Genomic DNA, 57,671 nt, shown 5'->3' on the forward strand with positions numbered 1-57,671 from the left:
AAAGCCCCCACGCTTCATAGACATTCGTCATGGTGGGGTCATTCTTATAAATCTGATTAGTAGAACCCCAGATACGTACATCTTGTAAGTTTACCTTAACCTGGAAAGAACTGACCTTGTAACTGGCAAACAAGCGGCTTCGTTGCTCAACGAAAAAAGCAGCATCACGATTATCTTCGGTAAGGGTTTTAAAGCCATTTCTAAATTCGGCCCTTGGACGAACCTGCGTACCCAACGTTAACTGGCCATACACAAAATGACTGGACAGGAAGAGGGCTATTGTAGCTGAGTATATTAGTAGTTTTGGATTCATGTGTACAGGTTAATGGTAACAAAAAATCACAAATAAACTATGTGTTTATTTGAAAGTAATTGAAAATCAATTACTTAAATCATTTGTAGCTAATACAACTATCCACGAACATAATTGCTGAAAGCTCTATCAGAACTGATTTTTGATTCCTTTAAATATGAGGTTTGTCATAATGAAGGTATAGAGCGAGATAAGGCTGTTAATCATGATAGTAATACACTCAAAATAGTGAGTAAATTATTTCCGGCCCTTAAAAAACTCACCTCAATCGCACTCCACCTATTTGACACATAATACTCAACGTGCGATGTCTGATCAGACAGACGGTTACATATTCATCCAAAAATTTAAAGCAACAGAGTACACCGGGGAAGGTGTTATACCTATAGGTTAGTGGCCGACTTCACTTGTTCATTCCGGGCTGAACAATCTCATATCCTGTCTCGGCTTTTTCCTTTGCGACCATTTCCTTTACGTCTTTCAATAACTTCTTAGCATCGTAGATCACACCATCCTTAATGGTATATTTTACTCCCCCTACGCGCACCACTTCGTTTTCTTCAGTAAGTTTAATGGCCCCTGTTCCGTACAATGATTTTAGGTTCTGCAAAGGATTTTCTTCCACAATGGCAAAATCAGCCAGCTTTCCTACTTCTATGGTACCGATCTGATCGTCCATGCCTAATGCTTCTGCTCCGTTAAGTGTAGCTGATTTAATAACTTCCAGAGGATGGAATCCGGCTTCACGTAATAGCTCCAGTTCCCGGATGTAGGCAAAACCATAAAGTTGGAAGATAAACCCCGAGTCTGATCCCGCAGTTACCCGGCCTCCACGGTTCTTATATTCATTGATAAAGGTCATCCATAGACGGTAGTTCTCTTTCCAATCCACTTCCTGCTCCGTGCCCCAATAATGCCAGTAAGAGCCATGTGATATTTTACTGGGTTGGTAAAACTCCCATAAGCTGGGCATAGTATAATCTTCATGCCATTCCGCTCTTCTGGCACGCATCAGGTCGCGGCTGGCTTCATAGATATTGAACGTAGGGTCAAGTGTAAAATCCAGTTCCAGCAGTTCATCCATTACCGTATTCCAATGGTCAGAAAAAGGTGGTGCGGCTTGTTTCCAAAGCCTTCCCGCCTCTCCAAAGCGGTCTTGTTCATTGTTATAGTTATAATCCAAAGGGTAATGTTGCACCACCCGGTCTGTAAAAAGCGCTTCCGGAAGTCCGTACCAATGCTCCATGGAAGTAAGACCGGCCCGGGCTGAGTTCAGTACATTCCAGCGTACAACATCCATCTGTGCATGATGGCACGCTGAACGTAGCCCTAACTTCTTATTCTCATCCAACGCTGCAGCCATAATATCAGGTGCTGCACCAAAAAATTTGATACCATCAGCACCCTTTTTGGCATTATTCCTGACCCATTCACGTGCCATTTCAGGTGAACTAATGGTTTCTGTGCTGCCTTGACCAAAGGCAGTATAAGCTAACAACCGTGGTGCTGTTATCTTATTTTTAGCACTCTTTTGTTTTTGGTCTAACACCCACTCCAGGCCATTTCCTGCCGAAGGGTCACGAACGGTAGTAATGCCATGGGCCATCCATAACTTAAAGACATATTCAGCATCTACTCCCTGGGCAGTACCACCAATGTGACCATGCATATCTATTAATCCTGGTAACAGGTACATACCGGAAGCGTCGAGCTCTTTACCTCCTGAAATGAGTTCAGGCCTGCGATCAGGATCTATAGTTACCCCCGGGTAGCCCACCACTTTTACCTCCACTATCTTATCGTTTTCAACTACCACGTCAACAGGGCCTATCGGTGGTGCACCATCTCCTTTGATCACTGTTACACCACGGATAATAAGTTGTGGCCAGGGACCCTCACCTTCTTTTACTTCCGGGGCTTTTTCTATCTGTGCAAAAGAAGTTATGGCCAGTAACTGTACCAGTAAAAGGATGTAAAAGCTGAATTTCATAGTATATAAGGTTTTTTGGCAAGTTGAACCTGGACTAAGCCATAGAAATTTATTACGATCTATAACTGACTATAAATAGTCCAGGTTGAATATAAGCATGCCATAGCATCAAAAAAACAGAGATGTGATGAATGGCCCCGATAATTGCTTACAGCAGCTTGCCTTTCACCAGCCAAAAGAGTAAACCTGACAGGAGTGCTCCCCCCGTGAAAAGGTACATAACCACGGCGTAGCCATAGTTATCGGACAGTTGCATACCAAGATTATGCCCTACCAAATGTGCCATTGAAAAAGCAATCTGAAAGTAAGCCATGTACATACCTGTGCTACCTCGGGAGCCACGTTCCATTGCCACAGTGTTGGCAAAAGGGAAGCAGAGCATTTCCGCTATGGTAGCTAATATGAGGCCTATCACCAAATACCCACCCCAACCGGAAAAGTTTACTATCAAAAACCCAAAACCTAATAATACTGCTGAAAAAAATAAGATCATGAAACGTGAAAAACGTTCCCGGTGATCCAGGGCATAGATCAAAGGCATCTCAAAAATAAAGATAAGTAACCCCGATAATGCCATTAACAGTCCTATTTCGCCCTCCGTTAATCCGCGGTCTTGTTTATAGAAAACAGGCATCAACGAAAAGTATTGAAAGAACATGGTAGCAAATACAAAAAGAGCTGTCAGAAAAATAAGATAGTCATAGTCTTTATAGGGGGCTAACTGCTTAGTTGTTTCTTCTTTGACTGCCTTAACGGGTTGACTTTTTGGGTTTAAAAGCATGGTGATCAGCAAGCCAGCTATCACACAGGTGATGCCATCTACCCAAAATAGTAAGTTGTAACCTATGGTGGAGATGATCAAACCTCCCAGTGCCGGGCCTACCGAAAACCCAAGGTTAATCGCCAGCCTTATAAGTGTCACAGCCCTGGTCCGGTTACCGGGTTTACTATACGCAGTAATGGCAACGTAGACTGCAGGCCTAAAAGCATCACTTGTAAGCATAAAGAAAAAAACACCGGCTATTATACCCCAATAACTTTCTATGAAACTGAGTAACACCAGCAGGACCCCTGATGAAACAAGGCTCCATACCATGATCTTATAAAAACCTACACGGTCACTAAGTTGACCTCCGATCCAGGCCCCGGCAATAGAACCTGCACCAAAACTGGTCATTACCCAGCCTACATCTTCTAATGAAAAACCACGGTCTGAGGTCAGGTATAAAGAAAGAAATGGGATCACCATAGCGCCAGCCCTGTTGATAAGAGTAACGAGCGAAAGCCACCATATTTCTGTTGAAAAGCCAGTGAAGGACTTTTGATAATAAGACCATGAACGATGGATAACAGACATAAGTTATTTTAACCCGGGTCATACATTGACATTCTACTCCAAGCCCAAATTACTTCAATATCAAGCATTTTGAACTTTCATAACGAACCTTATTCCATGATCCGGGTTGAACAGAAGTATCAGGAAGTAAATAATGACGACAATGCGGAGGTGAAAATTGAGAAAACACATTTGTACTACTCACGTTATGACGGCACTTATGTTTCGTTAAATGACGTACTAGTATCTAATACTGCCGAGGTATTATTTCCTTGCTTTCTCCGCCACCATCCGGACAGCAGCAAAAAACCAGCTATTTGGCAGTATACGTCGCATAAATAATAAAGCCGGTGCGCCACCTCCAACGGCATACCGCAATCTCCACCCCCTGTCTGTGGCGGCCTTAAAGATTTTTTTGGCTACAACTTCAGGACCGGCAGCTGTGTTGCCTATATCCTGTATATTGTTAAAGGTCTTATCCACATACTGATCATACGCGGTAAGTTCGTCTCTATGTACTACGTCCATAGATCGTTGGTAAAAATCAGTTTTAATAGCCCCCGGTTCTATAATTCTCACTTTGATGCCAAATGGTTTAATCTCATAATGTAACGATTCAGAAAAGCCCTCTACGGCCCACTTTGTTCCATGATACAGGCTATAAAGTGGAAAAGTAATACGCCCGCCTACGGAAGCAATATTAATGATGGTACCAGCTTTTTTTGCTCTGAAATAAGGTAGTATACCCCGACAGACATTCATCACTCCAAATACATTCGTATCAAATTGTTTTTTAACCTGATCATGCGTAGAAGCCTCGAAAGGGCCTACCAGTCCATAACCAGCATTATTTACAATGACATCAATACTTCCAAAATGTTGGATAGTACCTTCAATCGCTTTATGAATTGAATTTTCATCCAATACGTCCAATGGAAAAAGTCTGACACCGTCTAATTTTTCCAATTCATTTTCTTTATCCGGTTGACGCATAGTAGCGGACACATTCCAACCTCTTAACTGAAAGTACATGGCAACAGCACGACCAATGCCTGACGAAGACCCGGTAATCAGTATCGTTTTACTCATACTATGAATTTTTCGAAGCGACGTAACGCCGCAAAATATAATACCATCCAGGCAGAAGAACGATTTTGCTTTCAACGTATTCCCCTGTTAAAGTTATTACGCCGAATACATAATTCGTTAGCATAGACGCTTAATGAAACGAGGTTTTGTATCATTAACGGTCATTGGCACAGGAAGCCTCATTGACCGGAAGAAATCAGGCTATTCACATAATATCTCTATCTCTACCCTGACGTTTTCATCCGCTTTAGTACTGAGTTTGTCATAGATCATTCTCTTACCCCCCCAGGCTTTTACCACCATCCTGTTTTCCTGGATACCATTTTCCATCAAAAATGCTTTAATAAGTTCAGCACGTTGCTTTGAAAGCTCTTTGGCGCTGCCATACCCCTCTTGATTTTTATCAGATAAGGCGAAATATTCTTTTGCCTCATCCTTACTGATGATCTTGCCGGACTGCTTACCATTCACATGACCGTGGATTCGTATGCATAAATTGGGATTCTCCTGTAGCATCTCTAGTAAGCTGTTCATTTCATACTTTGATTCTGGCCTCATTAAGGCTGCGTCCTTAAAAAAGGAGACGTTATACATCACAACAATATCTCCAACATGATAGCGAACGAGTTCCATGTTAATTTTGTATTCACCTTCGGAATAGTCAACAAAACCTGATGTATCCTTCAACGGATCGAGGTAATTTATCTCTTGCTGCTGCTTTCGGAAACCAAAAATATTGCACACCAGGGAAATCTTTCCAGTACCATTATCGGGATCTTTAAGTGTTACCAGCTCTCCACTATTGACAGAATTCATGAATTTTGCACGCTCAGTGTCTATGATCTCTACAGGCCCTTCCACTGGCTTGTCATTTCTTGCATTGACCAAGTTTATAATAACCTTGACACCGGACAAGTCTTTTAACCCTTCCTCTTCTTCAGCTATTTTTTCTTCAGGCATGTTTTCATCCGTTGTTCCCTCACCTGGAACAGGGTTCTGTTGAGGCATTTGAGCGGAAGACCCTTCTTCAGTCTCCTGCAAACGTTGACCCGGTTGTACTTTCTCTACCTCACTCTGTTCAGCCTCAGGTTCCTTCTTTTCATTTTTTCCATCCGGGCTAACGGTTGGATCAGTCTTTGAGCCTGGTTCGGCAACCTGGCCTTCGGCATTTTGAAGTCCGGAAATATTTTGGTCATTTTTACAAACAAATACCCATGCATCACCAAACTGTTCATTCTTGCGTGTCTGCCGCATTTTATCAACAGCGGTATCAAAGTCATCCAAAAAATCTAAAAAAACAAAATAGAGTCCCTTTTTTGAATTGAATCCATAGCTCGCAGATAATCCGCTCTCACTCACCTTTTGAGCATATCGAATGGCATAGCTTTCTTGACTTTGAGCGTAAGCACCTATTACTACATAGTATCCTGTTGCCATTTCTTTATCTGATTGATAATAACCATGTGTGGAAAAGGCAATCATGTGAGTGCAGAATATATAAAGACTTAAAGTGAGTATAATTTTTTTCATGATCTATTTGACAGGATTACTCCCTAATATATTGAATATTAAGGATGTGAAGCGCAGAAATTTCACTTAATAGTGGAAATTAAACGTCAGGTGTAAGAAAAGGGTCTCCGTTTATCTCCGTTAATCAGAATAACAAGACTACTTCCTGCTTATTCTTCCAGGATCTCTATTTCTACCCTTACATTTCTTTTAGCGCTGGCGCTGTGCTTATCGTGAAGCATACGCTTACCCCCCCACGCTTTGATCTCCATCCGGGATGCCTCGATCCCCTGATCATCAAGATAATCTCTGATAATCTCGGCCCTTTGCCTGGAAAGCTCTTTAGCACTTCCAAAACCTTCGCGATTTGACTCATCCAGGGCAAAAAAGTTGGAACTCTCTCCTCGTGAAATAATTTTCCCAGGGTGCCTGCCATTTACATGTCCATGTATTCTGATACGGTAATCCTCATTTTCATCCAGCATGGCCTGGAGGTTTCCGATCTCATATTTTGACTCCGGCCTCATAAGCGCTGCATCTTTGTAAAAGTATACATTGTACATGGTCACAACATCCCCTGCATGGTACCTGGGTAATTCAAAGTTTACAACATAAATATCTGCAAGAATATCAATGTCTTCTTCATCCATATGCAATGAAGGGTCATAATAGTTAATGTCCTTCTGGACTTTTCGATAGCCAAATACATCACAGATCAATGTGAGTTTGCCGGTACCATTTTTAGGGTCTGACAATTTGATATAGTCACCTCCCGGCACCACCTTGATCAGCTTAGACCGCTCCGCGTCAATGACCTGTATCTCGCCTGTTACGTCATTTTTAGTTTGTGCATTATAAAGGTTAAAAAAAACCGTGGCGTCCGCCAAAGTAGTGAGTTTAAAATCTTCTATTGCCCCTTCAACCTCAGCAGGCGTTACTTCATTTTGCGCTGTCTCTCCCGGTGAATTACCTTCTTTCATCGGAAGCATCTCCGTGGAAACTTGCTCTTCTTTCGTCTTTGACTCTTCTACACTCTTTTCTATCGCTACCTCTTCGGCTATTACTACTTTTTCAGATGTTACACTTTCAGAAGTACTGACAATTTCTTTATCTGGTTCATCCACAGACGGAGCAGGTATTTCTTCGGGTACGTCTAATGACACATAGACCCACGCCTCATCAAACTCATTAATACCCCGAACTTCACGCATCTTGTTAATGGAGGCACGGTAGTTTTCCGTATAGAATAAATAGACAAAAAAATAGTTTCTTTTCTGACTGAATCCGTAATGAGCTTCATAGCCCTTTTGACGAATTTGATCTGCATAGCGTTTGGCGTAATACTCTTTTGTTTTGGCATATGCACCAATCACCACGTAATAACCTGTAGTAAGAAAAGGGTCATTATCTGGCTTATTTATTAAATGCGCACTATTAAATCCACTAAAAGCAAAAAATAGAACAATAAGTGATATGGAAATTTTTTTATGTGTCATCATGCTTCGCTTCATTGTTTCTCACCAAAAATCAATGCACAATAAATGAAATATATCTTTAAGTTCCACTTAATATTTAGATCTAATTGATCAAACCTTTATCATAAAGTTACCGACATGAAAGAATAAATTACTACTCTTCTAAGATCTCAATTTCCACGCGCACATTTTTATCCGCCTGGCTGCTGTGCTTATCATAAAGCATTTTCTTGCCGCCCCAACCCTGAATTTCCATTCGCTCTTCGGCAATACCCTGATCGATCAACCAGTGCTGGATAGTATATGCCCGATAAAGAGATAGCTTTTTGGCGCTTGCTGTAGCCTTTTTATGGGTACCATTTAACGAGAAGAAATTTTTATCATCAATATCCAAATGCATCACTTCGCCATGTGAATTTCCGTTAGTATGCCCATGGATTCTGATTTTCATGGTGGGATTGTCTTTCATCATGTTAAGCAGCTGATTGAGCTGATAAATAGATTCTTCTTTCATGATGGCTGCATCAATAAAAAAGTAAACGCGCCATAATGTAGCAAAATCACCTTTTGAATATTTTATCAGGTTGAAATTAACGATAGTACTATCACCATTCTGAACAACATTACCTTCACTCTCCTCCCCTAATTCATCCAGATCTATGGTAATTTCAGTGTTTTTAAATCCAAATATTTTAGTGATCAATGTTACCCTGTTAGTACCGTTATTGGGCTTTTTGACACCTATACTTTCATGTGCTTTATAAGTAGTTATCAGCTTATTTCTTTCTGCATCGATAAATTCAATATCACCATTAATAGGTTGAGAATTGCTGGCGTTGACTGTATTCAGATAAAACGGCATCACACCTTCTTCCATTGCCCTGGGTGTAGGTTTGGGCTTCTCTACTACCTGCTCTTTCATTATTTCTTCCCGGCTCTCCTCGATAGATGCACCGCCGCCGTTATCCACATTTTCAGCAACTGCCAGTTTAGGAGGACTGACAAATTCAATAAAATCAGCAGATGCCATGTGTGAAGAGTTAAAGTTGCCATTGTAAAGCCAGGCATCGGACAACTTATTATATTTCTCTCGTATTCGGAAAACTTCGCTTCGTGTCTCCTCAGGATCTTTTGATTTGAAGGAGAAAACGTAATAAAGATTGTTGAAGTCGTTTTTCTTGATATCAGTATTAAGCCCTTCGCTTTTGTGGTAAGCGGCAAATGACCTGGCATTTTCTTCAAATTCAAAAGCGCCTATCACCAGATAGCTATAATAATCCTTCAATGATTGCGCCTGAATGCCACTGATGAATCCTGAATTCAGTGTTATGCAAACAATGGCAAGGGTCTTTTTTAGGCAAGAAATAAAGGTTTTCATCTCAATCTGCGGTTATTTCTATTTCCACTCTTACGTTCCTGTCAGCTTGATTATGGTGCTTATCATACAACATCTGTTTTCCTCCCCATCCCTTTATTTCCATTCTTTCTCGTGCTATTCCCTGGTCTATTAACCAATGTTGTATTGTATAAGCCCTGAATAACGACAATTTTTTTGCACTTCCGAAATCCTCCTTGTGTTTTCCATTCAGGCTGAAAAAGTTTTTGTCCTCCTCATCCAGATGTAAGATCTTTCCTGTTGATTTACCATTGGTATGGCCGTGTATGCGAACTTTAAACTTTTCATTTTCATTGAGCATATCCAATAAACTATTCAGTTCGTAAACTGATTCAGGTTTCATAATGGCAGCATCTCTGAAGAAATAAACATTATACATTACAATTACATCGCCTTTTCTGTAACGTTCCAATTCAAAATCCACCACAATTGAATCCCCGTGGACATTTATATAGGAAGACGTGGAATCATTCACCGGATTACCGAGATCTACGATATGCTGAACTTCCTTAAAGCCAAAAATATCTGAAGACACTTTAACGGTATTCGTTCCATTGTTAGGTTCGCGAATCTCCACTATTTCATGTGACTGGGCTGTCAAAAGTTCCTTTGCTCTGACAGGGTCTATCACTTTCACTCTGCCTTTTACTTCCTTGTAATTTTTAGCGTTCAGCACATTAAAATAAAAATAATGTGTCCCTTCTTTTTTAACCAATGGTTTTACAGGTCCTGATACCCTTTCGGTAATGTCCTGACTTGATATATTAGAAGGAGAGGTTGTATTTCCCACTTCGTTATCCCTATACCCAGATGGTTTGACCGAACCAGGCCCTTGCCCTGAAACTCTAATGTTCCCTGGGTTTTCGGGCTTCCTTTCCGGCACGTTATCTATTTCATTACTTGGGGCCTTCTGCTGTCCCAATCGGTCGAATGTTCCCTGATAGATCCAGACATCTTTGAATTCGGGATATAAACTACGTATTCTGGCTACCTCTTCCAGGGCATCATCTTTTTGAGAGGAGGTGTAGACGTAGACATAAAATAGTTGCCTGGAAGGGTTAAGCTTATAGCTGGCGTGAAACTCCTTTTGCTCAAGAAAAGAGGTAAACCGCTGCGCATTCTTTTGGTAGCTAAACGCTCCCATAACGACATAATTTTTTGATTCCCAAGGCCCAGAATCCATGGCAATAGACTGACACACAGCGCCTAACGACACCATTATAATAAAGCAGGATAGTAATGCCCACCTCCGGATCACAGTAAGAGGTATCATAACTACAGAGGTTAAAAAATAATATTCTAAAAGTTTAAAAAATACTAAAAGCCTGAAGACCTTTAGTTTGAATTAAGGAAAGGTAGTTAACTTATTATAATTCAGCAAATTATTATACTAAAAATATAACAGACTCAACGGCAAACAGAAGATTGATTCTTCAATAAGTTACAGGTTTTATAGCTTTTATTTCAAACGCATGAATATGGATTAAGGGGCAGTACTACGATGATCAAAGTCATTTGTTGATGCTCATTTTTCTATCTAAATTTGGTCAAATCACAAAAGACAGAAATGAAAAAAGCACCTATAGTTCACTTGTCAATTTTATCTGGCTTTCTATTTGTTTTATCCGCTTGCGGCAATTCAACTTCTGACACCACTTCCAATGGATCAGGAGGGGAAATTAACGATCAAAACAAGACAGAAGAAGTAGCCCTCTATGATAAGGTCATAGAAATACACGATGAGGTTATGCCTAAAATGGATAACATAATGAATGCTAAGGGGAAACTACAGGAGAAACTAGATTCATTAAAAGAACATGACATAGAGGGGGAAATGGTTGAAAAAATCACAGAGGCGCTGGGAGCATTAAGTGAAGCAGATGAAGCCATGATGGGTTGGATGCGCAATTTCCATCCAAAAGACAGTACATCAGACCATCAGACCATCATGGCGTATTATGAAGAGCAAAAAGTGCTCATCTCTAAAGTGAAAGATCAAATGAATAATTCTCTGGAAGAAGCAGAAGAATTATTGAAAAGGAACAAATAGTTAATTTGTTCCTTTCTTCCGCAAAAAGATATCCCCATGCTTGGAAACGAGGATTAGTGAGGACGGTCCATCGTTTTTATCTGATTTCACGACCATCCATTTATTAGGAGGTGTTATTTTTCCTTCATCGCTTTTCAGTACATAAGGAAGGTTAGAATAGATCTGACCATATTTAGTTTTTGCCTCAATCTGCCGAATATCATTTGGCAATGTGATATCAATACCTCCATGTTTGGCGTGAGCTTCCAGGGAAGCTCCGGGATTTACGATCTCAAGCAAACCATGCCTGGCATTCACTTCTAAAAATTTGTTTTCCGGCACCCACACTTGTAATTCTATTTCCTTGATAACACCAATAGACATGTATTGATAACTTTTTCCGCCAAGGTCTCTCATAAATTGACGTACAGCCGGATCATTACGGTCATCTGTATTGAAATAATGCGTAGTACCTCCGGCTTTTATAGAAATACGGTTGGGAATTTCGTCGATGTTCTCAATTTCCGAATCCACATAAAGTATTCCCTCTTTCTGAGATGATCGTAACTTGAATGCCTGATCATTTTCACCATTATTGATCAGAACACTACCTGAGATCTTCACAGTGCTGCCATTCCATCTACTGATTTTTATAAGTTCCGGCCAATGAAAATCCAGCTTTATCTTATCAACGGAAGTAGCGTCAAACGACTGTTCAATCCTGGTTTGACCATACAATAAACTTACAGGACCAAGAAACAATACAAAGAAAATACTCTTCATTTCTGTAGGGTTTAAGTAATGCTCAATAAAACCTCACTTATTATTTCTTTCGCAAATAGACATTGCCATGTGTTGAAGATACCTCCAGCGCGGCACCACCACTCCCCAGTTTACCTCTTATCTTTTTTGCCGAGTATGCTTTCATTTGCTCCGGGTTATCCACTTTGATCTCAAGGTCAGAATATACATCCCCCCAGTTCGTATGAATAGAAAGGTCAGCATTTGTAGCCGCTGGAACGGTTATATCCACCTCCCCATGTACAGAGGCCACTGAACTTGGCAATTTATTAGTTAATGAATTAAAAATAACATCAATATTACCATGAACAGAGCTGACCGTCAAAGGGCCCGTGATCCCTGATAAATAAATATCACCTCCGTGACTCTTAGCTTCAATTTCAGTAGGAATGTTAAAAGCTTTAAAGCTCTTACCATGGATGGATGAATTGACATATTTTACTTTAACTCCCTTGGGAACCTTTACCTTATATCTCGTATCCGTATTACGGGATACCTGATATATCACATAGTAGTCATTTGCCTCCTTTTTCACAGCCAGACCAACCCCTGTATTATCGGACAAACCAAGTCCGTTTACCGGTTTTAATCCTTTGGCCCGATCCGGAACTTTGTATCCTCCATCCACGCCAAATACCACTTCATTACCATCATACCCCTCTACAGATATTGCCATGATCTCATTAAATTCAACTGTCCCACTGCTGATTGAGAACTTATCCTGTGACCACACTTGCACTACATATAAGTTGAGCAATAGTAGCGTAACTAATGTTTTAATTTGATTTTTCATTTTTCTCGATTTTATACCTAATTATTTTGAGTTGTTTCTAGATTAATTTGAATACCGCCATGTGCGCCTCATCTCTTACTACTTGTAATGCAGTATCATTGTCAATGATTTTCTGTAACTCACCCACAGCACGTTTTTCATGTAAATCAACCATTAAATTGATCAAAGAGATCTGAACCACTGCTTCAGATTGAACTTGCAGCGCTGAAAGCAGCGCTGCAGTCACTACGGGTTGCTCCGCAAACCGGGCCAACGCCTGAACTGCAGCAAGCCTTACATTAACATTGTCATCTTCATTCATAACATGAATCAGAGTGTTTATAATCTCCATATCCGGGCTACCTGCTGTATAAGAGACCGCACCGTTCAACCGGCGGCTGGCGGAATGTTCATCGCGTAACGAGGATAAGACCAACTCACGATTCAACCGTATCTCTTCTTTTAACCCGGCCAGCCCGACCTGGTCTTCATCAGGTTGCCACACCCATTTTCCGGCAAAGAAGCTAATAGCAATAACAGCCACCGATGCTGCAATCTTCCATGGTAAAGGGAAACGGATTGTTTTAACCTGCCCGGTAGAATTACTTTCTATTTCGTCCAACTCCCGCTCAATTTCAAGTAGAAAGTCTTCACGTAAAGTGCTGTCAGGTTCAAGCTCTACATCTTCTGCCATGAGTGCAGTGAGTTTTTTAAGCGCTTCATACTCCCTTAAAATCTCAGGATCTTCAGCCAACAGACGCTCCAGATCGGCCATCTGCTCATTGTCAAGGTTACCTGCTATGTACTCTATGAGTAAGCTTTTGTGTTTATCTTCCATGACTCAAATATTTTCTAATTGTAGGTAGGCTTCTTTTAATTTATGCATGGCCCGATGTACTCGCACTTTTACATTTGCCACGCTGATATCAAGAATTTGCGATACCTCCTCATACTTCATCTCCTGGAACCGTGTCAGGATCAAAATTTCTCGTTGTTCTGTGTTAAGACGGTATAAAGAAATATACAATAGTTTTTCACGCTCATCATTCACCAGTTTTTCATCTACGGACATCAAATGGTCATTAACCTGTTCTACATCTGTCAGATCAGCATACTTTATTTTATTTTTTCTGAAGTGATCTGCATATACATTCCGGGCTATCTGATATAGCCACGCTTTAAATGGTTTATCCCCCCTGTATGTCTTACGATATTTCATCATTCTTAAAAACACATTTTGGGTCAGGTCATGTCCAAGGTCACGATCAAACATGATCTTCACAAAGAAATTGTATAACGCTTTATTATACCTGTCAAACAGGTCACTCGCCTTTCTAAGATCACCATGCTTCACTTGTTGCATGAGTGCTTCATCAGTTACTGTCACTCTAAGACTTTATTTTATTTTGATCTGGATACTATGGATATTCGATATGGTTACAAATAAGATATATAATTTATTATGGTAAATAATATGTTATAATAACTGATAATTGCATGGGTTTCTTATCGCCGAATAGTTGAGTAAATGGATAGAAATTCATTATCCTTATAAATAATTGATCATCAATAAAATAAACAATAATGATCATTACCTATTTAATACTGTTGTAGGTATTATGTAGAGTTGTTTTATCACTTGCATTGGTGGCTACAGCTTGGCATTATTCATTTTAAAACTTAGATTGGAACAGCTTTTGTTAGATGTACTCCAAAGAACAAAAATCATTGTCTACTATCATGAGGCTATTTTTAATTTTCATTTGCTGCGTTACCATAAATGTTTCATGTGTGGCGCAAAAGAAAATACTTAAAGCGGCGCGTAAATTAGAAGCGTCAGGTCTGTATCAGGATGCTTCTGAAAAATATATGGACGCGCTCTATCGTAATAATACCAACCTGGACAGTCGGGAAGGTCTCCGGCGTACATCTCAGAAAGTACTGGATGATATGTTGAGTGACTACTTCCAGGCAAGAAACAAAGGAGAGCTTCAAAAGGCTATTAAATATTATGAGGATGCACGTTTCTACCAGGAAAGGATCAGCTACTTCAGGGTAGAACTGAACATTCCGGATTATTATGAAAAAGACTATAATGAGGATAAGGAAAATCTTCTGGACGGATGGTATAACGAAGCGATCACCGCTTTTGAAGACGGCCACTTTGACAAGGCCAAGAGTTTGTATTCAAAAATACTCTCTATTGACCCTGAATACAAAGATGTTATTGATCGAAGAGACGCCACTTCCACAGAGCCTTACTACCGGCGAGGTATAGATGCATACGAAAAACAAAACTATGGCCAGGCCTGGAAAGAATTTCAACATATCAAATCCAACGATCCGAACTATAACAGCGCCAAGAGCTATCAGCAAAATATCATTGATGAGCTGAGCATCAGTATGTCAGTACTACCTGCTCAGACTAATTTTCACAAATCCGAATGGAAACTCAGGTCAAACATCGTCGCACAGATAAGTAAGTTAAAAAGTCCGTTTATTAAGTTGGTAGATAGGGAAAACCTGGATCAGATCATAGAAGAACAAAAGCTGGGGCTTACTGGTTTTGTCAATGAAAAAACCGCTGCACGTGTAGGGCAAATCATTGGAGCTAAATCTGTACTTATTACTAAAGTGGTCAACTACAATTACTCTCCGGGGCAAATGATAAGAAATGAGAAAGTAGCCTATAGTGGTGGATCTATTTACAGCAGCAACTCCAATTTCAGGCCTGTGAAATACAACGAATTTTCACAAGTCAGCACTATGCAGGTGTCTGTACAGTATCAGTTAATCTCCTCAGAAACGTCTGAAGTACTTGCGGCTGACGTAATACATGAAGAGATTAATGATGAAATGATCTATGCAACTTACCGGGGGGATTATAACAAATTATTTCCTGCTAAAGGTGACCTGGTTTACAAAACAGGTAAGGAAAGGGCTGATTTTCTTGAGCTTTTCAGCGCCAAACGAGAGGTTGCTTCACAGGAGGACCTGGACTTTCGCATTCAAAATGAAGTGGCCACCAAACTGGCAGGGTCTTTAAACGCATTTTTGGTTGAAAAATACTAAGCAAATGATCCGATCTCTCCTTTACATAGTAGTGGGCGTATTTTTAACGGTAGCCTGTAAAACCTCACCGCCCCAAAAAACGGATACGCCTTCTGAGCCTGACAGGCCGGTAAGTAAGTCTAAACCAAGCTGGTTATTGCAAAAGCCTCAATCCAGCTCATACTACCAGGGTATAGGTAATGCTTCCATGAGTGATCCAGATTATCAACAAACTGCCAGAAATGAAGCATTGGATGATCTGTCTGCTGAAATAAGTGTAAATATTTCCTCCACATCATTACTGTATCAACTGGATATTGGCGACCGGTTTAGAGAAGAATATCAAAACGCTATTAAGGCAGAGGTAAACCAGTTGGTGGAAGGTCATGAACTGGTGGACAGCTGGCAGGACGGTCAGATGTACTGGACCTTTTACAGGTTATCTAAAGCCGAACATCAGCGTCGAATTGATGAAAAGAAAAATACAGCGCTAGAAAAAGGGTTGGATTTTTATGATAAGGCCCTCACCAGTCTGGATAATAAAAATTACACATTGGCTATCTCTTATTTTACTCAAACCTTAGCTGCAATAGAAAATTACCTGGGTGAAAATACGACTATTACGTATAAGGGCCAGTCCATATTATTGGCCAATGAGGCTTACAGCGGCCTGAAAAATACACTGAACGGTATCCGGTTTCATGGTCCGGATAAAGTCACAGTACGTCAGCGATCGGAAAACTCTGAAAATTTAACCATAGAAGCACGATTTAACGATGATAATAAGGTGACTGGCTTTCCAGCCATTGTCACCGGGGCCGTATCTGGCAGGAATGGTTTACGAAAAACAACAGATACGAAAGGACATTTTCTCATTGCTCAACGTGAGATGGTAACGGAAAGTAAATCATTACACATTGAAGCTAACCTGAGGAAACTCAACTCTACCAGATCCAAGTTAATAGAAGCCATTATAGACAAGCTTCCGGCACCAAAGAAAGAAATTTTGATAGAAGCCAAAACTCTTACTATGTTCATAGAATCCGACGAAAACAATTTAGGTAAAACTCTGAATAGAACGGTGATCAACGGTATGTTGGTGGGAGCACTAAGTCAAAAAGGCATTGTATTTGCAGAGAATAAAGCAGAAGCTGATCTGATCATAAAGATATCATCAGATACACGGAAAGGATCAGAGCTTTCAGGGTTATTCACCACATTTCTGGATGTAGACGTGAACATTATAGATAATAATACAAACAAAGAACTTTACGCTGACGCCATTTACGACTTAAAAGGCATCCAGTTAAGTTATGAAAAAGCGGGACTAAAGGCTTACCAGGACGCACGGGAACGCATAGAAAAGGAACTGGCACCAGAAATTCTCAAAAACTTATATTAAATAATAAATTGTTGAACTTAATTTTTAGACTATGAATAGAAATACAATGTACTTTGTTATGGCCGCTATGGTAGTGGCAATGACTTATGGCTGTAAAAGCTCTAAGGTAGCAGACCAGCCTACTCCTCCGGATGAAGTTGAAGTCGTTATCCCTTGTTCAGGGAGTGAATTTTTTACCAGCAATAAAGCATTTAGAGCTAATTCTATTGGTGAAAGTTCTGACCAGGTAACCGCGAAGAAAAAATCATTGAGCAATGCCAGGGCTGAATTAGCAGCTGCTATTCAAACAACCGTAAAAGCCGTTACTGATAATTATGTGAATTCGCGTGAATTCAATAATAAAGAAGAGTTGGAAGAACGTTTTGAGAGCCTGGGAAGAGAGGTTGTAAACCAGGAACTATCAGGCACAAAAGTAATCTGCGAAAAAAATACCAGAACAAGCGAAGGACGTTATAAATCATACATCGCTATTGAGCTTTCTGCAGATAAACTGGTAACTGCATATAACGAAAGATTGTCAAAAGATGATCGGCTGAAAATTGACTACGACTACGAAAAGTTTAAGAAAACTTTCGAAGAAGAAATGGAAAAGATGGGTAATTAATATCCAGCCACAGCATTTAAAAATAAAGCGCAGAGATAATACGATCTTTGCGCTTTATTTGTTTTAGAAGGACCGGCTTTAACCTGGAGTAATTAATCGGCAACATACATTGGATCGCAACGCTGAAATAAATGATATTGTAGAGCATTTTTTCCGGCATGAATCCGGGAAAATGGTAGCTGTATTAACAGGTATCTTCGGCCCTGAAAATATGCAGTTAGCCGAAGACGTAGTTCAGGAAGCTATTATTGAAGCAATACAAAACTGGACCAATAAGGACATTCCAAAGAACCCCACTGCATGGCTGTATAGGGTGGCTAAAAATAAAGCACTCAATGTGGTGAACAGAAACAAGCGGCAGCAACAATTCAACCCGGACACAACGCATTTCCTGCAATCTCCCTGGACAGCCGAACCGGCCATGGATCTCCTGTTTTCTGAACAAGAGATCCTTGATGACCAATTACGCATGATGTTCGTATGCTGTCACCCATCCATTTCTCCGGATTCGCAAATTGCCTTAATCTTACGAACACTTTGCGGATTTAGTATCGCTGAAATTGGGCGCGCTTTTCTGACCGCTCCTAAAAATATCAATACCAGATTAGTACGGGCACGAAAAAAAGTCAGGGACGCAAAAATACCTTTTACCTTGCCCGCTCCCACACACCTGTCTTTACGACTACAAGTGGTATTGGAAGCCATTTACCTGTTATTCAATGAAGGCTACAATGCTACAGATGGTCCTGTACTTATTCGTAAAGACCTATGCGAAGAAGCCATACGGATCACAGAGTTATTGATAGCACACCCCCTTTTTGAGCATAAAACCAGGATATATGCCTTATTGGCTTTGATGCAGTTAAATGCAGCCCGGTTCAACGCAAGGCAGGATGATGACGGAAAAATTCTTACTCTTGAAAAACAGGACAGGCAACAATGGGACCACAGCCTTATTCAAAAAGGATTGATCAACCTTGAAAAATCAGCGGATGACCAGATCACGCTCTACCATATTCTTGCATCCATCTCTGCCTACCACTGCACAGCCAAAAGCTTCGCAACTACCAACTGGAAGGGTATACTCAAATCTTATGACATACTGCTTCAAAGCGACAATTCCCCTGTTATTATACTTAACCGCGCGATTGCCTTGTCAAAAGTAGAAGGTGCCCAAACAGCGCTGGCAGAACTGGGAAAAATAGCAAATGAACCTGTTATGGAATCCTATTATTTATACTATAGTGTGTTGGCTGAATTACACCTGCAGCTGGAACAACTACCTCAAGCTTCCAAAGCTCTGAAGAAAGCCGTGGCATTAACCACTCTACCTGCCGAAAAGGAGTTACTGCGGGCGCAATTGGATCGATGTCAAAAAAAATAATTTAGAGACTATGTACTTTTTCATGTTCCTTGTTTGTCATGCTGTTAAATAATTATTTCATTCCATTTAAACTTTAGTAAAATGAAAGACTTTTTATTCATTATAAAAACCGAAGGCAGCGTTTGGACCGACCTTTCTCCTGAAGAACTTCAACGACATATGGAGCATGGAAAAGCATACATAAGCGGGCTCATGCAAGATGGTATATTGAAAAATGCCAACCCAATCGACAAAGGCAGCCGCATTCTGACTGAAAATAATGGCAACATTAAAGACGGGCCTTTCAACGAAAGTAAAGAAGTGGTGGCCGGCTATTTTCATATCACCGCAGAAAGCGTGGAAGAGGCAGTAGAAATTGCGCGAAAAAATCCCATTTTTCAGGACATCCCTACTAAGATCGAAGTTCACCCTATGATGCCTGTTGGTGGCAATTGATCCCTGCTATCAATTATTAGCTGTAAGAAAACTTGCCAACGAGCCATGTGAGATCTGCCAGTAGCAGAACCAACATACACTTTCTTACTGGCAAGTTTTCATTTATCCTGTAAATCAAAGTGAGCTCATTTCACGACTATTTTGGGTTCATGTCGTATCTTAAAATTACAGGAGTTTGCAATAAAGCACATCTTGTTTGCATCATGATGAAGCTTTTTTGCCTTTTCAATCATCCCACCACTTTCAACCGTTACACAAGGGTATAAGGTCACTTCCTTAAATTTTCCACTACCATCTGCTGTTTCTTGCATAACACCGACAGCACTATCAACATAAGCTGTAACGATCACTTTATGTGTAGTGCACAGATGCAAGTACCATAACATATGGCAGGCAGAAAGCGATGAGACAAGCAGTTCCTCCGGATTGTAACGTGTTGGGTCACCCAGAAATAACGGATCTGATGCTCCCATGATCGGAGCTTGTTTACCCGTTGCTGATATGACGTGATCTCTACTATATTGCTTATAATGGGAAGTACCTTTTCCGTTATTCCCTGTCCATTCCACAAGTATTGAATACTGATGCTCTTTCATATTAAATGGTTGATATAGTGTCCATGATTCTTTTACCAAAGGAGGTTTTATCTAATTTTTGTTCCAAAACATCAAGTATCCCAATGATTGTAATATCTTGATTGAGCAACTCAAGTATCACTTGTTCACCCACCTCCCATATTTTGTGCAAACCCGGAAGTATGTCGATGGCTTTTCCGGTCAAATAGAGTAGAGATTTTCTTTTATCCCTCTTATCTCTTTTAGCATGCAGGTATCCGGCCTGAATCATTTTATTGGTCATGATTACCACGGATTGATGTCTAAACCCTAAAGCAGCGGCAATCTTCGTCACTGAAATACCGGGACGATCACGTACCAGTATGAGCACGAGGTACCAATTGGGTTCGATATCGATGGCAAGTTCCTTATACATTAACCGGGTGCTATGGCTCATTTTATCACTGATCCTTTTCAGACGGGTAGCCAGCGCCACGTACCCCATTTGTTTTACAATATCTTCCTGCATGATGAACATTGAAAGGAATTAAAATACCAGTTACGCAGTTAACTGCGTAATTAATATCAAAGATATGTACTCGCTCCATAAACCATCAAAGGAATATTCAGATATTTGATCATCAACACGTCATACCATGAACAACCCCTATATAGAAGGAGAAGAATTTAAAGGCTTGGATTTCACCCGCGAACCTCTGCCAAAAGGAGAATACGAAGATTGTATTTTTACCAAATGCACACTTTCCAATGCCGACCTGTTCGGAGTGAACTTTGTAGACTGTGAATTCATTCAATGCAATATCAGTACTGCCAACATAAGTAATACCGGCTTCAGGCAGGTGCTTTTTAAAGAATGTAAACTCCTCGGATTACGCTTTGAACACTGCAGTGATTTTCTTTTCTCCGTCAACTTTGAAGATTGTCAGCTAGACCTTTCTTCATTTTATAAGCGATCTATGAAAAATGCTTACTTTAAAAATTGCAGTTTAAAGGAGGTGGATTTTTCGGAAGCCAATCTAACCAATGCGCGCTTTCTGAACTGTGACCTTACCGGCACATCGTTTGATAGAACTCAATTAGGTAAGGCTGATTTTAGAACTTCTTACAATTTTACGTTAGACCCGGAAACGAATGTCATCAAAGGGGCCAGGTTTTCAAGAGAGGGGATCATTGGGCTATTAAGTAAATATAATATACACATAGAATGAAGTACTCCGGAAACCTACCCTCTTCGGTGACTTAAAAGGACCTTATAAAAATTAAAAGAAGCATCACTATAGTATAATTGAGAGATTTTAAGGAATAAGCTTCTTTTCAGGCTACACAACAGGTATAAGAAGTTACGTATTTTTTTAAAACACTCACTTTTGTCGGCCTGTGTTTTAGAAATTTTGATAGATAATTTGCAGATAACAGGTCTATCTCCATCCCCATGGGTTAAAATACACCACACATACAGCATATTGATACTTTATTAACAACTCATTATTAGAGCTACAAGGTTTAAATTATACCTTAATTTGTCAAAAAACTTAACCAAATTCCAATTTATAGTACATTTAACACCCTACATACAGGTTATACAATCATTTATTTGAGTATATAGGCCAATAAATAACTTACATTTAAACCCTTCTCACATACTACTTAAAACGTTTTCGATCAAAATAGCACATGAATTGGTTAAAATTGAACGCCATTCTTCTTTTGATAATTGAGTCAACTCTCTTTTCTTTACCCTTATGTTAAAATCTAATTTTGACTTTCAACCAAAAAACAAAAGATTATTATGACTAAACTTTTACTGGCAGAATTATATTCTAGCAATTTGTTAGGGTTTGCTTCCGCTTCTGAAGCGGCAGTTACACAGGTGGTGGAGGAGGGCCCCACCGTTGTCGATTCCCTGTTAACCGCTAATAATATCTGGATGATGTTATGTACCGCGTTGGTATTCATCATGCACCTGGGCTTTGCCGGGGTAGAGGCCGGCTTCGGACAAGCTAAGAACACGGTTAACATCTTATTTAAAAACACCTTAACTCCTGTGATCGGCATACTAACCTATGCACTTGGAGGTTTTTTTCTTATGTATCCTGCTTTTGAAACACCCGGTTGGTTAGCTTTTAATGGTGCCAACTGGAATACATTGTGGTTTTCACCCTCTACCGCAGACGTTAGCCCGGGATATGCCGGTGCAGGTTATACGTTCTGGACTGAATTCCTCTTTCAGGCAATGTTCGCTGCTACCGCTGCTACCATCGTGTCTGGTGCCGTAGCAGAAAGGATCAAGATCACCTCATACCTGATCTTTACCGTAATCTTCGTAGGAGTAGTTTACCCTATCATTGGAAGCTGGAAATGGGGTTTAGGTGCTCTGGATGCTATGGGCTTCTGGGATTTTGCCGGATCCACACTCGTTCATTCCGTAGGAGGCTGGGGAGCCTTGGCAGGTATTATGATCCTGGGGCCTCGACTTGGTAAATACGTTGACGGTAAAGTAGTTGACAAGCCTGGATCTAGTGTACCGCTGGCTGTAATAGGTGTCTTCTTACTATGGCTAGGCTGGTTTGGTTTCAATGGCGGGTCTGTGCTATCCGGTGATCCGGGAGGAACTTCTTTTGTATTGGTAACAACCTGCTTAGCAGCATGTTCCGGTGCTCTAGGTGGCTTCCTCACAGGATATTTCGTATTTAAACGACTGGATTTAGGCATGGTGTTGAACGGTGTACTGGCCGGATTGGTTGGCATTACGGCGGGAGCTGACGTTATTAATCCCGGATGGGCATTGCTCGTAGGGTTTATCGCCGGTATACTCGTTGTACTTTCTGCAGTAACGCTTGATAAATTAAAGCTTGACGATGTGGTAGGTGCCGTATCTGTACACCTTACTTGTGGTATATGGGGTACGTTGGCAGTAGGCCTGTTCTCGAATAACCCGGACCACACGTTCTGGATACAACTGAAAGGCGTCGTCATCTGCGGAGCCGCTGCCTTCATTTCTGCCTACGTTATTTTCTTCATAATGGATAAAATATCAGGCATCAGAGTATCAGAAGAGCATGAAAGTGCGGGCATGGACAGCCACGAACATGGAATAAGAGGTTATACCATCGTCTATGACGAGTAATAATCACTCTTAAAAACAAAAAGCCTTGCCTGACACAGATTGGACCCTACATCAGGCGAAGGCTTCTCTCTTACAATCAATATAACAATTAACTGCAACTCAAAATTAAAATGAAAAAGTATTATACTTTGCTCCTTATGGCGACTTTTTTCTCGTTTATTGAACTAAATGCCCAGGATGACACTGAAGAAGAGAATCCTTTAACAATATCCGGCTCGGTAGACACTTATTATAAGTATGATTTCTCCGGAGATGAGAATATTGGAACCAGCTTTGCATCAGAACACAATTCGTTTTCCATAGGAATGCTTAACCTGATAGCTTCACAGGAAATAGGTAAGGCGGCTTTTGTTGGAGATATTAGCTTCGGACCCCGAGGTCAGAGTCAGTCATTATTAAATGCCGGCGCTGATGATAATTCCTTCCATATTCAAAACCTCTATGTGGCTTACCAGTTAAGTGAAAAAGTAACCGTGACCGGTGGGTATATGGGAACATTTGTGGGCTACGAGGTCATCTCCCCTACAGGTAATTTCAATTATTCAACATCTTATCTATTTACTAACGGACCATTCCAGAATGCTGGTCTGAAGTTTGACTTTGCATTATCTGATAAGGTAGGACTGATGGTGGGTCTCTTTAATGACTGGAATGAATACCAGGATTTCTCATCGAGCAAGGACGTTGGAATACAACTATCTTTTAGTCCGGCTGATGGAATGGACATCTACCTTAACATGATCACTGGCGAAAACAGTGGTACAGAGTTTGATCTTACTGCAGGACTTCAGTTAAGTGAATCCTTCTATTTAGGTGTGAATGCTGCTACTTATGGCGCCAATGAAGAAGCCAAACTCTTCAATACGGCAGATGACACCGGCTTTGTCGGCGTAGCACTCTACCCGCAAATAAGTATAAGTGAGTCCACCTCATTAGGTTTGAGATATGAAAACTTCACAGCAAGAGGAACAGAAGATGATTTGAACATCAATGCCTTTACATTCTCCGGTAATATTTCCGCCGGACCGTTGACGTTCATTCCTGAATTAAGGTATGATTCTGCTTCAGAAGATATATTCACAGACTCTGACAATGAACTGACCGGTGGTGCCTTTCAGTTTGTAGCAGCAGCAGTCTACTCATTTTAAAATATCGTTCGATGCGATTTGGTTTGTTGATAATGGCCGTTTTTTTCGATTTGTTTGGACTGAAGCAGTCTGAATTTAAATATGACGAAAACGGCCATATCCTTTTTTATGAAGTAATTGAATCGGAACTTAGCCATGCGCAGTTGATAGATAACGCGCAAAAACTCATGTTACCATCAAAAAAAATGTCCAATAACAGAAATGGGCATTTTGAGAAAGCTTCTTCCATACGACTTTATAGGAAAAGCCTGGGCAAATCACCACATGGAGAACTTGACTTCTCTATTATGTTGGAAGTTAAGGACAATCGCTATCGATATATTATCAAGGACTTTGTATTCTACCCCATGAAAAGAAACCGCTATGGTAAATTTGAAAGGATAAAACACAAAGCTTCTTTATTAAAAGAAAAAGTTGCAGAACCGGATAAATTATGGACGCAACATAAAAATACCATTCTGACCAAAGTCGATAAGGTCATTGAGAATATCAAAAGAGAAATGGCCGTAATAAAGCATGAAGAAAGCAAGCCAGAAGGTATTAAAATTAATGATGATTGGTAATAAAAAAGCAATTATTATGAATATGGGCATATTTGATGCCCTTAAAAACGAAAACTAACAAAAAAATAAGACCCTCCGGGTTTTTTTAAACCCATTATTTTATTTTTGAATATCATAAACCAAAGTATCAACAGATTAAAAAAGATTATTATGGCAAAGACTAAATTGGAGTACATCTGGCTAGACGGCTATAAGCCCACTCAAAGCTTAAGAAGTAAAACAAAAATCGTTTCAAATTTTGATGGAAAGCTTGAGTCGTGCCCGATGTGGTCATTTGACGGTAGTTCAACAGAACAGGCTGTAGGCAATTCTTCGGATTGTCTATTGAAACCTGTAGCCATTTTTTCTGACCCTGGCCGTAAGAATGCTTACCTCGTCATGACGGAAGTATTGAATGCTGATGGAAGTGCGCATGAAACTAACGGACGTGCCACAATTGATGATGAAGATTCAGATTTCTGGTTTGGTTTTGAACAGGAATACTTCCTTTGGGACCATGAAACCAATCTTCCGTTAGGTTTTCCTACTAACGGGTTTCCTAAACCTCAAGGCCCTTTCTACTGCGGTGTAGGTGCAAGCAATGCTTATGGAAGAGAGATTGTTGAAGAACATTTAGATCTATGTCTGGAAGCTGGACTTAATGTAGAAGGTATCAATGCCGAAGTAGCTACCGGACAATGGGAATTCCAAATATTTGCCAAAGGCGCTGAGTCTGCTGGTGACCAGATATGGGTAGCGCGTTATTTATTAGAAAGAACAGCTGAAAAATATGGATTAGGCATTAACTGGGAGCCAAAACCTGTTAAAGGTGACTGGAACGGATCCGGAATGCATGCCAACTTCTCTAACAGCATACTTCGTGAAGCCGGAGACAAAGCTACTTATGACGCTATCTGCTCAAGTTTTGAGCCATACGTTGCAGAGCATATCGCAGTATATGGAGCCAACAATGACCAACGACTTACCGGCGCTCATGAAACACAATCTATAGATAAATTCAGTTATGGCATATCTGATAGAGGCGCTTCCATAAGAATTCCTATCGCTACCGTAGAAAACGGTTGGAAAGGATGGTTGGAAGACAGAAGGCCAGCTTCCAACGGAGATCCATACAAAATTGCAGCACGAATTATCAAAACGGTAAAGACTGCTTCAGTTCCTGCATAGTAACTAACCAAAACTTGATTTTATAGATAAAAAGCCGCCTTCTTATGAGGATGGCTTTTTTGTTACCTCCTTTCTAAAAATTAGAATTGCGGAAAAATCACTCATAATATGCTGAAATACAGATTATTAACGTTCTGCCCCTACAATACTGTTACGCCCTGCCGTACAGATAGCACCTACCATTTTTTTGTCTCCCCTTTTCGGTTAAATTTGTCAGGAAAGGGTGATTCATAAGGTGCTGTGAAGGTTTAATACCACAGCTATATACCACGAATATGTAAACAATGAACATCTAACGACTAACTGCAGCCGCTCTTAAATTTGCCAGCTAATCCAGACTATAAAGACCCTGAGCTACTCGTCGCCCATTTGAAAAACCGGGACAAAGCAGCCATAGCTTATCTTTATGATCACTATTCGGCAGCCATTAATGGGATTATCCTTCGGATCGTTAAAAATGAGTCAATCGCCGAGGAAGTATTACAAGATGCATTCCTGAAATTTTGGAATAAAATTGACACCTATGACTCAAAAAAGGGACGTTTATTTACCTGGATGATGAACATCAGTCGAAATTTGGCCATTGATAAGTTGCGTTCCAGGGAAATAAAAAACGACCTTAGAACTGATGAGGTAGAAAACACCGTATATAATGTTAATGCTGAAAATCATTCCCATCAACAGATAGATGATATAGGTGTTGGCAAGTTGCTGGATACTTTAAGGGAAGAAGAAAAGTTAGTGGTAGATATGATCTACTTTAAAGGATATACGCATACCGAACTGGCAGAAGAAAAGAACATCCCTCTAGGGACAGTAAAAACAAGGTTGAGAATGGCTTTAATGAATTTACGAAACTACTTAGGCAACGAAGAGTGAATGTAGAAGAATACATAGCATCAGGCATTCTGGAAGCCTACGTCCTGCAGGAATTGAGTGAAAATGAAATGCAGGAAGTAGAACGGATGATCAGTAAGTACCCTGAACTCAGTATTGAGATCAACAAGATAGAACAGACTCTTGAAGACGTTGCCATGAATACCGCCGTGGCTCCGGCTAATCACATGCGAGGGCACGTATTAGATCAAATCAAAGGCAAAGGGGAAGCGCAGCAGAAAACGGTAGTGCCACTAACTTCAGATGTTCCCCCTAACAGGAGATTAGGGGTTTTTAAATACCTCACCGCTGCGTCTGTTATCCTTGCTATAGTGAGCTCTTATCTGGCTTATAACTATCACCAGGAATGGAAAAACACAACATTGGAGCTAAACAAACTCATCGTGCAAAACGAACGAATAGCTCAAAATAGTTATAACGCCAATCAAAAAATTGAAAATCTGGAAAAAGATCTTCGAATAGTCAATGACCCTTCATTCAAGAATGTGCCGTTAGCCGGGACCGAAAATGCACCCGGATCTTCCGCCAAGGTGTATTGGAAAGCCAACACCAAAGAACTTTACCTCAGCGTATTCCATATGAATGACTTACCTGAAGACAAGCAATATCAGTTATGGGCCATCATTGACGGACAGCCTGTAGATGCCGGGGTATTTGACTCCAACCTTGAAAGGATGGCGCAAATGAAAAGTATCGGACCTGGCGCGGCAGCCTTCGCAGTGACTATTGAGCCTAAAGGAGGCAGCATATCTCCTTCATTGGAAACGATGCAGGTGATCGGTAATGTTTGACAATGGCTTATTTATGCCTGGCTAACTGCCTGAAATCACAGGTGCTTTACCAATCAAACTGCCTTTAGCTATGGCATCCACCATATACTTTGCAACACTTGATCTACTGATTGTTATTTTCGCCCTGGCCTGCCATAATAGCTTTCAATGACCTTCTGTTCTTTTTTTGAATTGGTCAACCCGGTTGGACGTACTATAGTCCAGCGTAGGTTAGATTTTTTTAAGAGCTCTTCCTGCTTTTCATGATCTTTATAAGCAAACCCTATATTACTATTGTTTATGAACCAGTTAAACCATGCCGGCACATCCCTTTTGGTCTCAGCTACTCCCCAGGCTGAGCAAACGATAATTCTTTTAATACCTTCCTGTTCAGCAAGCTCAATTACATTATGCATAACATCCGATAGAAAAGTGACAGGAGTTCTTAGCCGGGCCCAAGGAAAGTCAGGGGTACGGGAAATGTTCAATACACTTATAATCGCCTCACATCCGTACATGGATTGCTTTAAATCCGACATTTGATTCGGAGAACCTTTAAAAAAGTTGATGGAAGCATGGTCTCTCTCAAGCCTTGTGGGATCTCTAACAAGACAGTTCACCAAATAGCCTCTTTTTACAGCCTCTTCCAAGACCAGCTTCCCTGTTCTTCCTGTTCCTCCAAGTAAAAGTATCATCATTCTTTAAGAGCGTCTTAACCTATATCCAAGCGTTATAAGCAAAAATCTTTCTGACAAGACAAGGCATACACTAAATTAAAATAAATTTTCAATCAAACTTAAAATGTATAGGCCAGCGAGGCTTTCATAAAGAAGGGTGTTCCCGGAGTAAAATGAATTTCCTCAACGGGCTCTACCTCGTTTTGAAGTCGGGACTCTGTCGCAAACTGGGTCTCATTCCATTCAGTATCAAACACATTTTGAATCGTAAAGGATAAATCCATGTTTTTCCATTGATAGCCAAGGTTCATATCAACCACATTATAACCTTCGGCAACTATGGAATTATCTTCATTAGCCGGTCTGTCTTTTACATAACGTAACCTGGCACCTCCATAAACGCCGGTAGGGTGAATAACGTTGATGCCGCTCATCAGAGTAAGGTCTGGGGCTAGGGGTATAAAATCATTGTTTTCAGGCTCATCAATAGCACGTGCATAGGCATAATTAACATCCATATCCCAGTAAAGCCACTTTAATGGTTGATATATGAAGCTCAGATCAAGGCCGGCCCTCCGGGTCTTTCCACTGGGTTCCACTATCCCCTCATCTCCCACATAAACAAACTCCTGCTCGAGAAACAGATACCAGATGGCCGTATTGATCATAAGCTTAGGCATGGGTTTCCAGATAACGCCAAGGTCAGCGCCCCATGCCGCGGGAAGTATCTCCCGGCCATTGTTTGCTACGACTACACGCGTATCATTTGAGTGGAATCCTTTCCCGGTTTTAAGATAGAGCTGAAGGCGATTTGACGGGTTATATAAGATATTTAGCTTAGGGCTGACGATAGACTTAGTTTCTGACTGAGTTTGATAAAAACCCAAAAGATGATCGTTATAATTGAAATTGAAATGATCCACCCTTACTCCCGGGTTAACACTCCATTTTCCATACTTTAAATTGGCATCTAAATAACCAAATAGATTGGTTTCATTTATATTTCCTAATTGCATGGTGTCTACGGCCGTAATTCTATTAACTGTCCTTGAAAGTTCATTATTTTCACTCAGGTCGTTTCGAAGTCCTACTCCCGATCGTATCCACCCATCAGTCTGTCCTAAATGTAATGAATGATTGTATTCACTTGTAATGCCAAAAAGTTGACGGTCTTCTTTTTGGCGTATCTGGTCACCACGGATTGGGTCCTGAAGAAAAAAAGTGAAATTTGAATATAGCTCAAAATCATATTGTGAGTAGAAAATGGTATTTTTAACATAAGAGTTATTATCAATATTTTTTGTGTAGTCCAACACGATATTAGTGCGGCTCGTCTCCCCTCCTTCCGTATCGTCAATAGCTCCAAAGCGACTGATCTCACCGGTTTCGACAGCACGCTGTGGTACCTGACCAGAAGCATCCCATTGACTACTAAAACGAGAGGCACTTAAAGATATCTTGTCATTAGCCGATATTCTGCCGGCATACTTCGCTATCATATTAAATCGACTGAAGTTTTGAGGGCTATCAAACTGACCATCTGTTAAGCTGTACTCTGTGGCTACATAAGCCGATTGTTCTTCATTATTCAATACTTCAAACATTCCTAAAAACCGCTGTGTATTGAATTGCCCTGCTTCCAGCTTCACCAGGCTATTTTCTAATCTTTCCTTTGTTTTAAATGCCACAAAACCAGCTGTAGCAAAATTACCCTGATCGGCATAATACGGACCTTTCCCAAAACTTAGATCTTCTACCGTCTCAGGAATTACAAAATGCAGGTCTGCATACCCCTGGCCGTGGGCATGTGACACCATGTTAACAGGCATACCATCCACTGTAATATTGACATCCGTACCATGATCAATATCAAACCCTCTTAGAAACAACTGTTCTGCTTTGCCTCCTCCTGCATGTTGTCCTATGAATAACCCGGGAACCTTAAATAGTATCTCTTGTGAGGAATTCACCGGATTTGTTTTCAGGTCTATCTTTGCCAGAAGATTGAGAGCATCTATCCTTGGAGAAATCAAAACTTCCTCCAGGGCAATCACCTTTTCAGTCAGTCTGACTTTTATTGTCTCAGTTAAATCAGCAACCACTACAACCATTGGTTCAAACCCTATATGTGTTATTTGCAAAGAATCTCCCATGTGGACGCCTTCCATAAAAAAACGTCCTGAATAATTAGTGTGTACATGTTCAAGTGATTTTGTATGAAGAACATGAGCACTTTCTACAGGGTTATTCTGATGATTAAGCACATAACCCTGAAGCTTTTGTGAGTACCCATCAATGGCTATAGCGGATATAAATAACAGAAGGTAATACCTTTTCATCTAAGTATTTTTTGGTGGTTTACAACAGTAAAAAGAATGAAATATTTACGCAGAAGCTCATAGTCTCCTGCTCAAGTGAACGTGCCAGGTAATATTTTCAGGACCCAATGATAAGGGTTTAATATCAGTGGAATTATCCGTAATTACCCGTTGGCAAAGATAGCGCTTTTCAATTGACGCGTAGTCATCGGACCCAGTTCAAATGCTGCCTCGAGTCCTTCATAGCAATACATTTTTGCCTCTTTTTTTCTTCCGGCCGCATAATATATCATCCCTACTTTTGCCATGATCCCGGGTTCATAGGTCTTATGAAGTACATTTGCGTTAACAATATCTAATGCTAATCCATGATTACCAGCCTGAGAATGACACCAGGCCAACAACGTATAGGTTAATGGAGTGGAACGCCGGCTCACTTCTCTCTGTGCCAATGTCAAAGCATCCTCTAACGTACCTGGTTCTTCAGACCATAATTCAATTAGGTATTTGTTATACATATCGCCATATACCGGCTTCGATGCTTCTGCCAGAAAAGAGGTTAAATACTGTACTTGCTGTAAATCATTACCTTGAAAATCCGCCAGCTCTGCCAATAACAAATATGCGTCCGGTAGCAGGGACCGCTCTTTGAGTGAGCTAAAGAGCTCTTCTGATTCAATTATTTTAAAATCATGCGCATAGGTTATCCAGGCAATACCACGTAGAGCATAACTGAATTCCGGCCTATCTTGCAGCACACCCAGGTATTGATCATATGATTCGCCGATCCGCCCGGCATGCCCATACAAGTCCCCCAGGTTAGTGCGGGCCCAAAGTCCTTTCTTATCATTCCTTGACTTTGTTAAATCAAGTGCCGTTTCCATTAATACAATGGCAGAGTCAAGATCTCCAATATGGTCCTGGTATTTTGATAAACGCACGAGGTAATCGAACGAGTCCATCCGTTTGTTATCTCTCAAAATCTTCCCGGACTCATAAAAATATCCCAATTCCATATATGCGTCGAATATCATCATTAGCGGACCAAATTTTTCATTCGTCAGTTCATAAGCATTCTGGGCATAGATAGCAGCTTTTTTAAAATGATGTAGTTTTATGGCGTTACTACTTCGCATTAATAAGCTATTGACCTGCTCTTGTTTGGAAAATATCGTGCTTGCAGAATGTAACAAACTATCTATTTCATATAACAGCATGACATCACCCGTCCTATCAAATTGTCTGGATTTATGCTCTACCCATTTCCGATAAAATATGGCGGCTTTTGGTTCATCCGTTATTTTTTTACACCAGAATTCATCTATGGAGACATTATTCACCAATGTAAACGTATTGGTCTGAATTAATTTAGTATAATCTTCTCTATTAGTGACCGGAGCTGGAGGCTTGCTGGATTCACAAGCTATCAAAGCAACTATTAAGATCAGCAGGATATATCTCATAATTTATTGGTTTATAAATTCAGGTACTCTGAACCCATTCATTGATTTCAAAGCACCTGAATAACACGTTAATTAGGGCTTCCCAGATAAGGGAAGGTACTTGTTGAGTTACTGGTATATGACACATTATCACCAATTAATCCGGCGGGTGCATCGGTAAGATCACCACCAAATGTCAGGGTCAATGTAACGTCTACTACGTCATCTTCAAGTCCACGTCCATTTAATACGGTTTCAAATAAACGGATGTCGTTTAGATCCGAAGGCCCATAAGTGGTTGGAAAGTCCTTATGCGAATTCAGGGCGTCCACGATTAAAACGTCTGCTGTTTGCGTATTATCTAACCCAAGTGCATTGGTATAAACATCAGAATTGAGGCCGGCGTATTCCTGCAGTTTATCCAGGATAAATTCGAACTGTTCAGATGTCGCCACCGGCGCTGAAGGCAGATTTTTCTCATTGTATTCATCCTTACCTCCAGAGGTACCAAAGAAATTGAATACCGTGTTAATGGCAGGTCTGCCCATATAATCTGCCCTGGAATAAGTATCATTTCCTACGGTTATGGTCACCGTATTCACCAGGTTTTGATCATCATTTACCACCACAGTTGCCTGATACACTCCAGGCAATGTAGCAACAAACGTTGGCATCGCTGCTGTCGCATCTGAGAGTATTACGTCTGCTCCATCAGGACCAGTAACAGTCCAGACAAAACTGATGGCATTTTCTGAACCGGAGGCATCCAGGGTTACCGTTTCATCCAAACTTACTGTTTGAGCTAAGCCGGCATCGACTGTTACTGTTATTCCAGGCTCATCGTCACTGCACCCTACAGCCGACATTAAAACGATAAACCCTAAAAACAAGGAAAATTTTGTGTATTTCATGATTATTGTTTGTTTAAAGATTCTACCCACGAGCTGAATTGCGCACTACTACCTAAAGAAGACTTCGGCACTTCTATTACCACTGATAGTGTATTTAAGTCTTCAAATGTATCTACCCCCGGCATATCAAAGGCTGTATCATATTCCGGGGTACCATCCATATTATCGTCATCTTCCGGGTCAGGTACATCCAGTCCCAGGAAGTCACCGGCTCCATTAACGATATCTGTAAATTGGAAGAAATCCATAAAGAAAGGGTCATCACGTGGGCCTGCAAAAACAGTTACTCCACCAGAGGTAGCTGTGGACGGGGTGTTATCTCCTATGCGTGTAATAGGTGCCGTTACACGATTACCTGACGTTTCAATGGTGCTTGACAGGCCTGTAGCTGAAGGTGCGACAGGGCCTCTTACAATGACGTTCCCTTCTTTGAAGTTAGCTTGTATTACTAAATCTTCGACATTGTCCGCATTGTTATCAATATTGATCTCGTACATGACATCTTCATCAAAAGTAATGTCATCACCAGGAGCGCTCAAACCGAGCACATTACAAACAAAAACGTAGTTATCACTATTTGCCGGGCTTTCAAAGGCAAAGTAATCCGTGATATCAGCAGCTGTACTACCCGTCGTCAATGAGCCGACAGCAGGGGCATCAATGTGGTCTGCCCCAATAAGGTATAGCCCTGAAGTTACCAGGGCCATAACGGCTAAACCTAAAATCAATTTTTTCATAGTTGTTCTTTTTGTGAATAATTTGTTTCAACAAACTATCTACGCAATGAGAACAACGCTTGGATTTTAAGAAACCGGATTTTTTTTGGTCATCATTTCCAGGGCTGGAAGAACAGGTGTTAAAATATTGATAATCAAAATATTAAAACCAATCACCTTGCTAAGGTATCTTCTAAATTGTATACAAAAACCCCTTCAGGCTCTCTCCAATGAATGTTTCTATACATAACTTTTGTAAATCATAGAATACGGCAGAGTCAAAGAAATTTATCAAATGAGTTATTTTGAAAATAAGAAAGGCCATCTCTGTGTGAGATAGCCTTTCTTATTATTTCTTAGCTCTTTATTTTGTTATCAAATGGCTATTCCAATAAATGACTTAAATGCCAATCCCATAAGGCCTGTTATTAACATAGTAAGACCTAATCCTTTCAATCCATCCGGCACGTTTGAATATTTCAATTTCTCACGAATGGCTGACAGCGCTACAATGGCCAGGGCGAAACCCAGACCTGATCCGAAACCAAACACGGATGCCTCGGATATCGTATAATCACGCTGTACCATAAATAGAGAACCTCCTAAAATAGAACAGTTCACAGCTATGAGCGGCAGGAAAATACCCAAAGACCCGTATAAAGCCGGCGAAACTTTTTCTACCACCATCTCCACAAGTTGCACCATACCTGCTATAATAGCAATAAACATAATGAACTGAAGAAACTCAAGGTTCACTTCAGCAAAGCCAGCACTTACCCAGGTTAATGCACCTTCTTTTAAAACGTATTCTTGTAATAACCAATTGATAGGTACTGTAATGGTCAAAACAAATACTACTGCCATACCTAATCCCAGGGCCGTTTGCACCTTCTTAGACACCGCTAAAAAAGAGCACATTCCTAAGAAGTAGGCAAATATCATATTGTCTATAAAAACTGACTTAATTCCTAAACTTATCAGATCCATTGTATCTAATTTAATGTTCTACGTATCCTGACTTTGACCTTTGTATCCAGATAAGAATTCCAAGCACCATGAATGCACCAATGGAATCCACCATCAGACCATTTGTTGGGAAACTGGCCCAACCTAATGCTTCGAATACTTTAAAATCAAATACAGATCCTGATCCAAGCAATTCTCTGAAAAATGCTACGGTTAATATGATCCAGGCATAGCCAAACCCACTGCCAATACCATCTAAAATTGAATCGTAGGGTTTATTGCCCATAGCGAAAGCCTCCAAACGCCCCATCACAATACAGTTTGTAATAATCAGGCCTACAAAAGCACCTAATACTTTGTACATCTCATAGTTATACGCCTTAAGCACTTCACTAACCAATGTCACCAAAGTAGCAATCACCGCTAACTGCACGATGATCCTTACCCTGTTAGGTACCAGGTTACGGATCAATGATATGATTAAATTAGAGAACACAATTACCGCTACAACAGCTATAGACATGATAAGAGTAGGCTCCATTTTAACAGTAACGGCCAAAGCTGAACATATTCCCAATACCTGTATTGTAATGGGGTTATCTTCGTTCAACGGGTCCGTGATTAATCGCTTTCTTCTCTTAGACAGGACGGCTTCCGCTGGTTGGGAGACCACCTGTTCTTCCGTTTGTTCGAGTGTTTCCGTACTCATATATGCAATGTTATTTTCGTATGTTATAACCGATGAGAAAAGATTAAAGTTTGGCTGTTGCACCTACATTTATCTTTTTAAAATAGCTTTGATAATGATTCAAATAAGATTTTAGCATATCATTCAGTCCCCTGCCGGTAATAGTAGCACCTGACATGCCATCTACCTGATGCTCATTCAGTCCTGAATTTCCTTCGCCCTTTACCATATCAACAGAAACCAGCTTGCCAGATTCATCATAAATCTTTTTACCAACATACCTGTTCTGTATTTCAGGAGAAGTTATTCTAGCCCCCAGGCCAGGTGTCTCTCCTGTATGATCAAATGAAGTACCTCCAATGGTATTTAAATCCGATTTTAGAGCAACATATCCCCAGATACTGTTCCATAGGCCAGCACCGTACAAGGGCAGTATGTATGCTTCAACTTTATCCGCATTGTTTTCACTTACATATTTGTAAACAGGGTAGTGTCTTTCTTCCGGGGACTTCTTATAGTTCTTAAGAATATTGACCTCTTCGGCCACCATCTCTCCACCCTTTTCATTTGTTGTCACTTCTTCGCCATTGATATCCACCACCAACGAAACGATACGCTGATGATATTTGGCAAGGATCTCATCAGGTTTCATTTTACCTAACTCTTCACGATCCATCACAGAAGCCAATATCTGGGTTTTGGTATCCAGTTCAATTGACTTTTTTTGAGCAGGGGCTAATCCCTGAGAAGCTATTGATAATAATCCACCAACGATAATGGTCATGATCGCGGTGAAAATTAAGATGTATGCGTTAGACTGTTGCACGTTGTAACCTCCTTTTTTTGTTAGCATTCACCACATAGTAGTCTATGAGTGGAGCAAATACATTCATAAATAATATGGCCAGCATGATCCCTTCAGGATATGCCGGGTTAAAGACTCTGATCAAAACGGTTAAAAGGCCAATCATAAAACCGTATATCCACTTCCCTACTTCTGTCTGTGCTGCACTTACAGGATCGGTAGCCATATACACCGCTCCAAAGGCAAGTCCACCAATAACCAAATGATAGTGAGCTGGCATCAACATAAATTCGTTTGCTCCAATGGCATTAAACAAAAGCCCTGTGCCATACGCACCTACAAACACACTTAGGATGATCTTCCAACTGCCTGCACCCGTAGCCACTAGTACAGCCGCTCCTATCAGACACATCAATACAGAAGTGGCGCCTATAGAACCTGGATAAAAACCCCAGAATAAGTTAGAAAAACTAAACAGACCATCAGCCCATCCTGCTCCGTAAGCATTAAATGATGCCAATACATTTTCACCGGTAGCTACCGCCTGAGCACCTATGGATAAGGGAGTAGCGCCAGTGAATCCGGCTACGGCCTGGTTAGCATCTCCGATATAGGTCCAAACATCGCCTGATATGTCACTCGGATAAGCAAAATATAGAAATGCTCTGGCTGTCAGCGCTACGTTTAATATATTCATCCCGGTGCCTCCGAAGGCCTCTTTTGCAATTATTACCGCAAAAATAGTTGCTAACGCCACCTGCCAAAGTGGGATATCCGGTGGCATCACCAAAGGTATGAGCATTCCTGAGACCAAGAAACCTTCGTTAATCTCATGCTTTCTGATAGTAGCAAATGTGAACTCTATTCCCAATCCTGCGATATAAGAAACAGCTACTATAGGTATTACCTGAATAGCGCCACTGAGCAAAATATCAAATATTCCGGCATCCGGTTGACCAATGGCAATGAAATGCTGGTACCCGGTATTATAAATAGCAAACAAAAGACATGGAACAAGTGAAATGATCACCGTCATCATTAGCCTTTTCATATCTATAGCATCACGGATCTGTACTCCTCGCGCCTTGGTAGTCTCATTAGGTGCAAATAATAAGGTCTCATGAGCTTCGTAGATATAATAGAACTTCTCCCACTTTCCACCTTTCTCAAAGTTCGGCTTAACCTTGTCTAACGCGTCTCTTAAAAACTTCATAATGGATCAACAATAATTTTGAAATTAACTATACTGCATCAAATCGAGCCCTTCTCTCACTATCTTTTGTATATCATTTTTGGATACATCTACGAACTCGCACAACGCCAGATCTTCTTCTACCACTTCATAAATGCCCAACGCTTCCATATCATCAAAATCCTCTGCAAGAATAGCTTTCAATAGATAAGTTGGTAAAATGTCCATCGGTAGTACTTTTTCAAATACTCCTGTCTGCACAAATGCCCTATGTTGACCTTTTGAATTAGTATCCAGAATATACTCTTTATTTGGATTCAAAAAGGATAAAAGACCAAAAGCCCGCTGAAAACTAAGCTTATTGGTAGTAGGTTTGATCCATCCGAACAATTCGTAATAATCTCCTTCAGGTATAACAGATATCATATGATCAAAAAATCCCATGTGCCCGTCGTGCGCTATTTTCTCTCCCGTCAGCACATTACCTGAAACACAACGTACGTGATCACTTTTCAGATTGCCATTAACAAATTTCTTAATAGAAGCACCTAAATAGGTTTTATAATATTGCGGATCTTTGATCTCTGACCCTGTCACAGCGATGATCTTGGAAGCATCATATTTACCTTCCAAAAACAGCTTACCAATTTGTATAACTCCGTATGGATTGATCGTCCACGCTGTTTCCCCTTTATTGATAGGATCTAAATGATGTATTTGAACTCCAACGTTACCTGCCGGATGGGCTCCTGAAAACTTATTGATCTGTACATTTTTCGCCTGAGCGAACATTGTAGATACTTCAGCGTTGGAGTCAATATTGAGCTGTACTTTGCCGGATGTTAATTTTTTAAGCAGGTCTAAACCTGCCTGAAAGTACTGATCCTGCCCCTTAAAAATAAACGCATAATCCGGAGCAAGAGGATGACTGTCAAAAGCAGAGATAAATATTGCCTTCGGTGTTACTTCCGGATCAGCCAGGACACCATAAGGGCGCTGAACCAGATTGGGCCATACACCCCCTTGCAGCATTTTCTCAATAATTGCCTCTTTCGAAAGTGTCGCGATATCCGAAACAGAGTGGACATCTGACTGTTCATATTGGATCTCTTTATCTGCCAGTATCACTACTTCCAGTAACTTCCTTTTTTCTCCACGTCGTATTTCTACTATTTCCCCACTCACCGGGGCTACATGAAGTATTTTTTCACTTTTCTTGTCAAAAAGAATAGGCGTTCCTGCTTTTACATTATCCCCTTCAGCCACCATTAGCTTGGGTCTTAAAATACCATGAAAAGAGGTAGGCTTATAAGCAAAAGTTTCGGGTTGCTCAACTTCGGAAATCCTCTTTTCAGCTTTACCAGCCAAGTTGATATCAAACCCTTTTTTCAGCTTGATGAATTTAGACATGCTTTGTTATAAGATTCAGATTTTTCACAAATCGCGGGTAAAATTAATAATTTTTCCTACAATTAAAATTGATTACTTTTATTATTCAACGATTTAAAACTCACTCCTTTTTAAGACCGGGAAGACTCAGGCGACTCTTGTAAAATCCTGCCTAAAGCCAGGTTCACTATTTCATCGATCTGTTCTTCAAGCAGCAGAAACGTTGTATTAACAACAATAGCATCTTTTGCCTGCTTTAATGGGCTTTCTTGCCGAGTGGTATCAATAGTATCCCTCATTTCCAGATTGTCCATGATCTCATCGAAGTTCACCATTTGGCCTTTTTCCAACAATTCTTTCTGACGTCTTTCTGCTCTCACGTGCATATCTGCCAACATAAATATTTTTAGTTCTGCCTCAGGAAAAACTACCGTACCGATGTCCCTTCCATCCATTACCACACCTTTTTTCTTTCCAAGACGTCGTTGTTGGGCTACCATGGCATCTCTTACTGCTCTGATCCGACTCACCTGGCTAACGCTTTCAGAAATATACATCTGGCGAATTTCCTTCTCTACGTTCAATCCATTCAGATAGGTGTCAAAGGAACCTTTCTCTGCATTCAATACAAATGATACTTCAATATTAGCTACCGCTTTAGCAATGTCTTTTTCATTACTGAGGCTTACATGATTTTGTTGAAAATACAAAGTAACTGCTCTGTACATTGCCCCTGTATCGATATAGGTATATCCTAAAGCGCTCGCTACCTCCCTGGCAGTGGAACTTTTACCACATGCCGAATATCCATCAATAGCAATAACAATCTTCTTCATTCTTAGTTACAGTTTCAGCAGTCTTTCATTGGACAAGGAATAGGCTTGCCTTTCTTGAGTTTTCCATTACGCTTTTGTGTGGATGCGCAAGTTGCCAGCGATAATACAATTACCCCTAGTAATACAGATCTCACTATTCGTCTCATAGACTGCAAAGATGGGCAGAAAAATTGTGAGCGGTATTGAATAATGGCCTTATTTCAACTCAAATCAGCGAGCATATTGACTTTCTCACTTTTCTTTACACTTATATATGGAAATCCATTGTTTAGATACGGGAAACGCTAGGATATTTCATCTTTCGATTTCATTTGGAATCCAATTTTCACACCTCCGCCCAAAGCTTGGGTTTTTTCTATTTTCTGATGCAACGAAATAGTTCTGATCTCAGGAAATGAGGGAGCTATAAGATCAGATTCAATGGCTTGAGTAATCAAGAGTTTGATGAACATATTCAAGTCAATGTCGGTAATTGGCTTTTCAGAAACCCTGTCAAACATAAATCCCAATTGACGCTCTCCCTCGATCATGAAATGCCGGTCACAGTTCACAAAAAGTCTTGCCAGCAAAAACCCCGGATCCGTCAGTCGATTGTATTTGAATGAATCGACCATAAAATTATAAACATTGATCTGCCCCAAATATCTCCTGAATGTATTTTCTGCGACATGATCACTTTTATTAAAGCCATGTTCTTTATCCAGCGTGATAATATTGGTGTGCATAATAAACACCAAAAGATCACCGCCTATTTTCATATGGAATTCCTGGCCATTTTCTCCGACCACTTCCATAGCAATACCTTCATCACAAGAGGTGATGCGATCTCTTATTTGACTAATTACCTTGTGTGCTTCTTTTTCAAGTATTTCAAATACATCGCATAAATTTCTGTAAGCAACTTGCTTAACAGATAGTTTGGTTTCAAGCTGTTTTGCGATAAAGGATAATGGATCTTGCTCTGTCATACTAACTTTTCACAGGTTGATACGTATTTTCAAGTAAGAAAACTAACATACTATGGGAAGAAAACCTGAAGGACAAGCCGAGAAAATGTTTAAAAAGGTCGGAAAGAAGATTGATGAGCTTTTAGCAGACCTGAAAGAAGCAGGCGCCAATGCAGAAGAAGAATACGCTGAGCGGATTGATGAGTTGAAACGTAGTGGCGAAAAACTTAAAGACGAGTTCTCAAATTTCAAAGACAAACACAAGGACAGGATCGACGATGTGGAACAAAACTTAAAAAAAGCCGGTGAAGACTTGAAAAATGCCTTTAATTCAGCATTTAAGAAGGGGGAGTAAAGAAATCGGATTGACCCCGGGGCCATTGATAATCCATATTAGCAGGGAAAAAGTGTACAGAAGTATCTTCTGAATTTCGTGCCGGGTTATTGAGTTACCAACGTGTCATTTAGTTTAGCTAAAGGAAGCGCCTGTCACTTCATAAGGCAACATAAAAAAAGCCTGAGTGAACCCAGGCTTTTAAGCTATTCTATTTTCAATTTGGATTAGTCACCAAAATCCCAATTATCGAATTCTCCATCCACTTCATCGATAGCAGGCTGAAGTATATCTTCAAGTTTTTCCTTGGAACCGTCAGCATATACCACATAAGGAACTTCCTCTTCATAACCATCTTCATCTTCCTCCTCCTCAATCACGATATCTCCTACTTTGTTCGCACCATCAAATAGTTCCAAATTTATGAATTCATTAACATCAACGTCTTCATCCTCTGTATCAAGTTCTTGAGCATTGATATTGCCTTGAAGTTTGATGTTCATATATTGAACAAATCCGCTTGCTTCTTTGACTTCTTCTTTATCAGCACTTTGGAAAGTAACCGTAAGGTCAGCAGAAGTGATGACAGCGTCGCCTTCAGTGATAGAAGCAGAAAGTGTCGCACTGGCTGACTGGGAATCATCAAAATTCACGGTGAAATTGTAAGGATTAAGGAAAAGACTTGCATTTCCAGAAACAGGATCACCTATAGTATTATAGCTAGCTGCAAAATCAAGCTTTATCTGTACTGTTTCGTCCACACTTAATTCTGCACTGATTTTTGTAGGTACATAATAAATATCTATCTCTCCCGGAAAGAAATCATCTTCTTCCTCAATGGCCTTTTCAGTATAGTCATTAATACGAAGTGATACATTATTAGTCTCAGACTCTCCGGCTGGAAAATTGATAACAATTATGTCTGAGCTTTCCTGAGATTTCACAAATTCCTCAGCCTCGGCATCCCAATCATATATACCTTTATTTCCCTCGAAATCAAAGTCACCGTCCTCCTGAACGCGATTAAAATCAACAGATTTAGCAGGAACAAAAATAGTTTTAAAGAGCATTGATCTTGATTTGAACCATTTCTTTCGTCCTTCCTGGTCCAGTTCGGCCAAGCGGCCGTTGAAAGGATCGCTCACGTCTAATAAAGCGAACAAGTCGTTCATAGCTTCAACGCCGTCAGACTGGATCATATTTACCACGTCATCTGACATGTCGGTGCCCAGGTTATCCATGGATACCTGTGCCTGTTCCGCATTAAGAGGAGTGCCCGATTCTTCATCATCGTTACATGATATTGCAAAAGCAATCGGAATAATAAGAGTAAAAAATATTGACTTTTTCATTTTTCAGTTAGTTACTTGATTATCGTGATCTTTTAATACCAAATAGCAGTCGAAAGGTAACTGTCTAACATATAAAAAAATCCCTTCCGAATTGAAAGAGATTTTTTAAGCTTCAAATTTCTTAGCTGGATTAGCCAATAACAATTCTTTTAAATTCAGATACAGTCAGTCCCTGCTGTACGCTGTCCAGGTATTTACTCACCGTTACACCATTGTCTTTGACAAATTGTTGATTAAGTAATGTATTGTCTTTATAGAATTTTTGCAGCTTACCCTGAGCAATCTTATCGACAATATTTTCAGGCTTACCTTCTGCCAATGCCTGCTCTCTCCCGATCTCTAATTCTTTTTCGACCGTACTTCTGTCCACACCGTTTTTATCAACAGCAACAGGGTTCATAGCAGCTATCTGCATACCTACATCTTTTCCTGCTTCTGAAACGTCAGCTCCACCAGCACCTTGCAAGGCCACCAATACACCAAGTTTATTACCAGCATGAATGTAAGGAACTACAGCGTCACCACTTAGTCTTACATATTCACTGATCTCTATCTTTTCTCCAATCTTACCTACCATTTCAGTGATTTTATCAGATACAGTAAGGTCTCCGATTTTTTCACCGTTCAATGCAGCGATATCTGAAGGAGAATTTTCGAAAGCCGCATCGATAATGTCATTACCTAATGCCAGGAACTCTTCATTCTTACCTACAAAGTCAGTCTCACAATTCAAAGCGATCAAAACACCTTCTGTGTGGTCCGCATTAGTTTTCACAAATACAGACCCTTCTTTGGTATCTCTATCAGCCCTGGAAGCGGACACTTTTTGCCCCTTTTTTCTTAAAATTTCTATCGCTTTATCAAAATCACCTTCAGCTTCGGTCAAAGCCTTTTTACAGTCCATCATACCTGCGCCGGTCATTTGTCGGAGCTTATTTACGTCTTTAGCGGTAATTGCCATGATTTTAGGTTTTGTATTTCTTGTTTTAGATTGTTTTTAACGAAAAATTGAACACCGGTTTAATTCCAATGTTCAATTTTCCTATGCGTTTATTCCAGATGTAGATTAAGAAAATTTACTCTTTTACTGCCTCCTCTTCATCAACTTTTTTCTTAGCTTCTTCTTCCTTTTGAAGTGCTGCCTGTTCTTTATCTTTCTTCCTTTCCATCAATGCCTCTTCCATTACTTTACCAACATGTTCTGTAATCAATGAAATTGATTTAAAAGCATCATCGTTAGCAGGAATAGGAAAGTCCACCCCTCTTGGATCGGAATTAGTATCGACCATAGCAAATACCGGAATATTCAGTTTTTGAGCTTCCTTAACTGCTATATGTTCTCTTTTCACATCTATGACAAACAATGCCGCAGGGAGACGATTGAGGTCCGCTATTCCACCTAAAACTTTCTCCAGCTTATCCTTTTCTCTGGATACCATCAATCTCTCTCTCTTTGCCAGGTTCAGATAAGCCTCATCTTTCATTAATTTTTCGATGGAGGTCATTTTCTTCAATGACTTTCTTATTGTAGCAAAGTTTGTGAGCATTCCACCCAACCATCGCTCGGTAACGAAAGGCATGTTTAACCTTTTAGCCTCAGTAGAAACGATGTCTTGAGCTTGCTTTTTAGTAGCTACAAATAATACTTTTCTTCCTGATCTTACGATGTTCTTAAGTGCATAAGATGCTTTTTCGAGGCACTCAAGGGTTTTATTTAAATCAATAATGTGGATACCATTTTTCTCCATGAAAATGTACTGAGACATTTTGGGATCCCACTTTCTCGTCAAGTGTCCGAAATGAACACCAGCATCTAGTAAGTCTTTGTATTCTAGTTTATTTGCCATTAATACTTGTTTTTCTATTTCAGCGAAAGAATTAACGTTTACTGAACTGGAATTTCCTACGCGCTTTCCTTCTTCCGTACTTCTTTCGTTCCACCATGCGAGGATCTCTAGTCAGAAAACCTTCTTTTTTCAAAGGTGCTCTGTGCTCAGGGTCGATCTCAACTAACGCCCTGGACACTGCTAAACGGATCGCTTCGGCCTGGCCGGCAGGTCCTCCGCCTTCAACATTAACCTTAATATCGAAATCGGAAACAGCCTCAACCACATTAAGAGGTTGCTTCACGATGGTTTCCAAAATGTCAGAGACAAAGTAATCTTTTACAGTCCGGTTATTAACTGTGATATCACCCTTTCCGGCAGTCACATAAATTCGTGCCACCGAGGTTTTTCTTCTACCTATTGAACTTATTACTTCCATTCTTAAAGTTTTATTTCCTGGGGTTGCTGTGCCGCATGCGGATGTTCCGCACCTTCATAAACATACAAGTTTTTAAACAACGATCTACCGATCCTGTTTTTAGGAAGCATGCCTCTTACTGCCCTTTCCACCAAAAGCGTAGAAGACTTATCCTTCAATTGCCTTGGGGTAGTCTGGCGTTGACCTCCCGGATAGCCTGTATGAGACACATATACTTTATCTGTCCATTTTTTACCTGTAAGTTGTATTTTATCAGCGTTGATCACGATGACGTTGTCACCACAATCTACATGAGGAGTGTAGTCCGGCTTGTTCTTTCCTCTGATGATCTTAGCTACTTCACTGGCCAAGCGACCTAATACCTTAGCGTCAGCATCAACTACCACCCAATTTTTATCGACCGAGGCCTTATTCGCCGAGATGGTCTTATAACTTAAACTTTCCACGCTTTTAAAAGCTTTGTTTTTACAAATGAATACACCCCTCTCAAAAAAGGGATTGCAAAGATAGATTGATATATCTTGAAATGCAATAGCCAATATAAATATTTCAGTCCAGGCACTACCTTGCTTCAAGTTAGCGAAAACACACTTGAATGGTCACTTTATAAGGGTCTGGGATTAGCTATTGTCACAATTCCATCCTGTAGACTGACTTTAGTACGTGGCAAAAGTTACATTCTCTTTGGTAAGTATGTCCAGGGGCATGAATTGCGTAGATGTCACGTCTGATTTAAGAATGAGATGCTTGTAAAAAACTTGAACCGCAAGATTACCCTGTAATTTGGGACTTTGGTGGATAAGAAAATCAATGCATCCTTCTTTCAGATATTTCACATTCTCTTCGATCATATCATAGCCCACCAGACGATAAGTGTTATTTCCCAGTTGCTTTATTCGTTTCACAATTTGATGCGAACGCGAATTAGGTACAAACAAATGCAGTGGATCGCCCATCCCAATAATAAAGTCTTCATTGATTTGGGACTGTTCACTCTCTATTTCAATCTCTTTAATAAGTGCCGGGTCAAAATTGTTCGTAGCATAAAATTTTCGAAAACCCGCGATACGTTCATCCATGGTTTTATTAATGCTGTCGAAATCAGTGTACCTGATAATAACGGAGGGATGCCCCTTCGGACATCCGAAGTTCAGAAGCTTAGCGGCCAGGAATCCGCTTTGAATAGAATCCTGACCGATGAAGGCCAATGGTTGTACTCCGTCAAGGTTTGAATCAACAAATACAAAAGGAATGTCATTCCGGGTAAGTGCCATACATATTTCTTTTGCTTCTTTTGCCTGTAAGGGTGCCATAATTACACCATCAGGTAAAGAGGTCAATGCTTTCTTTGATTGAATAATGAAAGAATCTTCATTATGTCTGTCAAAAGTGTAGAAATCCAGCTGCATACCGAGTGAGGCATATTCCTCGGATACACTCATGATACCCGATCTTTGGGCCTTCCAATATTCATTATCTTCAGGTAGGATCACAGCCAGCGTATAGGTTTTATTCAGCTTTAAATTTCTTGCAAAAACATTGGTGGAATAATTCCCCTCTTTAGCAATTTTTAACACTTGATCACGCGTAGCAGCAGCTACCTCACCTCTATCATGAAGCACTCTGTCAACAGTGCCTACCGATACTCCGGCCAATCTCGCAATTTCCTTTATTGTAATCCTTTTCATCTCTTAAAGTCAATAACCAACTATGTTATTAAAAGGACATAAATACACTTTTATTCGGGTTCTATGAAAATGCTATCCTTTGATAGCTTCATACTTTGACATGGGTCAGTTTCGTAAAGTTTCTACATTCATAACAAAACCTGGCTTATTGATTTTTGACAAAATGTTAGAATACCCTTGTATTTACATGCAATATATTACATTTTTGTATTACGGTAACGAACACGGTTAGAATTCCTTTTTTCAAAGGAATTTTTTTATCACCTCCCGTTAACGAACACGAAACTAAACACCACTAATAAACAGAAGTATGAAAAAGGTAGTAACGTTCGGAGAAATAATGTTGAGACTGGCGCCTCCTGGCTTCCTCAGGTTTTCACAGACTACTTCATTTGATGTAGTTTACGGAGGGGGAGAATCCAACGTAGCTGTGTCATTGGCCAATTATGGAGTCCCTGTTGATTTTGTCACTCGATTACCCAAAAACGATATCGGAGAATGTGCGCTCATGGAAATGAGAAAAAGAGGGGTCAATACGCAAAACATAGTCTTTGGCGGAGACAGACTGGGTATCTATTTCCTTGAAACAGGAGCCGTTAGCAGAGGAAGCAAAGTAGTATATGACAGGGCCAACTCGGCTATAGCGGATATCCAGCCTGGAATGATTGACTGGAAAAAGGTATTTGATGGAGCGGAATGGTTTCACTGGACAGGAATTACACCGGCTATCTCTCAAGGTGCTGCTGATGTATGCCTGGAAGCTGTGAAAGCCGCAAGTGATCTTGGTATAACCATTTCCACAGATCTTAACTATCGTGCTAAATTATGGAAGTACGGTGTAGAGTCTGAAGGTATTATGACCGAGCTCACCTCGTATTGTGATATTATACTAGGTAATGAAGAAGATGCTGAAAAACATTTTGGAATAAAACCTGAAGGACTCGATATCACCACACAAGGCCATGAAGTGACCGCTCAGGCATTTTTATCTGTTTGTCAACAAATGATGGAAAAATTTCCTAAAGCCAAAAAAGTAATTACCACTTTACGCGGTTCAATATCTGCCTCACACAACACATGGGCCGGTGTAATGTACGACGGAAAAAAAATGTACGAATCACGTCAATACCAGATCACAGACATCGTTGATCGCGTTGGCGGCGGTGATTCTTTCATGGGAGGCTTGATTTATGGTCTGTTAAAATATCCTGAAAACGACCAAAATGCATTAGACTTTGCAGTAGCCGCTTCATGCCTGAAACACACTATTAAGGGGGATGCTAACCTGGTAACTGTGCCTGAGGTCGAAAAGCTGATGGGTGGCGATGCTTCAGGTCGCGTGGCAAGATAAAACAAATGGGTTGTGCAAATAACTAAGGCAGTACTCTTTCAATGCACATCAATTTTTGATCAAACAAATTCAAATTAAGCAATGGCTAGATTTACAAGAATAGACGTAGCACTTCAAATGAAAAGTACGGGTATGGTTCCTGTATTTTATCATAAAGACATAGAGGTGTGTAAAAAAATAATAAAGGCGTGTTATGATGGTGGGATTCGTGTATTCGAATTCACTAATCGAGGTGATTATGCACATGAAGTATTTTGCGAACTGAATAAATTTGCAGCATCAGAAACTCCGGAAATGATCCTGGGTGTAGGGTCTGTAATTGATGTCGGTACAACCTCTCTCTACTTGCAGAATGGAGCTAATTTTATTGTCTCTCCAATACTAAACGCCGAGATGGCAAAAGTATGTAACCGAAGAAAAGTAGCCTGGTCACCAGGTTGCGGCTCATTAACAGAAATATCTTATGCAGAGGAGTTAGGAGCTGAGGTGGTCAAGATCTTCCCGGGATCACAGGTAGGCGGACCTTCCTTTGTAAAGGCTGTTAGAGGCCCGTTTCCCTGGACAAGTATTATGCCTACCGGGGGTGTAGAACCTACTCATGATAATCTTAAAGGGTGGTTTGACGCTGGTGTACATTGCGTGGGAATGGGATCAAAGCTCTTTGTCAAAGGCCCTGATGGCTCTTTCGACTATAATGGCCTTACCCAAAAAGTAAAAGACACACTGGATATAATTAAGGGCTTAAAGTCAAATTGATTTTACCCCGATTTAACTTAAGCTAAAGTCTTGTGTACAAAAATCGCGGGCCCAATGGTCTGCGATTTTTGTACGTATAATAAATTTTCAGATTAGCATCAATTAGCCCTCTGCTATTAGAGTAATTCTGAGTTATACGTTCTTATCCAATTGCTTTACAACCACCCTGAAATCTTTAGGATACTCAGCTTTTACGGCCACCTCGTTTCCTGAAAGGTCCTTGAAAGATAATGCATGCGCATGTAACGCATGACGTTTAATGAGTGGCAATTCCTCCTCCCACTTACCCAGGTTATAGTTGCGCTTTATAGATGACAGGTAGAAGGGCTTTCCTCCATAAAGCGGATCCCCAGTAATTGAAGCACCGTTATTTGCCAGATGTATCCTTATCTGATGCATACGACCGGTTATTGGCTGGCAACGTATCAGGGAATGAAGCTTATAAGCATGTAAGGTATTAAATATTGTTCGTGCTTCTTTGCCTGCCCTGTCTATCCTCACGCTTCCGTTGGAAAGTTTAAGGATTTTGTCTGTAACGGTGAAGTCTTTAAAATCATGTATTCCATCGCAAAGTGCATGATATTCTTTATTCACTTTACGCTGCTCAAACTGTACTGACAGGTGACGATAAGCCTCAGCATTTTTTGCCAAAGCGAGCACACCGGACGTTTCTTTATCTAACCGATGTCCAACCTGGGCATCGGGAATAACCTGACGCGCCATCTCCAAAATATTCATTGGGCTGTTACGGTCTTCCAGAGTAGATATAAAGGGGGGTTTGTTAATCAGTACGTAGTCATCATCTTCCCACAAAACCAGATCTTCGAATCGAATTTTTCTTGCCATGAAAGCAAAGGTAGACGGGAACTTAGCAAATAAGAAATTTAAACCTTGTAGATTTTAAACTCACTCCTCCAACTCGTCTTCCAATGCAGGGTCTTCATCTTTTGCTTTTGGAAGCTTGAAGCTAAACTCCGAACCTTCACCCGGCACACTTTTTACCTCTACTTTAGAATTGTGTCCCTCGATAATGTGCTTTACAATAGCCAGTCCCAGACCCGTTCCTCCTTTCTCTCTGGATCTACTTTTATCCACACGATAAAACCTCTCGAAAATACGACCAATGTCCTCTTCGGGTATTCCTTCACCGATATCCCTCACTTTTGTCACTACAAAGTCATCTTGCACATCAAATTCCACCCATACGTGGTCCCCTTCATTACTATATTTGATAGCATTACTTATCAGGTTCGTAAATACCTGATTAATACGGCGCCAGTCTCCATATACCCGAACCCGGTCTGGTTTCTCCCCCGCAAATTCAAGTATTATGTCTTTCTTATCCGCTTTGTTTTCGAATTGCTCCATGGTATCTACCGCCATTTGCAGAATATCAAAATACTCAAAATGCATTTTGATCTCTCCTGTCTCTATTTGCGAAAGTGTGAGCAAGTCCTGAACCAATATATCCAGTCCGTCCAGGCTTTTGGCCGCTTTCTTCAAAAACCTGGTACGTACGTTCTTATCTTTAACAGCACCATCCAGCAATGTATGTACAAACCCCTGAGCAGCAAAAATCGGGGTTTTCAGTTCGTGGCTGACGTCAGCGATAAATTCTCTTCTAAACGCCTCGATCTTCTTAAGCTCATCAATTTCCTTTTGTTTCAATGACGCATATGAGAATATTTCTTCGTTGATCCGTTTTAATGGATTGAAAGGATTTGAACGTTCTGTTTCTATCGTCTTTAATTCTTTTTTACGGAGTTTATCAAACAGACTGTAGATCTTATTGATCTCCCTAAATATCAAAAACTCCAATACGATAAAGCCCAGAAGATAAGAAACAGAACCACTTATGCAAAACGCCACGAGTAAAGCGCTCTGTGTCACTTCTTCAAATAAGGACAAAAAAGCTGTAGTAATAGCCGCGATACATAGCGCCAACAACAGCGCAATAGTACGAGAACTGAATACCATGAACTAGTTAAGACTAAACTTATAGCCTACACCTTTTACTGTTTTGATGTAATCATCTCCTATTTTTTCGCGTACTTTCCGAATATGTACATCTACGGTACGGGCTAATACATAAACGTCAGAACCCCATATATTTTGAAGTAATTCGTCACGACCAAAAACCTTGTTTGGATTTTGGGCAAGGAAGTAAAGAAGTTCAAATTCTTTTTTAGGTAAGGTGATCTCCTTTTCGTCCATTTTGATCGTATAACTGGATCGATCGATCATAAGGCCTCCCAAACTAATTTGATTAGTAACAGCTTTCTTCTTCGAATCCCTTCGAAACAGTGCACTGATCCTGCTCATTAGAGCGCGAGGCTTAATAGGCTTTGTGATGTAATCATCAGCGCCTACATCAAACGCAGCAATTTCCGAGTACTCTTCTGATCTGGCCGTAAGAAAAATAATGAAGGCATTTGATAGTTCAGGCACTTCTCTGATTTGTCTGCATGTTTCTACGCCGTCTTGTTTCGGCATCATGATATCCAGCAAAATAAGATCCGGTTGGAATTTCTTGGCCGTTTCAACACCTTTAAAACCGTCTAGCGCCGTCTTAACTTCATACCCCTGCTTTTCGAGATTATATTTTAGAAGTTCGAGGATTGATTCTTCATCATCGACTACAAGCACCTTCTGGCTTTGCTTGCTTCCCATAAGTACAAACTTTGGTTTATTGAATAAATATCGACTGTCAATTTAAAAAAATAAAAGTATAGAGAAAAAGATGTAATGAAAAGTACGTAACAATATGATAACAATTACTTAACGCCTTTCTTGAAGCTCTGAATATCTATTTCGACGGCTCCTACCAACAATTCCGCTTTTACTTTTAATGGTACTTTATTTACATCATCGGATATCCAAAACCTTATCGCATTCTCACCATCAAACAAACTATTTTCAGGCATGATAGGAGAAAGCACTAAAGATCTGATCTTTCCTAACTTAGTTTTTACTACTTCTCGACCTACAAACTTGATGGAAAAATCATAGAGTTCTTCGTCAAAGAACGTATCAATACTTATGATCTCTCCTTCTTTTAACTCCTTAAAATTAAGGGTACGTATGTAGTAATACGCACTCACTAAGTCTTGTACGTTATCAGGTACTTCAAATGTTTTGGTCGGCTTCCACTGTTGCTTCCTGTTATCGAATGATTTGGAATAAGCCATGTGGCTTTCATGATCAAACTCTACAACCTCATTTTTCCGGTATTTTCCTTCTTCGATCTTCCTGTAGAATTTATGTGTTATGATAGCTGATGTATCAAGATAGGTTCCCCAGGTATCTCTAATCCTAAGAAAAAGGTCAAACATGCCTACTGACCTACCCATTACCTCTATCTTGTAGCACTTTCTGTCATTGAGCCTGTACAGTTTGTCACTGATGGTCAATTCGGCCGTAGCAGCACTGATAAAGCCATAGTGTACTTTGTATGTCAACACTTCGCCTGATTGAAAACTTCTGTTTTTTACAGAACGATAGCCATTTCTTATTTCATCTCCGGAAACAAATACCAATAGTATGAATAGCGCTATAACAGATCTGACGGTTTTCATTGGTCAAAGAAACGGATACTTACCCTTCAAGTGTTTTATGAATGCTGTTAAATTATTATTAAAATCTTCTTCATACAAAGCCTCTAATGGCACTTGCTTAGAACGATAGCGTAAAAATGACATAAAATAAGTATTGTTTATATTTCGTTTTTTTAGTCGCTCCAAAAAAGTGAAACGAGATAACGATAAAGTATCCATCTGCTGAATGATCTCACCGATCATATCCTTTTTATTGACTGCAATGCCAGTTGTATCTTTATCCTTAAAATAATTATACAGTGAGTCCAGTTTATCTGCTCCTCTCAAAACATGTTCAACGTATTTTAGTTCATCTTGCAGTTCGTTGGCATAAGTCACAGCATGTGAGTCCTGGTAATATTTTTCTAAGAAGATCTCGGTTCCACGATCACCAATGAATGATGCCAGATTCTCATTAAAATCCACGCTATCTTTCACAAAAATGGTGGAATGAACTAGTTCATGTATGATCAGATTAGCCAAATCTCCATAACTCCTTCCCAGCATATTGCTCAATATAGGATCTGTGAACCATCCCAGGGTAGACCATCCTCCTACTGTTCGTACACCTACATCATATCCTTGCTTCTCTAATTCAACCATTTCGTTGTCCGCCATGCCCTGAATAAAAAAACCTTTATACGGCACCTCTCCGACCACAGGAAAGTCCCACGTTTTTGGGTCAAAAGCATACGGCTCGCACCCCGTCACTACCCACAATATTGGTTTCCCCTTTTGATCGTACATAGTGGTATAGTTATCAGTATCATTCAGGTTTAGTTCATTAATAGCGAATTGACGAACTTCCTCTATGAAAAGTAACTTCTGACGTACAGAATCCGGGGTAGATGGATCATCCAGAAAGCTTTGTACAGGTCTGGCATTCCAAATAACTGAAAGCTGTCCTTTTCCTTGCACCAAACCATAATAGACCAGCTCATGGTGCCATGCTATTAAAATAATAAACAGTATCAATATGGCTCCCCCAATTTTTTTTATCATCGGTGGTCTTTTACTCTGGTAAGAAAAAACTGTGGCCGGTAATTGATATACAATCCGTGAGAAAATTCAAAAAGGCCATTTTCAATATCATAGTAAGGTTCAAAACGTGTGGAAACGAAAATATTATCCGATATCTTCAGATTATGCAAAAAGCGGACGATAAGAAGTTGCCGTTCTGACTCCACTGTAAATGGCTCTCGCAATATGCCGGAAACAGATTGGTATAATTGCCCACCGCTAAAAGACAAAAATTCGTCACTCTTCCAATAACTAGCCATTATATCAAGGTGTATTTTCGTTTTGATTGAAGCATTCAAATAGATGCCATCGCCATCCAGAAAAGTAAGTTCCTGGGTGTTAGAAAAATCCTTGTAATACATATGATAACCCTCAAATCGAAACGATTGTATAAGATTTGCAGCCGTAAACGATTTTGATAAAGCCACCCCTAAAGCACTATTAAAATAGGTCTGTAATGGAAGTGGACTGGTATCGATTTGACCTCCACGATGAAATGCCACCAGTTGAAGTGGTAATTCTACCTTCCAGGATTTATCCAACAGAAGCTTGTTAAAAGATACACCTCCGGCCACCTCTTCCTGATCATTATCTCCGCGATAGATCATATTTTGCCAATCTATCCAAAGATCAATAAATAAATCAGGCCTCTCTATCTTGAACTGCAGGCCGTTCTCTAATCGATCTATTAATACACTTTCAAAATCATACAAGGGTTCCACCAGTCTGTGTGACGTACTACCTTCCAGCGTTCCAAAGAGTATTCTCCCCTGAAGAAAATTATAGGATACTGTAAACGTAGGTGCTATTTCCGTAAAGTCATCATTACCAAAGTCTTTTTGCAAAAAAGCTCCTCCGGATAATTTAAAATGCTTTCCTGCCTGGTAGGTAAAGTAAGGGTTAAACTGATACCCGAATAGTGTAAGTCCATCGGCTATATCGCTAAAATATTCATTATTCTTATTAAAGCCGAGGGCATTTATACCAAAATAAAGGGCATTAGAATCTTCCGCAACAATGGGCTGAAACTGATCAAAGGCTGTGTTATCTAATTGAGCAACACATGGATACAGTCCAAAACAGAAGATGATAAATAGCAGGTAACGTATCATTTTGCGCAATTTAGGAAAGAGGTTACAAAATGGACCGGGTAATCCACAAACATTTTGAGTTACTGACTGATTTTTATGCACGGAACTTATTAACTTCACCAACTGGATATTGAACTAATCACATTAGGATAATGAGCGAAAAGGAAGCAAAACTCAAGGCACTACAACTGACGATTGATAAACTGGAAAAGACGTATGGAAAGGGTGCTGTAATGAAACTCAGCGACGAGAGAGTGATTGACGTCCCGGCCATCTCTACAGGATCTTTAGGCCTTGACATAGCGCTGGGCATAGGTGGGATACCGAGAGGAAGAGTTGTAGAAATCTACGGCCCTGAGTCTTCAGGAAAGACCACTGTTTCCATGCACGCTATTGCCGAAGCTCAGAAAGCCGGCGGGTTAGCAGCATTTATAGACGCTGAACATGCTTTTGACAAGAGTTACGCTGAAAAGCTGGGTATTGATACGGAAAATTTATTAATATCTCAGCCGGACAACGGCGAACAGGCATTGGAAATAGCGGAACACTTAATTCGTTCCGGCGCTATTGACATCATTGTAATTGATTCAGTAGCAGCATTAGTACCTAAAGGAGAATTAGAAGGAGAAATGGGTGACAGTAAAATGGGTTTGCAAGCCAGGCTTATGTCACAGGCACTTCGTAAGCTGACCGGAACGATCAATAAAACCGGTTGCTGTTGTATATTCATCAACCAGTTGCGAGAAAAAATTGGTGTAATGTTCGGTAATCCTGAGACTACTACGGGCGGTAACGCACTAAAATTCTATGCCTCCGTAAGACTGGATATCAGGCGAATAGGTCAGATCAAGGAAGGTCCTGCCGACATCACAGGTAACCGTACACGTGTCAAAGTGGTGAAAAATAAGGTCTCACCCCCTTTCAAAGTAGTGGAATTTGATATCATGTATGGCAGAGGTATCTCAAAAGTAGGTGAGATCATTGATTTGGGGGTGGAGTTGGAAATTATTAATAAAGCCGGCTCATGGTTTTCCTACGATGGAAACAAGCTAGGCCAGGGCAGAGATGCGGTAAAATCAATTATCGAAGATAATCCTGAACTGATGGACGAGTTAGAAGGCAAGATAAAAGCCAAGATCAAAGGGGAGGACCTTGAGAAACCTATTCCTGTACAGGAATAAAATAAGGGATTAATAGAGACCTTCTTTTCTGAGGTCTCTTCCAAATTTCACATTCTACACTATCCTTTGATCATTGATATGCAAGATTATCACCAATTTATATTCCAGCATTTTCACTAAAAGAAAATTCAATTCATGGCGATAGTATTATCCTGCCAGTTAAGATTTTTATAAACCTGCTCAACACCCTCTTTCATTGAGATTTTAGCTTTCCATCCCAGGGATGCTAATTTTGAACTATCCAGTAGTTTTCTAGGAGTCCCATCAGGTTTAGAGGTATCTAGCTCAATACTACCTTGATATCCGACAATGCTCTTTACCAGTTTGGCCAACTCCAGAATGGAAATTTCTTCACCTGAACCTACATTGATTGTTTCCGGAGCATTATAATTCCGGAGTAAAAAGAGACTGGCGTCAGCGAGGTCATCTACATGTAAAAACTCTCGGAGTGGCTTTCCGCTGCCCCAAACCATCACGTGGTCATCACCGTTAGCTTTTGCTATGTGGAATTTCCTCAGCAATGCAGGTAATACATGTGAATTCGCCAGATCATAATTATCATTAGGGCCATACAGGTTAGTGGGCATAGCAGAGATAAAATTCGACTGATATTGTGACCGATATTCCTCACACATTTTTATCCCTGCAATTTTGGCTAGCGCATATGGCTCATTAGTAGGCTCTAATGGCCCTGTAAGCAAGTATTCTTCTTTAAGGGGCTGTTGCGCCAGTTTGGGATATATGCATGAAGAGCCCAGGAACAACAGTTTTTTGACACCATTTAAGTGTGATGAGTGTATTACATTGTTTTGTATCATCAGATTGTCATACAAAAATTCTGCCCTGTACGTATTATTCGCATGTATGCCCCCTACCTTAGCCGCAGCAAGCACTACATAGTCCGGTTTTTCCTTATTGAAAAACTGTGCCACTTCATTTTGGTCACGCAGATCAAGTTCCGCGGATGTTCTGAACACAATCTGTTCGTACCCCTCAGCTTCCAAAAGTCGTACAATGGCAGAACCCACCATTCCGCGATGGCCTGCAACATATATTTTCGCACTTTTATCCATTATTCGTATTGATTTAAAACTTTATGGCCATATTCTTTTAATAACGCATCCTTTTTAAATAATGCTATATCCGACCAGATCATGTCCTTCACTAAAGCTTTCAAATCATACTTCGGTTTCCATTTGAGTTTATTCATAGACTTTGCAGGGTCTCCAATTAACAAGTCCACCTCTGTTGGGCGGAAATACCTGGGATCTACCGCTACCACTTTCTTACCTTCTTCAACGGTATAATCTGAATTACTACAACTCTTTACGACAGCTATCTCATCCAGCCCTTCCCCCTGAAATTCCAATTCTATACCTAATTCGTTAAATGTCATTTTTACGAAGTCTCGAATACTGGTAGTAATACCAGTGGCAATCACAAAATCCTCTGCCACATCCTGCTGCAAAATCAACCACATCGCATCCACATAATCCTTAGCATGCCCCCAATCTCTTTTAGCATCCAGATTACCCAGATATATGGTGTCTTGTAACCCTAAGGCAATACGCGCTGCAGCCCTTGTAATTTTCCTGGTTACAAAAGTTTCTCCTCTGATCGGCGATTCATGGTTAAATAAAATACCATTTGAAGCAAACATATTATACGCTTCGCGATAGTTAACAGTGATCCAGTAAGCATATAGTTTCGCGACTGCATATGGTGAGCGCGGGTAAAATGGAGTATCTTCTGTTTGTGGCACTTCCATTACTTTTCCATAAAGCTCTGAAGTGGAAGCCTGATAAATACGGGTTTTATCGGTTAATCCAAGTATACGTACTGCCTCCAAAAGTCGAAGTGTACCAAGTGCATCGACATTAGCTGTATATTCCGGGCTATCAAAACTCACTTGTACATGAGACATGGCTCCTAAATTGTAAATCTCATCAGGTTGCACTTCCTGTACAATACGGATGATATTTGTCGAATCGGACAGATCACCATAATGAAGGGTCATCTTTATATCCTCTTCATGGGGGTCTTGATAGAGATGGTCAATACGCTCTGTATTGAATAGCGAACTTCTCCGCTTAATCCCATGAACTATATACCCTTTCTCCAGCAGTAGCTGAGCTAAATACGCACCATCCTGACCAGTAATTCCCGTTATTAGCGCTGTCTTCATTATACTAATGTTTAATATCTTCTATACAAAGATGACTTTTTATATGAGATGTATTATAATTTAAGAATCTGCAAAATTAAGTGTAAAAAGAACTTGTACATGCATAAGGTTAAAAAATCATTTTAAATTGTAGTA

57 protein-coding genes (1 of these 57 only partly in view) are annotated in these 57,671 nt (G+C 40.3%); 17 read left to right on the forward strand and 40 right to left on the reverse strand.

Annotated features, from left to right (window positions below; genetic code table 11):
- From FNH22_RS16210 to FNH22_RS16245, 8 genes are all read right to left on the reverse strand, one after another.
- Positions 1-313, reverse strand: the start of a protein-coding gene (locus FNH22_RS16210; protein ID WP_143399460.1) for an alginate export family protein. The gene continues 980 nt to the left of window position 1, outside the view; the window shows 313 of its 1,293 coding nt (coding positions 1-313); it begins with the start codon at positions 311-313; its stop codon lies off the left edge, out of view.
- Between the two features lie 403 nt (positions 314-716).
- Entirely contained in the window at positions 717-2,303 is a 1,587-nt protein-coding gene (locus tag FNH22_RS16215) for an amidohydrolase family protein (RefSeq protein WP_143399461.1), read from the reverse strand.
- Positions 2,304-2,451: 148 nt separating this feature from the next.
- Positions 2,452-3,660 carry an MFS transporter gene (locus tag FNH22_RS16220; RefSeq protein WP_143399462.1) on the reverse strand — a complete coding sequence of 403 codons (1,209 nt, stop codon included), beginning with the start codon at positions 3,658-3,660 and terminating at the stop codon, positions 2,452-2,454.
- Between the two features lie 243 nt (positions 3,661-3,903).
- Positions 3,904-4,728, reverse strand: coding sequence for an SDR family oxidoreductase (locus FNH22_RS16225; RefSeq protein WP_143399463.1), 825 nt, complete (start codon positions 4,726-4,728; stop codon positions 3,904-3,906).
- A 201-nt stretch (positions 4,729-4,929) separates the two neighbouring features.
- Positions 4,930-6,258: an OmpA family protein gene (locus tag FNH22_RS16230; protein ID WP_143399464.1), complete on the reverse strand. Its 1,329-nt coding sequence runs from the start codon at positions 6,256-6,258 to the stop codon at positions 4,930-4,932.
- Between the two features lie 149 nt (positions 6,259-6,407).
- Positions 6,408-7,736 (reverse strand): OmpA family protein, encoded by a 1,329-nt coding sequence (locus FNH22_RS16235; protein WP_185154257.1) that lies wholly within the window; start codon positions 7,734-7,736, stop codon positions 6,408-6,410.
- Between the two features lie 130 nt (positions 7,737-7,866).
- A complete protein-coding gene (locus FNH22_RS16240) occupies positions 7,867-9,090 on the reverse strand; it encodes an OmpA family protein (RefSeq protein WP_143399466.1) in 1,224 nt (407 codons plus the stop codon).
- 1 nt (position 9,091) lies between these two features.
- Positions 9,092-10,381: an OmpA family protein gene (locus FNH22_RS16245; protein WP_143399467.1), complete on the reverse strand. Its 1,290-nt coding sequence runs from the start codon at positions 10,379-10,381 to the stop codon at positions 9,092-9,094.
- A gap of 294 nt (positions 10,382-10,675) precedes the next feature.
- Between FNH22_RS16245 and FNH22_RS16250 the strand changes: the two genes are divergently transcribed.
- Complete coding sequence (locus FNH22_RS16250; protein WP_143399468.1) at positions 10,676-11,158, forward strand: hypothetical protein; 483 nt, start codon at positions 10,676-10,678, stop codon at positions 11,156-11,158.
- Here FNH22_RS16250 and FNH22_RS16255 read toward each other — a convergent pair whose 3' ends face one another.
- The 4 genes from FNH22_RS16255 to FNH22_RS16270 are packed head-to-tail and all read right to left on the reverse strand — an operon-like array spanning position 11,159 to position 14,097.
- Complete coding sequence (locus tag FNH22_RS16255) at positions 11,159-11,920, reverse strand: hypothetical protein (protein ID WP_143399469.1); 762 nt, start codon at positions 11,918-11,920, stop codon at positions 11,159-11,161. It lies immediately after the preceding gene.
- 40 nt (positions 11,921-11,960) lie between these two features.
- Positions 11,961-12,731 (reverse strand): DUF4097 family beta strand repeat-containing protein, encoded by a 771-nt coding sequence (locus tag FNH22_RS16260; RefSeq protein ID WP_143399470.1) that lies wholly within the window; start codon positions 12,729-12,731, stop codon positions 11,961-11,963.
- A 37-nt stretch (positions 12,732-12,768) separates the two neighbouring features.
- On the reverse strand, positions 12,769-13,548 hold the full coding sequence (locus tag FNH22_RS16265; RefSeq protein ID WP_143399471.1) for a HEAT repeat domain-containing protein: 780 nt from the start codon (positions 13,546-13,548) through the stop codon (positions 12,769-12,771).
- A gap of 3 nt (positions 13,549-13,551) precedes the next feature.
- Entirely contained in the window at positions 13,552-14,097 is a 546-nt protein-coding gene (locus FNH22_RS16270; protein ID WP_255518075.1) for an RNA polymerase sigma factor, read from the reverse strand.
- 404 nt (positions 14,098-14,501) lie between these two features.
- On the opposite strand from FNH22_RS16270, the gene FNH22_RS16275 reads away from it, so the two are divergent.
- From FNH22_RS16275 to FNH22_RS16295, 5 genes are all read left to right on the forward strand, one after another.
- Positions 14,502-15,782, forward strand: coding sequence for a CsgG/HfaB family protein (locus FNH22_RS16275; RefSeq protein ID WP_185154258.1), 1,281 nt, complete (start codon positions 14,502-14,504; stop codon positions 15,780-15,782).
- Positions 15,783-15,786: 4 nt separating this feature from the next.
- Entirely contained in the window at positions 15,787-17,163 is a 1,377-nt protein-coding gene (locus FNH22_RS16280) for an LPP20 family lipoprotein (RefSeq protein ID WP_143399473.1), read from the forward strand.
- Positions 17,164-17,194: 31 nt separating this feature from the next.
- Positions 17,195-17,767, forward strand: a complete 573-nt coding sequence (locus FNH22_RS16285; protein WP_221420294.1) for a hypothetical protein — start codon at positions 17,195-17,197, stop codon at positions 17,765-17,767.
- A gap of 109 nt (positions 17,768-17,876) precedes the next feature.
- A complete protein-coding gene (locus FNH22_RS16290) occupies positions 17,877-19,151 on the forward strand; it encodes an RNA polymerase sigma factor (RefSeq protein ID WP_143399474.1) in 1,275 nt (424 codons plus the stop codon).
- An 81-nt stretch (positions 19,152-19,232) separates the two neighbouring features.
- Positions 19,233-19,586 carry a YciI family protein gene (locus tag FNH22_RS16295; protein ID WP_143399475.1) on the forward strand — a complete coding sequence of 118 codons (354 nt, stop codon included), beginning with the start codon at positions 19,233-19,235 and terminating at the stop codon, positions 19,584-19,586.
- 125 nt (positions 19,587-19,711) lie between these two features.
- Here the strand turns inward: FNH22_RS16295 and FNH22_RS16300 are convergent, their stop codons facing one another.
- Both FNH22_RS16300 and FNH22_RS16305 read right to left on the reverse strand, forming a co-directional pair.
- Positions 19,712-20,182, reverse strand: a complete 471-nt coding sequence (locus FNH22_RS16300; RefSeq protein ID WP_143399476.1) for an OsmC family protein — start codon at positions 20,180-20,182, stop codon at positions 19,712-19,714.
- A 1-nt stretch (position 20,183) separates the two neighbouring features.
- Complete coding sequence (locus FNH22_RS16305; protein ID WP_143399477.1) at positions 20,184-20,669, reverse strand: MarR family winged helix-turn-helix transcriptional regulator; 486 nt, start codon at positions 20,667-20,669, stop codon at positions 20,184-20,186.
- A gap of 127 nt (positions 20,670-20,796) precedes the next feature.
- Between FNH22_RS16305 and FNH22_RS16310 the strand changes: the two genes are divergently transcribed.
- The 7 genes from FNH22_RS16310 (at position 20,797) to FNH22_RS16340 (ending at position 27,854) form a co-directional block, all read left to right on the forward strand.
- A complete protein-coding gene (locus tag FNH22_RS16310; RefSeq protein ID WP_143399478.1) occupies positions 20,797-21,369 on the forward strand; it encodes a pentapeptide repeat-containing protein in 573 nt (190 codons plus the stop codon).
- Positions 21,370-21,950: 581 nt separating this feature from the next.
- Positions 21,951-23,288: an ammonium transporter gene (locus FNH22_RS16315; protein ID WP_255518076.1), complete on the forward strand. Its 1,338-nt coding sequence runs from the start codon at positions 21,951-21,953 to the stop codon at positions 23,286-23,288.
- Between the two features lie 110 nt (positions 23,289-23,398).
- On the forward strand, positions 23,399-24,436 hold the full coding sequence (locus tag FNH22_RS16320) for an outer membrane beta-barrel protein (RefSeq protein ID WP_143399479.1): 1,038 nt from the start codon (positions 23,399-23,401) through the stop codon (positions 24,434-24,436).
- Positions 24,437-24,447: 11 nt separating this feature from the next.
- Positions 24,448-24,999, forward strand: a complete 552-nt coding sequence (locus FNH22_RS16325) for a hypothetical protein (protein WP_143399480.1) — start codon at positions 24,448-24,450, stop codon at positions 24,997-24,999.
- A 150-nt stretch (positions 25,000-25,149) separates the two neighbouring features.
- Positions 25,150-26,166 (forward strand): glutamine synthetase beta-grasp domain-containing protein, encoded by a 1,017-nt coding sequence (locus FNH22_RS16330; protein WP_143399481.1) that lies wholly within the window; start codon positions 25,150-25,152, stop codon positions 26,164-26,166.
- Positions 26,167-26,487: 321 nt separating this feature from the next.
- Entirely contained in the window at positions 26,488-27,045 is a 558-nt protein-coding gene (locus FNH22_RS16335) for an RNA polymerase sigma factor (protein WP_143399482.1), read from the forward strand.
- Positions 27,042-27,854: an anti-sigma factor domain-containing protein gene (locus tag FNH22_RS16340; protein WP_143399483.1), complete on the forward strand. Its 813-nt coding sequence runs from the start codon at positions 27,042-27,044 to the stop codon at positions 27,852-27,854. The genes FNH22_RS16335 and FNH22_RS16340 overlap by 4 nt, the downstream gene beginning before the upstream one ends.
- A gap of 113 nt (positions 27,855-27,967) precedes the next feature.
- Here FNH22_RS16340 and FNH22_RS16345 read toward each other — a convergent pair whose 3' ends face one another.
- The 12 genes from FNH22_RS16345 to FNH22_RS16400 all read right to left on the reverse strand — a co-directional run bounded on the left by FNH22_RS16345 (position 27,968) and on the right by FNH22_RS16400 (position 40,741).
- Positions 27,968-28,531 carry an NAD(P)-dependent oxidoreductase gene (locus FNH22_RS16345; protein ID WP_143399484.1) on the reverse strand — a complete coding sequence of 188 codons (564 nt, stop codon included), beginning with the start codon at positions 28,529-28,531 and terminating at the stop codon, positions 27,968-27,970.
- Between the two features lie 98 nt (positions 28,532-28,629).
- Positions 28,630-30,849, reverse strand: coding sequence for a TonB-dependent receptor (locus FNH22_RS16350; protein ID WP_143399485.1), 2,220 nt, complete (start codon positions 30,847-30,849; stop codon positions 28,630-28,632).
- A 143-nt stretch (positions 30,850-30,992) separates the two neighbouring features.
- Positions 30,993-32,291, reverse strand: a complete 1,299-nt coding sequence (locus FNH22_RS16355; protein WP_143399486.1) for a lipopolysaccharide assembly protein LapB — start codon at positions 32,289-32,291, stop codon at positions 30,993-30,995.
- Between the two features lie 68 nt (positions 32,292-32,359).
- Positions 32,360-33,181: a DUF4331 family protein gene (locus FNH22_RS16360; RefSeq protein WP_143399487.1), complete on the reverse strand. Its 822-nt coding sequence runs from the start codon at positions 33,179-33,181 to the stop codon at positions 32,360-32,362.
- A gap of 2 nt (positions 33,182-33,183) precedes the next feature.
- The gene (locus tag FNH22_RS16365; RefSeq protein ID WP_143399488.1) at positions 33,184-33,918 is read right to left on the reverse strand and encodes a DUF4331 family protein; all 735 of its coding nucleotides are present in this window, start codon (positions 33,916-33,918) and stop codon (positions 33,184-33,186) included.
- A gap of 354 nt (positions 33,919-34,272) precedes the next feature.
- Positions 34,273-34,884, reverse strand: a complete 612-nt coding sequence (gene nqrE / locus FNH22_RS16370; protein ID WP_143399489.1) for an NADH:ubiquinone reductase (Na(+)-transporting) subunit E — start codon at positions 34,882-34,884, stop codon at positions 34,273-34,275.
- Between the two features lie 10 nt (positions 34,885-34,894).
- Positions 34,895-35,572 (reverse strand): NADH:ubiquinone reductase (Na(+)-transporting) subunit D, encoded by a 678-nt coding sequence (locus FNH22_RS16375; protein ID WP_143399490.1) that lies wholly within the window; start codon positions 35,570-35,572, stop codon positions 34,895-34,897.
- A 43-nt stretch (positions 35,573-35,615) separates the two neighbouring features.
- The gene (gene nqrC, locus FNH22_RS16380) at positions 35,616-36,404 is read right to left on the reverse strand and encodes an NADH:ubiquinone reductase (Na(+)-transporting) subunit C (protein WP_370513186.1); all 789 of its coding nucleotides are present in this window, start codon (positions 36,402-36,404) and stop codon (positions 35,616-35,618) included.
- Complete coding sequence (locus FNH22_RS16385) at positions 36,364-37,569, reverse strand: NADH:ubiquinone reductase (Na(+)-transporting) subunit B (protein WP_143399491.1); 1,206 nt, start codon at positions 37,567-37,569, stop codon at positions 36,364-36,366. The genes nqrC and FNH22_RS16385 overlap by 41 nt, the downstream gene beginning before the upstream one ends.
- 24 nt (positions 37,570-37,593) lie before the next feature.
- Positions 37,594-38,958 carry a Na(+)-translocating NADH-quinone reductase subunit A gene (locus FNH22_RS16390; protein ID WP_143399492.1) on the reverse strand — a complete coding sequence of 455 codons (1,365 nt, stop codon included), beginning with the start codon at positions 38,956-38,958 and terminating at the stop codon, positions 37,594-37,596.
- Positions 38,959-39,068: 110 nt separating this feature from the next.
- Positions 39,069-39,773 (reverse strand): (d)CMP kinase, encoded by a 705-nt coding sequence (gene cmk / locus FNH22_RS16395; RefSeq protein ID WP_143399493.1) that lies wholly within the window; start codon positions 39,771-39,773, stop codon positions 39,069-39,071.
- Between the two features lie 284 nt (positions 39,774-40,057).
- The gene (locus FNH22_RS16400; protein ID WP_143399494.1) at positions 40,058-40,741 is read right to left on the reverse strand and encodes a hypothetical protein; all 684 of its coding nucleotides are present in this window, start codon (positions 40,739-40,741) and stop codon (positions 40,058-40,060) included.
- Positions 40,742-40,793: 52 nt separating this feature from the next.
- On the opposite strand from FNH22_RS16400, the gene FNH22_RS16405 reads away from it, so the two are divergent.
- A complete protein-coding gene (locus FNH22_RS16405; RefSeq protein ID WP_143399495.1) occupies positions 40,794-41,075 on the forward strand; it encodes a hypothetical protein in 282 nt (93 codons plus the stop codon).
- A 206-nt stretch (positions 41,076-41,281) separates the two neighbouring features.
- Here the strand turns inward: FNH22_RS16405 and FNH22_RS16410 are convergent, their stop codons facing one another.
- From FNH22_RS16410 to FNH22_RS16435, 6 genes are all read right to left on the reverse strand, one after another.
- Positions 41,282-42,406 carry a hypothetical protein gene (locus FNH22_RS16410; RefSeq protein ID WP_143399496.1) on the reverse strand — a complete coding sequence of 375 codons (1,125 nt, stop codon included), beginning with the start codon at positions 42,404-42,406 and terminating at the stop codon, positions 41,282-41,284.
- Between the two features lie 130 nt (positions 42,407-42,536).
- Positions 42,537-43,367, reverse strand: a complete 831-nt coding sequence (tsf, locus tag FNH22_RS16415) for a translation elongation factor Ts (protein ID WP_143399497.1) — start codon at positions 43,365-43,367, stop codon at positions 42,537-42,539.
- A gap of 115 nt (positions 43,368-43,482) precedes the next feature.
- Complete coding sequence (rpsB, locus tag FNH22_RS16420) at positions 43,483-44,253, reverse strand: 30S ribosomal protein S2 (protein WP_143399498.1); 771 nt, start codon at positions 44,251-44,253, stop codon at positions 43,483-43,485.
- A 31-nt stretch (positions 44,254-44,284) separates the two neighbouring features.
- Positions 44,285-44,671, reverse strand: a complete 387-nt coding sequence (gene rpsI / locus FNH22_RS16425; RefSeq protein ID WP_143399499.1) for a 30S ribosomal protein S9 — start codon at positions 44,669-44,671, stop codon at positions 44,285-44,287.
- A gap of 2 nt (positions 44,672-44,673) precedes the next feature.
- The gene (gene rplM / locus FNH22_RS16430) at positions 44,674-45,117 is read right to left on the reverse strand and encodes a 50S ribosomal protein L13 (RefSeq protein WP_143399500.1); all 444 of its coding nucleotides are present in this window, start codon (positions 45,115-45,117) and stop codon (positions 44,674-44,676) included.
- Between the two features lie 210 nt (positions 45,118-45,327).
- Entirely contained in the window at positions 45,328-46,359 is a 1,032-nt protein-coding gene (locus tag FNH22_RS16435) for a LacI family DNA-binding transcriptional regulator (RefSeq protein WP_143399501.1), read from the reverse strand.
- A gap of 310 nt (positions 46,360-46,669) precedes the next feature.
- Here FNH22_RS16435 and FNH22_RS16440 point away from each other — a divergent pair, with 310 nt between their 5' ends.
- The gene (locus FNH22_RS16440; RefSeq protein ID WP_143399502.1) at positions 46,670-47,710 is read left to right on the forward strand and encodes a sugar kinase; all 1,041 of its coding nucleotides are present in this window, start codon (positions 46,670-46,672) and stop codon (positions 47,708-47,710) included.
- 81 nt (positions 47,711-47,791) lie between these two features.
- Complete coding sequence (locus FNH22_RS16445; RefSeq protein ID WP_143399503.1) at positions 47,792-48,466, forward strand: bifunctional 4-hydroxy-2-oxoglutarate aldolase/2-dehydro-3-deoxy-phosphogluconate aldolase; 675 nt, start codon at positions 47,792-47,794, stop codon at positions 48,464-48,466.
- 132 nt (positions 48,467-48,598) lie between these two features.
- On the opposite strand, the gene FNH22_RS16450 is transcribed toward FNH22_RS16445, so the two are convergent.
- The 6 genes from FNH22_RS16450 to FNH22_RS16475 form a co-directional block, all read right to left on the reverse strand.
- The gene (locus FNH22_RS16450) at positions 48,599-49,312 is read right to left on the reverse strand and encodes an RluA family pseudouridine synthase (protein WP_143399504.1); all 714 of its coding nucleotides are present in this window, start codon (positions 49,310-49,312) and stop codon (positions 48,599-48,601) included.
- A gap of 60 nt (positions 49,313-49,372) precedes the next feature.
- Complete coding sequence (locus FNH22_RS16455) at positions 49,373-50,443, reverse strand: cell wall metabolism sensor histidine kinase WalK (RefSeq protein WP_143399505.1); 1,071 nt, start codon at positions 50,441-50,443, stop codon at positions 49,373-49,375.
- Between the two features lie 3 nt (positions 50,444-50,446).
- Positions 50,447-51,136 carry a response regulator transcription factor gene (locus FNH22_RS16460; protein WP_143399506.1) on the reverse strand — a complete coding sequence of 230 codons (690 nt, stop codon included), beginning with the start codon at positions 51,134-51,136 and terminating at the stop codon, positions 50,447-50,449.
- A 104-nt stretch (positions 51,137-51,240) separates the two neighbouring features.
- Positions 51,241-52,041, reverse strand: a complete 801-nt coding sequence (locus FNH22_RS16465; RefSeq protein WP_143399507.1) for a DUF3108 domain-containing protein — start codon at positions 52,039-52,041, stop codon at positions 51,241-51,243.
- A 3-nt stretch (positions 52,042-52,044) separates the two neighbouring features.
- A complete protein-coding gene (locus tag FNH22_RS16470; RefSeq protein WP_143399508.1) occupies positions 52,045-53,061 on the reverse strand; it encodes an aminopeptidase in 1,017 nt (338 codons plus the stop codon).
- Positions 53,058-54,191, reverse strand: a complete 1,134-nt coding sequence (locus FNH22_RS16475) for a hypothetical protein (protein ID WP_143399509.1) — start codon at positions 54,189-54,191, stop codon at positions 53,058-53,060. The genes FNH22_RS16470 and FNH22_RS16475 overlap by 4 nt, the downstream gene beginning before the upstream one ends.
- A gap of 131 nt (positions 54,192-54,322) precedes the next feature.
- Between FNH22_RS16475 and recA the strand changes: the two genes are divergently transcribed.
- Entirely contained in the window at positions 54,323-55,351 is a 1,029-nt protein-coding gene (gene recA / locus FNH22_RS16480) for a recombinase RecA (RefSeq protein ID WP_143399510.1), read from the forward strand.
- A gap of 128 nt (positions 55,352-55,479) precedes the next feature.
- On the opposite strand, the gene FNH22_RS16485 is transcribed toward recA, so the two are convergent.
- Complete coding sequence (locus FNH22_RS16485; protein WP_143399511.1) at positions 55,480-56,424, reverse strand: GDP-L-fucose synthase; 945 nt, start codon at positions 56,422-56,424, stop codon at positions 55,480-55,482.
- Positions 56,424-57,536: a GDP-mannose 4,6-dehydratase gene (gene gmd, locus FNH22_RS16490; RefSeq protein WP_143399512.1), complete on the reverse strand. Its 1,113-nt coding sequence runs from the start codon at positions 57,534-57,536 to the stop codon at positions 56,424-56,426. The genes FNH22_RS16485 and gmd overlap by 1 nt, the downstream gene beginning before the upstream one ends.
- Between the last annotated feature and the right edge of the window lie 135 nt (positions 57,537-57,671).

Source organism: Fulvivirga sp. M361, from assembly GCF_007097395.1.
In the GTDB taxonomy this organism is placed as follows: Bacteria; Bacteroidota; Bacteroidia; order Cytophagales; family Cyclobacteriaceae; genus Fulvivirga.

Bases quoted from the DNA above. Each gene is read 5' to 3' on its own strand.
- FNH22_RS16375 (WP_143399490.1), bottom strand. From the start codon at position 35,572: ATGAGTACGGAAACACTCGAACAAACGGAAGAACAGGTGGTCTCCCAA.
- FNH22_RS16485 (WP_143399511.1), bottom strand. From the start codon at position 56,424: ATGGATAAAAGTGCGAAAATATATGTTGCAGGCCATCGCGGAATGGTG.
- FNH22_RS16300 (WP_143399476.1), bottom strand. From the start codon at position 20,182: ATGAAAGAGCATCAGTATTCAATACTTGTGGAATGGACAGGGAATAAC.
- FNH22_RS16460 (WP_143399506.1), bottom strand. From the start codon at position 51,136: ATGGGAAGCAAGCAAAGCCAGAAGGTGCTTGTAGTCGATGATGAAGAA.
- FNH22_RS16325 (WP_143399480.1), top strand. From the start codon at position 24,448: ATGCGATTTGGTTTGTTGATAATGGCCGTTTTTTTCGATTTGTTTGGA.
- FNH22_RS16360 (WP_143399487.1), bottom strand. From the start codon at position 33,181: ATGAAATACACAAAATTTTCCTTGTTTTTAGGGTTTATCGTTTTAATG.
- FNH22_RS16410 (WP_143399496.1), bottom strand. From the start codon at position 42,406: ATGAAAAAGTCAATATTTTTTACTCTTATTATTCCGATTGCTTTTGCA.
- FNH22_RS16345 (WP_143399484.1), bottom strand. From the start codon at position 28,531: ATGATGATACTTTTACTTGGAGGAACAGGAAGAACAGGGAAGCTGGTC.
- FNH22_RS16285 (WP_221420294.1), top strand. From the start codon at position 17,195: ATGAATAGAAATACAATGTACTTTGTTATGGCCGCTATGGTAGTGGCA.
- FNH22_RS16355 (WP_143399486.1), bottom strand. From the start codon at position 32,291: ATGAGATATATCCTGCTGATCTTAATAGTTGCTTTGATAGCTTGTGAA.
- FNH22_RS16450 (WP_143399504.1), bottom strand. From the start codon at position 49,312: ATGGCAAGAAAAATTCGATTCGAAGATCTGGTTTTGTGGGAAGATGAT.
- FNH22_RS16280 (WP_143399473.1), top strand. From the start codon at position 15,787: ATGATCCGATCTCTCCTTTACATAGTAGTGGGCGTATTTTTAACGGTA.
- FNH22_RS16400 (WP_143399494.1), bottom strand. From the start codon at position 40,741: ATGACAGAGCAAGATCCATTATCCTTTATCGCAAAACAGCTTGAAACC.
- FNH22_RS16220 (WP_143399462.1), bottom strand. From the start codon at position 3,660: ATGTCTGTTATCCATCGTTCATGGTCTTATTATCAAAAGTCCTTCACT.
- FNH22_RS16320 (WP_143399479.1), top strand. From the start codon at position 23,399: ATGAAAAAGTATTATACTTTGCTCCTTATGGCGACTTTTTTCTCGTTT.
- FNH22_RS16440 (WP_143399502.1), top strand. From the start codon at position 46,670: ATGAAAAAGGTAGTAACGTTCGGAGAAATAATGTTGAGACTGGCGCCT.
- tsf (WP_143399497.1), bottom strand. From the start codon at position 43,367: ATGGCAATTACCGCTAAAGACGTAAATAAGCTCCGACAAATGACCGGC.
- FNH22_RS16260 (WP_143399470.1), bottom strand. From the start codon at position 12,731: ATGAAAAATCAAATTAAAACATTAGTTACGCTACTATTGCTCAACTTA.
- FNH22_RS16435 (WP_143399501.1), bottom strand. From the start codon at position 46,359: ATGAAAAGGATTACAATAAAGGAAATTGCGAGATTGGCCGGAGTATCG.
- FNH22_RS16240 (WP_143399466.1), bottom strand. From the start codon at position 9,090: ATGAAAACCTTTATTTCTTGCCTAAAAAAGACCCTTGCCATTGTTTGC.
- FNH22_RS16305 (WP_143399477.1), bottom strand. From the start codon at position 20,669: ATGCAGGAAGATATTGTAAAACAAATGGGGTACGTGGCGCTGGCTACC.
- FNH22_RS16250 (WP_143399468.1), top strand. From the start codon at position 10,676: ATGAAAAAAGCACCTATAGTTCACTTGTCAATTTTATCTGGCTTTCTA.
- FNH22_RS16310 (WP_143399478.1), top strand. From the start codon at position 20,797: ATGAACAACCCCTATATAGAAGGAGAAGAATTTAAAGGCTTGGATTTC.
- rpsB (WP_143399498.1), bottom strand. From the start codon at position 44,253: ATGGCAAATAAACTAGAATACAAAGACTTACTAGATGCTGGTGTTCAT.
- FNH22_RS16295 (WP_143399475.1), top strand. From the start codon at position 19,233: ATGAAAGACTTTTTATTCATTATAAAAACCGAAGGCAGCGTTTGGACC.
- FNH22_RS16465 (WP_143399507.1), bottom strand. From the start codon at position 52,041: ATGAAAACCGTCAGATCTGTTATAGCGCTATTCATACTATTGGTATTT.
- FNH22_RS16315 (WP_255518076.1), top strand. From the start codon at position 21,951: ATGACTAAACTTTTACTGGCAGAATTATATTCTAGCAATTTGTTAGGG.
- FNH22_RS16230 (WP_143399464.1), bottom strand. From the start codon at position 6,258: ATGAAAAAAATTATACTCACTTTAAGTCTTTATATATTCTGCACTCAC.
- FNH22_RS16350 (WP_143399485.1), bottom strand. From the start codon at position 30,849: ATGAAAAGGTATTACCTTCTGTTATTTATATCCGCTATAGCCATTGAT.
- FNH22_RS16255 (WP_143399469.1), bottom strand. From the start codon at position 11,920: ATGAAGAGTATTTTCTTTGTATTGTTTCTTGGTCCTGTAAGTTTATTG.
- FNH22_RS16390 (WP_143399492.1), bottom strand. From the start codon at position 38,958: ATGTCTAAATTCATCAAGCTGAAAAAAGGGTTTGATATCAACTTGGCT.
- FNH22_RS16475 (WP_143399509.1), bottom strand. From the start codon at position 54,191: ATGATACGTTACCTGCTATTTATCATCTTCTGTTTTGGACTGTATCCA.
- FNH22_RS16215 (WP_143399461.1), bottom strand. From the start codon at position 2,303: ATGAAATTCAGCTTTTACATCCTTTTACTGGTACAGTTACTGGCCATA.
- FNH22_RS16225 (WP_143399463.1), bottom strand. From the start codon at position 4,728: ATGAGTAAAACGATACTGATTACCGGGTCTTCGTCAGGCATTGGTCGT.
- FNH22_RS16235 (WP_185154257.1), bottom strand. From the start codon at position 7,736: ATGATGACACATAAAAAAATTTCCATATCACTTATTGTTCTATTTTTT.
- FNH22_RS16385 (WP_143399491.1), bottom strand. From the start codon at position 37,569: ATGAAGTTTTTAAGAGACGCGTTAGACAAGGTTAAGCCGAACTTTGAG.
- recA (WP_143399510.1), top strand. From the start codon at position 54,323: ATGAGCGAAAAGGAAGCAAAACTCAAGGCACTACAACTGACGATTGAT.
- FNH22_RS16445 (WP_143399503.1), top strand. From the start codon at position 47,792: ATGGCTAGATTTACAAGAATAGACGTAGCACTTCAAATGAAAAGTACG.
- nqrE (WP_143399489.1), bottom strand. From the start codon at position 34,884: ATGGATCTGATAAGTTTAGGAATTAAGTCAGTTTTTATAGACAATATG.
- FNH22_RS16470 (WP_143399508.1), bottom strand. From the start codon at position 53,061: ATGATAAAAAAAATTGGGGGAGCCATATTGATACTGTTTATTATTTTA.
- FNH22_RS16365 (WP_143399488.1), bottom strand. From the start codon at position 33,918: ATGAAAAAATTGATTTTAGGTTTAGCCGTTATGGCCCTGGTAACTTCA.
- nqrC (WP_370513186.1), bottom strand. From the start codon at position 36,404: ATGCTAACAAAAAAAGGAGGTTACAACGTGCAACAGTCTAACGCATAC.
- FNH22_RS16265 (WP_143399471.1), bottom strand. From the start codon at position 13,548: ATGGAAGATAAACACAAAAGCTTACTCATAGAGTACATAGCAGGTAAC.
- rpsI (WP_143399499.1), bottom strand. From the start codon at position 44,671: ATGGAAGTAATAAGTTCAATAGGTAGAAGAAAAACCTCGGTGGCACGA.
- gmd (WP_143399512.1), bottom strand. From the start codon at position 57,536: ATGAAGACAGCGCTAATAACGGGAATTACTGGTCAGGATGGTGCGTAT.
- FNH22_RS16330 (WP_143399481.1), top strand. From the start codon at position 25,150: ATGGCAAAGACTAAATTGGAGTACATCTGGCTAGACGGCTATAAGCCC.
- FNH22_RS16405 (WP_143399495.1), top strand. From the start codon at position 40,794: ATGGGAAGAAAACCTGAAGGACAAGCCGAGAAAATGTTTAAAAAGGTC.
- FNH22_RS16245 (WP_143399467.1), bottom strand. From the start codon at position 10,381: ATGATACCTCTTACTGTGATCCGGAGGTGGGCATTACTATCCTGCTTT.
- cmk (WP_143399493.1), bottom strand. From the start codon at position 39,773: ATGAAGAAGATTGTTATTGCTATTGATGGATATTCGGCATGTGGTAAA.
- FNH22_RS16455 (WP_143399505.1), bottom strand. From the start codon at position 50,443: ATGGTATTCAGTTCTCGTACTATTGCGCTGTTGTTGGCGCTATGTATC.